The 57,286-nt window shown below is 72.9% G+C and carries 51 protein-coding genes and 2 pseudogenes (1 of these 53 cut by a window edge); 20 read left to right on the top strand and 33 right to left on the bottom strand.

What is annotated here, in order from left to right:
• From AC1DUE_RS17820 to AC1DUE_RS17805, 4 genes and pseudogenes are all read left to right on the top strand, one after another.
• Positions 1–513, top strand: partial view of an amino acid ABC transporter ATP-binding protein gene (locus AC1DUE_RS17820; protein WP_477040752.1) — the 3' portion only. Its footprint begins 264 nt before the window's first position; only the last 513 of its 777 coding nucleotides appear in the window; its start codon lies beyond the left edge, outside the window; its stop codon occupies positions 511–513.
• A gap of 68 nt (positions 514–581) precedes the next feature.
• Positions 582–1,352 (top strand): annotated as a pseudogene (locus tag AC1DUE_RS17815) (glutamate ABC transporter substrate-binding protein); the annotation flags it as partial.
• A 63-nt stretch (positions 1,353–1,415) separates the two neighbouring features.
• Entirely contained in the window at positions 1,416–2,105 is a 690-nt protein-coding gene (locus tag AC1DUE_RS17810; RefSeq protein WP_477040818.1) for an amino acid ABC transporter permease, read from the top strand.
• Positions 2,102–2,971: an amino acid ABC transporter permease gene (locus AC1DUE_RS17805; protein WP_477040751.1), complete on the top strand. Its 870-nt coding sequence runs from the start codon at positions 2,102–2,104 to the stop codon at positions 2,969–2,971. Before AC1DUE_RS17810 ends, AC1DUE_RS17805 begins: the two co-directional genes overlap by 4 nt.
• Positions 2,972–2,977: 6 nt before the next feature.
• Here the strand turns inward: AC1DUE_RS17805 and rny are convergent, their stop codons facing one another.
• From rny to AC1DUE_RS17775, 6 genes are all read right to left on the bottom strand, one after another.
• Positions 2,978–4,480: a ribonuclease Y gene (gene rny / locus AC1DUE_RS17800; RefSeq protein ID WP_477040750.1), complete on the bottom strand. Its 1,503-nt coding sequence runs from the start codon at positions 4,478–4,480 to the stop codon at positions 2,978–2,980.
• Between the two features lie 226 nt (positions 4,481–4,706).
• On the bottom strand, positions 4,707–5,198 hold the full coding sequence (locus AC1DUE_RS17795) for a regulatory protein RecX (protein WP_477040749.1): 492 nt from the start codon (positions 5,196–5,198) through the stop codon (positions 4,707–4,709).
• Positions 5,199–5,296: 98 nt separating this feature from the next.
• Positions 5,297–6,337 carry a recombinase RecA gene (gene recA / locus AC1DUE_RS17790; protein ID WP_477040748.1) on the bottom strand — a complete coding sequence of 347 codons (1,041 nt, stop codon included), beginning with the start codon at positions 6,335–6,337 and terminating at the stop codon, positions 5,297–5,299.
• Between the two features lie 214 nt (positions 6,338–6,551).
• A complete protein-coding gene (locus tag AC1DUE_RS17785) occupies positions 6,552–7,319 on the bottom strand; it encodes an MBL fold metallo-hydrolase (RefSeq protein WP_477040747.1) in 768 nt (255 codons plus the stop codon).
• Between the two features lie 31 nt (positions 7,320–7,350).
• Complete coding sequence (locus AC1DUE_RS17780; RefSeq protein WP_477040746.1) at positions 7,351–9,297, bottom strand: alkaline phosphatase family protein; 1,947 nt, start codon at positions 9,295–9,297, stop codon at positions 7,351–7,353.
• Positions 9,298–9,311: 14 nt separating this feature from the next.
• A complete protein-coding gene (locus AC1DUE_RS17775) occupies positions 9,312–9,545 on the bottom strand; it encodes a DUF3046 domain-containing protein (protein WP_477040745.1) in 234 nt (77 codons plus the stop codon).
• An 89-nt stretch (positions 9,546–9,634) separates the two neighbouring features.
• On the opposite strand from AC1DUE_RS17775, the gene AC1DUE_RS17770 reads away from it, so the two are divergent.
• On the top strand, positions 9,635–14,491 hold the full coding sequence (locus AC1DUE_RS17770) for an ATP-dependent helicase (RefSeq protein ID WP_477040744.1): 4,857 nt from the start codon (positions 9,635–9,637) through the stop codon (positions 14,489–14,491).
• A gap of 105 nt (positions 14,492–14,596) precedes the next feature.
• Positions 14,597–15,361: a DNA-formamidopyrimidine glycosylase family protein gene (locus AC1DUE_RS17765; protein ID WP_477040743.1), complete on the top strand. Its 765-nt coding sequence runs from the start codon at positions 14,597–14,599 to the stop codon at positions 15,359–15,361.
• 308 nt (positions 15,362–15,669) lie between these two features.
• On the opposite strand, the gene AC1DUE_RS17760 is transcribed toward AC1DUE_RS17765, so the two are convergent.
• From AC1DUE_RS17760 to pgsA, 3 genes are all read right to left on the bottom strand, one after another.
• Positions 15,670–16,011, bottom strand: coding sequence for a helix-turn-helix domain-containing protein (locus tag AC1DUE_RS17760; protein WP_477040742.1), 342 nt, complete (start codon positions 16,009–16,011; stop codon positions 15,670–15,672).
• 240 nt (positions 16,012–16,251) lie between these two features.
• A complete protein-coding gene (locus AC1DUE_RS17755; protein WP_477040741.1) occupies positions 16,252–16,725 on the bottom strand; it encodes a CinA family protein in 474 nt (157 codons plus the stop codon).
• Between the two features lie 4 nt (positions 16,726–16,729).
• Complete coding sequence (gene pgsA, locus AC1DUE_RS17750; protein ID WP_477040740.1) at positions 16,730–17,323, bottom strand: CDP-diacylglycerol--glycerol-3-phosphate 3-phosphatidyltransferase; 594 nt, start codon at positions 17,321–17,323, stop codon at positions 16,730–16,732.
• A gap of 64 nt (positions 17,324–17,387) precedes the next feature.
• On the opposite strand from pgsA, the gene AC1DUE_RS17745 reads away from it, so the two are divergent.
• On the top strand, positions 17,388–18,710 hold the full coding sequence (locus tag AC1DUE_RS17745) for a CapA family protein (protein ID WP_477040739.1): 1,323 nt from the start codon (positions 17,388–17,390) through the stop codon (positions 18,708–18,710).
• A 30-nt stretch (positions 18,711–18,740) separates the two neighbouring features.
• Here AC1DUE_RS17745 and AC1DUE_RS17740 read toward each other — a convergent pair whose 3' ends face one another.
• The 3 genes from AC1DUE_RS17740 to AC1DUE_RS17730 all read right to left on the bottom strand — a co-directional run bounded on the left by AC1DUE_RS17740 (position 18,741) and on the right by AC1DUE_RS17730 (position 24,113).
• Complete coding sequence (locus AC1DUE_RS17740) at positions 18,741–20,903, bottom strand: putative bifunctional diguanylate cyclase/phosphodiesterase (protein WP_477040738.1); 2,163 nt, start codon at positions 20,901–20,903, stop codon at positions 18,741–18,743.
• Positions 20,904–20,932: 29 nt separating this feature from the next.
• Positions 20,933–23,638, bottom strand: coding sequence for an FtsK/SpoIIIE family DNA translocase (locus AC1DUE_RS17735; protein ID WP_477040737.1), 2,706 nt, complete (start codon positions 23,636–23,638; stop codon positions 20,933–20,935).
• A gap of 64 nt (positions 23,639–23,702) precedes the next feature.
• Positions 23,703–24,113, bottom strand: a complete 411-nt coding sequence (locus tag AC1DUE_RS17730; RefSeq protein ID WP_477040736.1) for a hypothetical protein — start codon at positions 24,111–24,113, stop codon at positions 23,703–23,705.
• Between the two features lie 75 nt (positions 24,114–24,188).
• Between AC1DUE_RS17730 and AC1DUE_RS17725 the strand changes: the two genes are divergently transcribed.
• Entirely contained in the window at positions 24,189–24,788 is a 600-nt protein-coding gene (locus AC1DUE_RS17725) for a TetR/AcrR family transcriptional regulator (protein WP_477040735.1), read from the top strand.
• Positions 24,785–25,897, top strand: coding sequence for a winged helix DNA-binding domain-containing protein (locus AC1DUE_RS17720; RefSeq protein ID WP_477040734.1), 1,113 nt, complete (start codon positions 24,785–24,787; stop codon positions 25,895–25,897). Before AC1DUE_RS17725 ends, AC1DUE_RS17720 begins: the two co-directional genes overlap by 4 nt.
• On the opposite strand, the gene AC1DUE_RS17715 is transcribed toward AC1DUE_RS17720, so the two are convergent.
• Positions 25,894–26,670 (bottom strand): MBL fold metallo-hydrolase, encoded by a 777-nt coding sequence (locus AC1DUE_RS17715; protein ID WP_477040733.1) that lies wholly within the window; start codon positions 26,668–26,670, stop codon positions 25,894–25,896. The genes AC1DUE_RS17720 and AC1DUE_RS17715 overlap by 4 nt on opposite strands.
• A 70-nt stretch (positions 26,671–26,740) precedes the next feature.
• Between AC1DUE_RS17715 and AC1DUE_RS17710 the strand changes: the two genes are divergently transcribed.
• The 3 genes and pseudogenes from AC1DUE_RS17710 (at position 26,741) to AC1DUE_RS17700 (ending at position 28,607) form a co-directional block, all read left to right on the top strand.
• Entirely contained in the window at positions 26,741–27,691 is a 951-nt protein-coding gene (locus tag AC1DUE_RS17710) for a GlxA family transcriptional regulator (RefSeq protein ID WP_477040732.1), read from the top strand.
• A gap of 105 nt (positions 27,692–27,796) precedes the next feature.
• Positions 27,797–27,964: pseudogene (locus tag AC1DUE_RS17705) on the top strand (EamA family transporter); the annotation flags it as partial.
• A gap of 109 nt (positions 27,965–28,073) precedes the next feature.
• Positions 28,074–28,607, top strand: a complete 534-nt coding sequence (locus AC1DUE_RS17700) for a DMT family transporter (RefSeq protein ID WP_477040731.1) — start codon at positions 28,074–28,076, stop codon at positions 28,605–28,607.
• 65 nt (positions 28,608–28,672) lie between these two features.
• Here the strand turns inward: AC1DUE_RS17700 and AC1DUE_RS17695 are convergent, their stop codons facing one another.
• The 6 genes from AC1DUE_RS17695 to AC1DUE_RS17670 all read right to left on the bottom strand — a co-directional run bounded on the left by AC1DUE_RS17695 (position 28,673) and on the right by AC1DUE_RS17670 (position 34,593).
• Positions 28,673–30,358 (bottom strand): ribonuclease J, encoded by a 1,686-nt coding sequence (locus tag AC1DUE_RS17695; RefSeq protein ID WP_477040730.1) that lies wholly within the window; start codon positions 30,356–30,358, stop codon positions 28,673–28,675.
• A gap of 16 nt (positions 30,359–30,374) precedes the next feature.
• Positions 30,375–31,292: a 4-hydroxy-tetrahydrodipicolinate synthase gene (gene dapA, locus AC1DUE_RS17690; protein WP_477040729.1), complete on the bottom strand. Its 918-nt coding sequence runs from the start codon at positions 31,290–31,292 to the stop codon at positions 30,375–30,377.
• Between the two features lie 43 nt (positions 31,293–31,335).
• Entirely contained in the window at positions 31,336–31,671 is a 336-nt protein-coding gene (locus tag AC1DUE_RS17685; RefSeq protein WP_477040728.1) for a hypothetical protein, read from the bottom strand.
• 3 nt (positions 31,672–31,674) lie between these two features.
• Positions 31,675–33,195, bottom strand: coding sequence for a M6 family metalloprotease domain-containing protein (locus AC1DUE_RS17680; protein ID WP_477040727.1), 1,521 nt, complete (start codon positions 33,193–33,195; stop codon positions 31,675–31,677).
• Positions 33,196–33,295: 100 nt separating this feature from the next.
• On the bottom strand, positions 33,296–33,790 hold the full coding sequence (locus AC1DUE_RS17675) for a dihydrofolate reductase (RefSeq protein ID WP_477040726.1): 495 nt from the start codon (positions 33,788–33,790) through the stop codon (positions 33,296–33,298).
• Positions 33,787–34,593 (bottom strand): thymidylate synthase, encoded by an 807-nt coding sequence (locus tag AC1DUE_RS17670; RefSeq protein ID WP_477040725.1) that lies wholly within the window; start codon positions 34,591–34,593, stop codon positions 33,787–33,789. The genes AC1DUE_RS17675 and AC1DUE_RS17670 overlap by 4 nt, the downstream gene beginning before the upstream one ends.
• A 60-nt stretch (positions 34,594–34,653) precedes the next feature.
• Here AC1DUE_RS17670 and AC1DUE_RS17665 point away from each other — a divergent pair, with 60 nt between their 5' ends.
• From AC1DUE_RS17665 to AC1DUE_RS17645, 5 genes are all read left to right on the top strand, one after another.
• Complete coding sequence (locus tag AC1DUE_RS17665) at positions 34,654–36,126, top strand: NAD-dependent succinate-semialdehyde dehydrogenase (protein ID WP_477040724.1); 1,473 nt, start codon at positions 34,654–34,656, stop codon at positions 36,124–36,126.
• A complete protein-coding gene (locus AC1DUE_RS17660) occupies positions 36,113–36,856 on the top strand; it encodes an AzlC family ABC transporter permease (RefSeq protein WP_477040723.1) in 744 nt (247 codons plus the stop codon). The genes AC1DUE_RS17665 and AC1DUE_RS17660 overlap by 14 nt, the downstream gene beginning before the upstream one ends.
• Positions 36,853–37,173, top strand: coding sequence for an AzlD domain-containing protein (locus AC1DUE_RS17655; RefSeq protein ID WP_477040722.1), 321 nt, complete (start codon positions 36,853–36,855; stop codon positions 37,171–37,173). Before AC1DUE_RS17660 ends, AC1DUE_RS17655 begins: the two co-directional genes overlap by 4 nt.
• 130 nt (positions 37,174–37,303) lie before the next feature.
• Entirely contained in the window at positions 37,304–37,882 is a 579-nt protein-coding gene (locus AC1DUE_RS17650; protein WP_477040721.1) for a TIGR00645 family protein, read from the top strand.
• Positions 37,882–38,445, top strand: a complete 564-nt coding sequence (locus AC1DUE_RS17645) for an N-acetyltransferase family protein (protein WP_477040720.1) — start codon at positions 37,882–37,884, stop codon at positions 38,443–38,445. The genes AC1DUE_RS17650 and AC1DUE_RS17645 overlap by 1 nt, the downstream gene beginning before the upstream one ends.
• A gap of 37 nt (positions 38,446–38,482) precedes the next feature.
• Here AC1DUE_RS17645 and AC1DUE_RS17640 read toward each other — a convergent pair whose 3' ends face one another.
• The 6 genes from AC1DUE_RS17640 to AC1DUE_RS17615 are packed head-to-tail and all read right to left on the bottom strand — an operon-like array spanning position 38,483 to position 43,282.
• Complete coding sequence (locus AC1DUE_RS17640; RefSeq protein WP_477040719.1) at positions 38,483–38,932, bottom strand: hypothetical protein; 450 nt, start codon at positions 38,930–38,932, stop codon at positions 38,483–38,485.
• Positions 38,933–38,935: 3 nt separating this feature from the next.
• Positions 38,936–39,685: a 4-hydroxy-tetrahydrodipicolinate reductase gene (gene dapB, locus AC1DUE_RS17635; protein WP_477040718.1), complete on the bottom strand. Its 750-nt coding sequence runs from the start codon at positions 39,683–39,685 to the stop codon at positions 38,936–38,938.
• 11 nt (positions 39,686–39,696) lie between these two features.
• Positions 39,697–40,500, bottom strand: a complete 804-nt coding sequence (locus AC1DUE_RS17630; protein ID WP_477040717.1) for a hypothetical protein — start codon at positions 40,498–40,500, stop codon at positions 39,697–39,699.
• A gap of 30 nt (positions 40,501–40,530) precedes the next feature.
• Positions 40,531–41,760 carry a D-mannonate dehydratase ManD gene (manD, locus tag AC1DUE_RS17625; RefSeq protein ID WP_477040716.1) on the bottom strand — a complete coding sequence of 410 codons (1,230 nt, stop codon included), beginning with the start codon at positions 41,758–41,760 and terminating at the stop codon, positions 40,531–40,533.
• A gap of 3 nt (positions 41,761–41,763) precedes the next feature.
• Positions 41,764–43,095 (bottom strand): mannitol dehydrogenase family protein, encoded by a 1,332-nt coding sequence (locus tag AC1DUE_RS17620; RefSeq protein WP_477040715.1) that lies wholly within the window; start codon positions 43,093–43,095, stop codon positions 41,764–41,766.
• Positions 43,088–43,282 carry a hypothetical protein gene (locus AC1DUE_RS17615; RefSeq protein ID WP_477040714.1) on the bottom strand — a complete coding sequence of 65 codons (195 nt, stop codon included), beginning with the start codon at positions 43,280–43,282 and terminating at the stop codon, positions 43,088–43,090. Before AC1DUE_RS17615 ends, AC1DUE_RS17620 begins: the two co-directional genes overlap by 8 nt.
• 155 nt (positions 43,283–43,437) lie before the next feature.
• Here AC1DUE_RS17615 and AC1DUE_RS17610 point away from each other — a divergent pair, with 155 nt between their 5' ends.
• Together AC1DUE_RS17610 and uxaC are read left to right on the top strand one after the other, a co-directional pair.
• A complete protein-coding gene (locus AC1DUE_RS17610) occupies positions 43,438–44,472 on the top strand; it encodes a LacI family DNA-binding transcriptional regulator (RefSeq protein WP_477040713.1) in 1,035 nt (344 codons plus the stop codon).
• On the top strand, positions 44,469–45,884 hold the full coding sequence (gene uxaC, locus AC1DUE_RS17605) for a glucuronate isomerase (RefSeq protein ID WP_477040712.1): 1,416 nt from the start codon (positions 44,469–44,471) through the stop codon (positions 45,882–45,884). The genes AC1DUE_RS17610 and uxaC overlap by 4 nt, the downstream gene beginning before the upstream one ends.
• 4 nt (positions 45,885–45,888) lie before the next feature.
• Here the strand turns inward: uxaC and AC1DUE_RS17600 are convergent, their stop codons facing one another.
• The 6 genes from AC1DUE_RS17600 to AC1DUE_RS17575 all read right to left on the bottom strand — a co-directional run bounded on the left by AC1DUE_RS17600 (position 45,889) and on the right by AC1DUE_RS17575 (position 52,710).
• On the bottom strand, positions 45,889–47,232 hold the full coding sequence (locus AC1DUE_RS17600) for a M16 family metallopeptidase (protein WP_477040711.1): 1,344 nt from the start codon (positions 47,230–47,232) through the stop codon (positions 45,889–45,891).
• Between the two features lies 1 nt (position 47,233).
• Positions 47,234–49,456: a polyribonucleotide nucleotidyltransferase gene (locus AC1DUE_RS17595; protein WP_477040710.1), complete on the bottom strand. Its 2,223-nt coding sequence runs from the start codon at positions 49,454–49,456 to the stop codon at positions 47,234–47,236.
• A gap of 217 nt (positions 49,457–49,673) precedes the next feature.
• Positions 49,674–49,943, bottom strand: coding sequence for a 30S ribosomal protein S15 (rpsO, locus tag AC1DUE_RS17590; RefSeq protein WP_477040709.1), 270 nt, complete (start codon positions 49,941–49,943; stop codon positions 49,674–49,676).
• Positions 49,944–50,036: 93 nt separating this feature from the next.
• Positions 50,037–51,083 carry a bifunctional riboflavin kinase/FAD synthetase gene (locus tag AC1DUE_RS17585; RefSeq protein WP_477040708.1) on the bottom strand — a complete coding sequence of 349 codons (1,047 nt, stop codon included), beginning with the start codon at positions 51,081–51,083 and terminating at the stop codon, positions 50,037–50,039.
• A gap of 104 nt (positions 51,084–51,187) precedes the next feature.
• The gene (truB, locus tag AC1DUE_RS17580) at positions 51,188–52,123 is read right to left on the bottom strand and encodes a tRNA pseudouridine(55) synthase TruB (RefSeq protein ID WP_477040707.1); all 936 of its coding nucleotides are present in this window, start codon (positions 52,121–52,123) and stop codon (positions 51,188–51,190) included.
• Positions 52,120–52,710 carry a TetR/AcrR family transcriptional regulator gene (locus AC1DUE_RS17575; protein WP_477040706.1) on the bottom strand — a complete coding sequence of 197 codons (591 nt, stop codon included), beginning with the start codon at positions 52,708–52,710 and terminating at the stop codon, positions 52,120–52,122. The genes truB and AC1DUE_RS17575 overlap by 4 nt, the downstream gene beginning before the upstream one ends.
• A 76-nt stretch (positions 52,711–52,786) precedes the next feature.
• Here AC1DUE_RS17575 and AC1DUE_RS17570 point away from each other — a divergent pair, with 76 nt between their 5' ends.
• On the top strand, positions 52,787–54,226 hold the full coding sequence (locus AC1DUE_RS17570; protein ID WP_477040705.1) for an MFS transporter: 1,440 nt from the start codon (positions 52,787–52,789) through the stop codon (positions 54,224–54,226).
• 51 nt (positions 54,227–54,277) lie between these two features.
• Here the strand turns inward: AC1DUE_RS17570 and rbfA are convergent, their stop codons facing one another.
• Complete coding sequence (rbfA, locus tag AC1DUE_RS17565) at positions 54,278–54,712, bottom strand: 30S ribosome-binding factor RbfA (RefSeq protein ID WP_477040704.1); 435 nt, start codon at positions 54,710–54,712, stop codon at positions 54,278–54,280.
• An 81-nt stretch (positions 54,713–54,793) separates the two neighbouring features.
• Positions 54,794–57,286: translation initiation factor IF-2 (gene infB / locus AC1DUE_RS17560; protein ID WP_477040703.1), on the bottom strand; the 2,493-nt coding region annotated here is incomplete at its 5' end.

Here is a 57,286-nt window from a genome sequence, read left to right as displayed (position 1 = left end):
GCCAAGCTCCGCGCGGACGTGGGCATGGTCTTCCAGTCGTTCAATCTCTTCGCGCACAAGACCGTGCTGCAGAACGTCACGCTCGGGCAGATCAAGGCCAAGGGCGTGAAGGCCTCGACCGCCAAGGCCACCGCCATGGAGCTGCTCGAGCGAGTGGGCGTCGCGAACCAGGCCGACAAGCTGCCCGCGCAGCTCTCCGGCGGCCAGCAGCAGCGCGTCGCCATCGCCCGCGCCCTGGCCATGCAGCCGAAGGTCATGCTCTTCGACGAGCCGACCTCGGCGCTCGACCCCGAGATGATCAACGAGGTCCTCGACGTCATGGTCGGCCTCGCCCGCGACGGGATGACCATGATCGTCGTCACGCACGAGATGGGCTTCGCCCGCCGTGCCGCAAACCGCGTCGTCTTCATGGACGCCGGGCAGATCGTCGAGGAGGCCGACCCCGAGACGTTCTTCACCGCCCCGACCAGCGCGCGGGCGCGCGACTTCCTCGACAAGATCCTCACCCATTGACCCCGGTACGGACCGGCACCCACCCGAAACGACACCGCACACCGCACACACACAAAGGGGAACCCACGATGCGCACAGGACGACTGTTCACAGCTCTGGCCGCGGCGGCGATGCTCTCGCTGGCCGGGTGCTCGAGCGGCGACGACGACGACACCGGCTCCGACTCCGGATCCACCGGGGAGGCGTCCGAGAGCAGCGGAGGGGCCGAGGGCTCCATCCGCATCGGGATCAAGTTCGACCAGCCCGGGCTGGGCTTCAAGGACGGCAACGAGTACACGGGCTTCGACGTCGACGTCGCCCGCTACGTCGCCGGGGAGCTCGGCTACGGCGAGGACCAGATCGAGTTCGTGCAGTCGCCGTCGGCACAGCGCGAGAACCTGCTGGAGACCGGCCAGGTCGACATGATCTTCGCGACGTACTCGATCACCGACAAGCGCAAGGAGGTCGTCTCGTTCGGCGGCCCCTACTTCGTCGCCGGGCAGGACCTGCTGGTCGCCGCGGACGACGACTCGATCACCGGCCCCGAGGACCTCGAGGGCAAGAACCTCTGCTCGGTCACCGGCTCCACGTCCGCGCAGCGCATCAAGGACGAGTACGCCACCGGCACCAACCTGCTGGAGCAGCCCGGGTACGCCGAGTGCGTGACGGCACTGACCGCCGGGTCCGTGGACGCGGTGACGACGGACGACATCATCCTGGCCGGCCTGGCCGCCGTGCCCGCGAACAAGGGCAAGGTCAAGGTCGTCGGCAACCCGTTCTCGGAGGAGAACTACGGCGTCGGCCTGCCCAAGGGCAGCGACAAGTGCGAGGCGATCAACACCGCGATCAGCAAGATGATCCCCCCCCCCGCCCCGGCGCCCCCCCCCGGGCCGCGGGGACCTCTGCGCCTGAGAGGAGGGCCGGTGGACGACGGGTACCTCGAGCAGTTCCTGTCCCTGTTCGACGAGTTCGACGTCGTCGCCGCGTTCTGGGTCAACATCCAGCTCACGGTGTACGCGGGCATCCTCGGCCTCGTGCTGGGCACCGTGCTGGCGACCATGCGCATCTCGCCCGTGCCGAGCCTGCGCTGGGCCGGGTCCGCCTACGTCACCGTGTTCCGGAACACGCCGCTGACGATCATCATGGTGTTCTGCGTGCTCGGCCTCTGGGGCCAGCTCGGCTGGACCCTGTCCCCGGACTTCACGACGAACTTCTTCCGCTTCGCGGTCGTCGCCCTGGCGGTCTACCACGCCGCGTTCTTCTGCGAGGCCCTGCGCTCCGGCGTCAACACCGTGCCGATCGGCCAGGCCGAGGCCGCCCGCGCGATCGGGCTCAGCTTCTTGCCCGCCGCGCGTCTGGTGATCCTGCCGCAGGCGTTCCGCGGGTCGATCGCCCCGCTCGGCAACGTCCTCATCGCCCTGATCAAGAACTCGACAGTCGCCGCCGCCGCGAGCGTCGCCGAGGCCGCCGGTCTCATGCGCACGATGATCGAGTTCCGGCCCGACGTGATCCTCGCGATCTTCCTGACCTTCGCCTTCGGCTTCGTCATCCTGGTCGTCCCCGTCGGGCTGCTGACCACCTCGCTGTCCCGACGCCTGGCGGTGGTCCGATGACCGACTCACCGCTCTTCGACGCTCCCGGCCCCCGCGCGCGCAGCCGGATGCTCTGGATCAACATCGTCGGTGTCGTCGTGGTCGCGGGCATCGCGTTCCTGATCCTGCGGGCGTTCGCCGCCAAGGGCCAGCTCGACTCCGACCTCTGGAGCCCGTTCGTCGGCTCGCGGGCCTGGGAGAACTTCCTGCTGCCGGGCCTGAAGGACACGCTCAAGGCCGCGGGCATCTCGATCGTGACCGCCAGCATCTTCGGGATCGTGTTCGGCATCGGCCGGCTGTCCCGCTCCACGCTCGTGCGCGGTGTCAGCGGAGCGGTCGTCGAGTTCTTCCGCGCGGTCCCGGTCCTGCTGATGATGATCTTCTTCTACCTCGGGATCGGGCAGCTGCACGTCGTGGACCCGTCCGACCTGCCGCTCGTCGCGGTCGTGCTCGGCCTGACGTTCTACAACGGCTCGGTGTTCGCGGAGCTGATCCGCTCCGGCGTGCACAGCCTGCCGCGCGGTCAGCGGGAGGCGGCGTTAGCCGTCGGGCTGCGACCCACGCAGTCGCTCCGGTCGATCGAGGTGCCGCAGGCGCTCATCGCCATGCTCCCCGCGATCGCGAGCCAGCTGGTGGTCATCCTCAAGGACACCGCCCTCGGCGCGATCATCACCTACCCGGACCTGCTCGACGCCGCCCGCCGGCTCGGCTCCAGCGACGGGAACATCCTGCAGGCGCTGATCGTCGCGGCCGCCGTCTTCATCGTCATCAACTACGCGCTGACCCGGCTTGCGGGACTGCTTGCCCAGCGCGTCGGACGTCGTACCGCAGGCCGGCCTCGTGCCGAGGCTCCCGGCCTGGCCGTCGGCCCGGGAGCGACCGGCTGAGCGGTGTCAGCCCGCGGTCGCGCTAGCGCGGATCTCGCGGACGACCGTCACCTTGATCTCGCCCGGATAGGCCAGGTCGGACTCGATGTGCCGGGCGATGGCCACCGCGAGCTGCGGGAGCGCGTAGTCGTCCACCTCCGACGGCTCGACGACGACCCGCACCTCACGGCCCGCCGACATCGCGAGCGCCCGGCGTACGCCGGCGTGGGCGGCGACCAGCTGCTCGAGCTTGTCGATCCGCTCGACGTACTGGTCGAGCTCCTCGCGACGCGCACCGGGGCGGGCCGCGGAGATCGCGTCGGCGACCTGCACCAGCACCGCCTCGATCGTCTCCGGAGGGACCTCGTCGTGGTGCGCGGCGATCGCGTTCACCACGGCCGCCGACTCGCCGTGCCGCCGCGCGAGGTCGGCACCGACCGCCGCGTGCGTCCCCGGCACCTCCGAGGTCAGCGCCTTGCCCAGGTCGTGCAGGAAGGCACCGCGCCGGGTGACCTCGACGTCGGCCCCGACCTCCGCGGCCAGCGCGGCCGCCAGGAGACTGGTCTCGACCAGGTGCTCGAGCACGTTCTGCCCGTACGACGTGCGCAGCCGGAGTCGCCCCAGCGTCTGGATGAGGGTGGGGTGCAGGCCGGAGATGCCGACCCGCTCGGCGGCGTCGTGGCCCGCCGACTCCGTGCGTTCCTCGGCGCTCGCCAGGGCCTCGGCGTAGGCCTGCTCGATGCGCTGCGGGTGGATCCGGCCGTCCTCCATGAGCGCCTCGAGCGCCACCTGCGCGACCTCGCGGCGCTCCGGGTCGTAGCAGGAGAGCACCACGGAGTCGGGCTGGTCGTCCACGAGGACGTTGACGCCGGTGAGGGCCTCGAAGGACCGGATGTTGCGGCCCTCCTTGCCGATGATCCGGCCCTTCATCTCGTCCGACGGCAGCGGCAGCACGGTGATCGCTGCCTGCGAGCTCGTGGCGACGGCGAGGCGCTGCACGGCCGTGGTGACGACCCGGCGTGCCCGCGCCTCGGCCGTCCGGCGGGCCTGCGCCTCGGTGCGACGGACCTGCGCGGCGGCGTCGTTCTCCGCCTGCGCGGTGATCCGCTGCGTGAGCTCGGCGCGAGCGTCCTCCGCGGTCAGCCCGGAGACCGACTCGAGCTCGGCGCGTGCAGCGCGGTCGGCGCCGGCGAGCCTCTCGGCGACCTCCCGGTCGACCTCGGCGCGCAGCCGCTCCGCCTCACGCTGCTCGACGGCGACGGCCTCGGCGCGCGCACGCGTCGTGCGCTGCAGCTCGTCGATCTCGGCGCGGTCGGCGGCGAGCTTCTGCTCGCGCTCGGCGATCCGGTGGTCCCGGCGCTCCGCGTCCGCCAGGAGCGCACGGGCCTCGTCCTTGATCGCCGCCACGTCCTCGGCCGCGCGGGTGCGCTGGAGGCCCGCCTCGCGACGAGCCACCAGGACGAGGACCAGGGCCACCAGGCACGCTCCGAGCAGGCCGACGACGGTGGCCAGTGCGCCTGGGTCGTCCACTGAGTCATCCTCCGGTCGTTCGCCGTGCACGCTGCACCGCGGCGGTGCGTATGCCGACAGCCATTCTCGCCCAGGTCCGAGGCTGATATGACGAAACGCCACCCGGGGCGGACCGCATGATTCCGGACTTCTCGGGCGGATCGAGGGTTCCGTGTGCCCGGCCGCGCAGCTGGACGACGACGCCCGACACGTCGGGGGCCACGACCGTCCGGGGTCGCGGACCTCCTCAGGACGTCGGGTAGGGACCGTCCAGATCGTCGTCCGCAGCACCGACGAGGGCGAGCTCCTCACGCACCAGCCGGGACACGAGTCCGGGCGGGTACCCCTTGCGCCCGAGGGCGGCGAACGTGCGCCGGGCACGCGTCTGCGCGTCGAGCGACGACGTCGCCGCGAGCTTGCGCCGCACGAGTGCTCGCGCGGCGATCTCCTCGTCGTCGCTGTCGACCTCCTCGAGCGCGGCGCCGGCCAGCTCGTCGTCGATCCCCTTGCGGCGCAGCTCCACCGCGATGGCCCGGCGGGACAGTCCCCGCTCGGCGTGACGGGTCCGCACGAGCATCCGCGCGAACTCCTCGTCGTCGATCAGCCCGACCTCGGTGAACCGGTCGAGCACCTTCTCGGCCACAGCCTCGGGGACGTCCTTGCGCGCCATGGCGTCGGCGAGCTGTGCCCTGCTGCGCGCCGCCCCGGTCAGGAGCCGCAGCGCGATCGCTCGCGCCACGGACTCCTGATCCGGCTCGGCATCCAGAGAGGCGGCACCGGACGAGGGCGGCTCGTCGCCGCGTCGCCCCCGTCGGCCGCTCTGGAAGGTCATGCGTCTCAGAAGTCGACAGGCGCCGGAGCGTCGGCCGGTGCGTCGATCCGTGCGCCGATGCCGAGCTTCTCCTTGATCTTCTTGTCGAGCTCGTTGGCCAGGTCCGGGTTGTCCTTGAGGAACGCGCGGGCATTCTCCTTGCCCTGCCCCAACTGGTCACCCTCGTACGTGTACCAGGCACCCGACTTGCGCACGAAGCCGTGCTCCACGCCCATGTCGATCAGGCTGCCCTCGCGGGAGATGCCGACGCCGTAGAGGATGTCGAACTCCGCCTGCTTGAAGGGCGGCGCCATCTTGTTCTTGACGACCTTCACGCGCGTCCGGTTGCCGACCGCTTCCGTGCCCTCCTTGAGGGTCTCGATGCGGCGGATGTCCAGGCGGACCGAGGCGTAGAACTTGAGCGCCTTGCCACCGGTCGTGGTCTCGGGCGAGCCGAAGAACACACCGATCTTCTCGCGCAGCTGGTTGATGAAGATGGCCGTGGTGCCGGACTGGCTGAGCGCACCGGTGATCTTGCGCAGCGCCTGCGACATGAGCCGCGCCTGCAGACCGACGTGGCTGTCGCCCATCTCGCCCTCGATCTCGGCCTTGGGCACGAGGGCCGCGACCGAGTCGATGACGACGATGTCGATGGCGCCGGAGCGGATCAGCATGTCCATGATCTCGAGCGCCTGCTCGCCGGTGTCCGGCTGCGAGACGAGCAGCGCGTCCGTGTCCACGCCGAGCTTCTTGGCGTACTCGGGGTCGAGCGCGTGCTCGGCGTCGATGAACGCCGCGATACCGCCGGCGCGCTGTGCGTTGGCGACCGCGTGCAGGGCCACCGTCGTCTTGCCCGAGGACTCCGGGCCGTAGATCTCCACGACGCGGCCCCGGGGCAGCCCGCCGATGCCGAGCGCGACGTCCAGCGCGATGGAGCCGGTGGGGATGACCTCGACCGGGGCACGCCCGTCGTCGCCGAGGCGCATGATCGATCCCTTGCCGAACTGACGGTCGATCTGGCTCAGTGCTGCCTCGAGGGCCTTTTCGCGATCCTGTGGTGCGGGCATGTCCGACCTCGTCTGTCTCGAGCAGCTCGTGCTGCGGTACGGGGGCTGGTCCTTGTCACGAGCGACGCTATGTCCGACCACCGACATCTCGACCGGGCCACCCTCGTCCCCGCGTTCCGGCGGGGCTGTGGACGGCTCGGTCGCTCGCAGGACTCACCATACCGAACAGATGTTCGAGTGCACCCGACACGCCGGGCGTGTCGGAAACTGGACCTCAGGACAGCTCCAGCTGCTCGCCCGGCATCACCACGCGCACGTCCAGGCCCGGAGCGACGCGCGCGGCGGCGTGCGCGAACGCGGGCCCGGCGCGGTCCATCCAGCCCGGCGGCAGTCGTCGCGAGACCGGGGCGTGCAGCGTCCCCCAGTGCACCGGGACGGCCGCACGGACCCCCACCGTCACGCAGGCGCGCGCGGCCTGGACCGGGTCCATGTGCCCGCCCGAGAGGCGCGGCCCCCAGCCGCCCACCGGGATCAGCGCCAGGTCGATCGGTCCTCCCGCCAGGGCCGGCAGGTCGGCCATCGCCGCGTACGGCGAGGTGTCCCCGGCGAACCAGATCCGGTACGTCGGGGTGGCCACCAGGAAGCCGTTCACCGCGTTCGGGCGGTGCGGCATCGGCCGGTGGACGTGCACGGCCTGCACCAGCCTGACGCGGACCTGCGACCCCGGCACGTCCCACCAGTCGTGGTCCGTGAGCCCGGTCGCGCCCTCGATGCCGCGCAGGCGCAGCCAGTGCGCGTTCGCCGGGGCGGTCAGCACGGGCACGCCCGGCAGCCGGCGCAGCGACCCGAGCTCGGCGTGGTCGTGGTGCAGGTGCGAGAGCAGCACCGCGGCCGGGCCCGCCCAGTCCGTCGCCCGCGGGGCCGCACCACGACGCCGCAGGAGCCCGGCGTGCCGCAGGAGCAGGGGGTCGGTCAGGATCCGCACCCCGTCGAGATCGAGCACCGTGCTCGCGTGCCCCAGCCAGCGGAGTCGCAGCGTCACGGGCGCAGGCCCTGCGCCGCCGCCCACCGGATCAGCTGCTCGTGCACGGACTCGGCACCCACCAGGATCTCGTCGTCGCCCACCGGCTCGCGCAGCTCGTCGTCCATCGCCCAGCGCGTCGGGTGCAGCAGGAACGCGTGGTTCTGCGCCCCGCCGATGCCGCCGTGCGAGCCGACCTGCCCCTCGAACGCGTGCACGTGCCCGGTCTCGCCGACCGTGGAGATGAGCAGCAGGTCTGCTCGAGCAGGACGAGCCCCCGGGGCCCGATCGCGACGAGCCCACGGTCCGCGGTGTCGACGACGACGACGCCCACCCCCGGCCGGGCCGCCAGCCCGGTGACGAGGCCCGGCCAGCGCTCCTGGAAGTCCTCCAGGGTGAGCCGCTGCGGCACCTGCGGGAACCAGACGAGGCCGAGGTTGCCCGAGCCCACGGTGACCACGTCGGGCAGGTCGTCGGCATCCTGCTGCTTCGGGCGTCCCTGGTCGGGCCCAAGCACGGCCGTCGTCTTGCCGGAGAGGTTCAGCGCGCTGTTGACCAGCGCGTTCAGCGGTCCCCAGTCCTCACCGGTCCCGCTGTCGACGCCGTCGGCGCCGGGCTCCGCCATGAGCGTGCGGACGGTGTCGAGGAGCGTCTCACCGCCCAGCTGCTCGTAGGTCGCGCCCAGGGCCTGCCCGTGGTCGGACAGGACGACGATCTCGTAGTCGCGCGGCGCCACGGCGATCACGCGCTCGAGCGTGCCGAGCACCCGGTCGAGACCCTCCAGCGAGCGCAGTGACTCCGGTCGCGTCGGCCCGGCGTGGTGGGCGATCTCGTCGTAGTCGACGAGGTCCACGTAGATCGTCGGGTCCCCGCGCAGCAGCGCCTCGGCCACCAGGGAGGTGTTCAGGTCGCGCAGCAGGACGTTGCTGATGCCGCGCAGGATGACGTACCAGCCGGCTCGGGAGATGCGTGGCTGCACGTCGCGCACCTTCTGCCGACGGGCCTGGTAGAGCTCCTTGAACATCTCCCCGACGGAGACCGTCAGGGCGCGTGCGAGCACGAACGGGCTGGCGAAGAACCGCACGTAGGCCGGACCGGGGCCGAGGCCACCGTCCGGACCCTTGGTGCGCGACCGGCTCATCACGACGTACGCCGTCGCGGCGTCCCCGGAGAACATGGTCGAGATGGCCGAGCCGCCGCCCGCGAGGAGGCCCTTGCCCGTGGTCAGCCGCTGCTCGACGAGCGCCGCGTCCTCCGGATGGTTCGTCACGACGAGGCGGCCGAGGTCGCGGTCCCACCAGCGGAACGCGGGGATCTGCCCGGAGTCGCCGTGCAGCAGCCCCGCCTGGCTCGCGGGCGTGGTCGACGGGATGCGCGCCCACCAGTCCTCGAGCACGTGGTTGCCGTCCGTGATCCAGCGCTGGATGTTCGGCGCGAGCCCGGCCTCGATGGCCTCCCGCAGCACCGGTGCGGCGACGCCGTCGAGCTGGACGACGAGCATCCCGGCCTCGCGCGGCGCCCCGTCACCCGGCTGGACGATGCCCTTGCGGCGCGCCTGACGGCGGGCACGGCGCACGACGACGGCGATCACGTAGTCGCTGTCGTTCGCGCCCATGATCCATCGGCCGACGGCCATCACGACCGCGGTGACGAGCAGGACCCCGACGACGTCCCAGACGTTGTCGGCGACGATGCCGGGGACCAGACCCAGGGCCAGCCAGAGCACCGCGATCTGCGCGAGCAGCCCCAGGCCCAGCGCCAGGACGGCGCTGCCTCGTCGCGCGAGGAACCGCAGCGGCCCGCCCAGCAGGAGGTCGCCGACGGCGACGACCACCGCGGCCAGCACGATCGATCCCGGGTTGTCCGAGCGCACGCCGTCGATGAGCCACACCGCGACGGCGAGGCCCAGCGTCGTCGTCGCGAGCGTGAGGACGGCTTCGCCGATGTCTTGCAGGGTCGGCACCCATGCGCGGATGCGCCGGCCTGTCGGGGACGTCATCGTCGGTGTCTCTCCTAGGACCGGGGTGGCGCCGGGCGGCGGGCGTCCGCCCCCCAGCGTGCGTTCTCGGGTATCTCGAGCTCGTCGCAGAGGGCGTGCCAGACGTTGCGAGGTTCCTCGTTGTCCTCGAGCGCCTGCACCGCCGTGCGCTGGCCGAGCCCACCGAGCACCAGCTCACGCGTGAGCTCGCGCCCGTGCGCAGTGCCCAGGACCTCGTCCACCAGCTGCCAGAACTCGCGATACCTCACGAGGCACAGCCTGCCACCTGCGCAGGAGTGGGCGGTCCCCCGTCTGATGAGAACTGTCGGGTGTCGGTGCCTACGGACACAATGACCCCGTGGTGCTGCAGCGATTCTCGGACCCGACCAGGGCGTGGTTCACGGGCGCCTTCGCCGAGCCCACGGCCGCGCAGCTCGGGGCGTGGGCGGCCGTCGCCGGCGGCGACCACGCGCTCGTGGTCGCCCCGACCGGCTCGGGCAAGACGCTCGCTGCGTTCCTCTGGGCCGTCGACGGGCTGCTCACGGGCCCCCCGGTGGACGACCCCGTCGAGCGGTGCCGGGTGCTGTACGTGTCGCCGCTCAAGGCTCTGGCCACGGACGTCGAGCGGAACCTGCGCTCCCCCCTCGTCGGCATCCGGCAGGCGGCGCAGCGCCTGGGCGCCACGCTCCCGGACGTCACGGTGGGCATCCGCACCGGCGACACACCCCCCAACGAGCGTCGGGCCTTCGCGACGAAGCCGCCGGACATCCTCATCACGACGCCCGAGTCGCTGTACCTCGTGCTGACGTCGGGTGCGCGCGCCGGTCTTGCCGGGGTCCGCACGGTCATCCTCGACGAGATCCACGCCGTGGCGGCGACGAAGCGCGGCGCGCACCTGGCCCTCTCGCTCGAACGTCTGGACGCGCTGCTGGACCGCCCTGGTGGACCCGGACCGGCGCAGCGGATCGGGCTCTCGGCCACGGTCCAGCCCGTCGAGGCGGTCGCGGAGTTCCTGGGCGGCGCGCGCACGCAGCAGGACGGGGGGCGCGAGGTCGTCGTCGTGCAGCCGCCCTCGACCAAGAAGATCGTCGTCGACGTCGTGGTCCCGGTGCCGGACCTGGCCGACCTGCGCGCGGCCGGCACGCTGCCCGACCTCGACCTCGCGGGCAGCGCCGACGCACCCCTCGTGCGGCCGTCGATCTGGCCGCACGTCGAGGAGCGCGTCGTCGACCTGGTCGCCGCGCACCGCTCGACGCTCGTCTTCACCAACTCCCGGCGCGGCGCCGAGCGCCTGACCGCCCGGATGAACGAGGTCTGGACGGAGCGCCTCGGCCAGGACGTCCCGGACCACGGCTCCGTGCACGCGGCGGCCGTCCCCGGCCAGTCCGGCACCGCGGTCGGCATCGACACCCGGGACGCCGCGACCATCCTGGCCCGCGCGCACCACGGGTCGATGAGCAGGGCCGAGCGGACCCGGACCGAGTCCGAGCTCAAGGCCGGCAACCTGCCGGCCGTGGTCGCGACGAGCTCGCTGGAGCTCGGCATCGACATGGGCGCGATCGACCTCGTCGTGCAGGTCGGGTCGCCGCCCTCGGTCGCCAGCGGGCTGCAGCGGATCGGCCGCGCCGGGCACCAGGTCGGGGCGGTGTCGCGCGGGGTGGTGTTCCCGACGTTCCGCGGCGAGCTCGTCGCGGCGGCGGTCACCGCCCAGCGGATGCGCACCGGGACGCTCGAGCCCCTGCGCGTGCCGCGCAACCCCCTGGACGTGCTCGCGCAGCAGATCGTGGCGATGGTCGCGGTCGAGGACTGGTCGCTCGACGAGCTGTCGACCGTGGTGCGTCGTGCGGCGCCGTTCTCGGGCCTGGGCGAGGCGACTCTGCGCGCGGTGCTCGACATGCTCGCGGGCCGCTACCCGAGCGAGGAGTTCGCCGAGCTGCGTCCGCGGCTCGTCTGGGACCGGATCACCGACGTCCTGCGCGGGCGCCCCGGGTCGCTGCGCCTCGCCGTGACCAGCGGCGGGACCATCCCGGACCGGGGCATGTACGGGGTCTTCCTGGCCGGCAGTGCGACGACGAGCGACGTCCCGGTCGACGCGGAGCGCAGCGGCGGCGCCGTGCGCGGCGGGAAGCGGGTGGGCGAGCTCGACGAGGAGATGGTCTACGAGTCGCGCGTCGGCGACATGTTCACGCTCGGGTCGAGCACCTGGCGCATCGACGACATCACGCCCGACCGCGTGCTCGTCACGCCCGCGCCCGGCGTCCCCGGGAGGCTGCCGTTCTGGAAGGGCGACGCGCCCGGCCGGCCCGCGGAGCTCGGTCGCGCCATGGGTGGCTGGGTCCGCGAGGTCCTCGGGTCCGACGACGCCCGCGGGCGCGTCGAGGCCGCCGGGCTGGACGCCTGGGCGGCCGACAACCTGCTGACGTACCTGACCGAGCAGCAGGCCGCGACCGGCGAGGTGCCGTCGGACACCACGCTCGTGGTCGAGCGGTTCCGCGACGAGCTGGGCGACTGGCGGGTCGTCGTGCACTCGCCCTACGGCGCCCGTGTGCACGCTCCGTGGGCCATCGTCATCGGCGCGCGGCTGCGCGAGAAGTACGGCGTCGACGCGGCCGCGATGCACTCCGACGACGGCATCGTCCTGCGCTTGCCGGACATGCTCGATCCGGGCTCGTCCTTCGGCGGCGGCCTCGGCAACGACGACCCGTGGGCGGACCCGTCCGGGCCGGCGATCGATCTCGCGGACCTGCTGCTCGACCCCGACGAGGTGCTCGACTCCGTGCGCACCGAGCTCGGGTCGTCGGCCATGTTCGGCGCGCGGTTCCGGGAGGCGGCCAGCCGGGCGCTGCTGCTGCCCCGCCGCCGCCCCGACCGCCGGACCCCGCTGTGGCAGCAGCGGCAGCGGTCCGCGCAGCTGCTGTCGGTCGCCTCCGAGTACCCGGACTTCCCGATCCTGCTCGAGGCCGTCCGCGAGTGCCTCCAGGACGACTTCGACACCGACGCGCTGACCGCGCTCATGCGGGACGTCGTGGCGCGTCGTGTCCGGGTGGTCGAGGTGACCACGACGCAGCCGTCCCCCTTCGCGCAGTCCCTGCTGTTCGGCTACACCGCGCAGTTCCTGTACGACGGCGACGCGCCCCTGGCCGAGCGGAGGGCCGCGGCGCTCACGCTCGACCCGACCCTGCTCGCCGAGCTGCTCGGGCAGGGCGGCGAGTCCCAGCTGGCCGACCTCCTGGACCCCGACGCCGTCGTGCGCACCGAGGCGGAGCTGAGCGGACGGGCGCCCGAGCGGCAGGCGGGCACGCTCGAGCAGGTCGCCGACGTGGTGCGCCGGCACGGGCCGCTCACCGCCGACGAGGTCGCCGAGCGTGTGCAGCCGGCGGCCGTCGCCCAGGTGACGGACTGGCTGGCGTCGCTCGAGGGAACCCGTCGGCTCATCCGCGTCCGGCTCGGGGGCGTGCCGCCCGAGCGGGCCGAGCAATGGGCGGCCGTCGAGGACGCCGGGCGGCTCCGGGACGCGCTCGGCGTCGCGCTGCCGGTCGGGGTGCCCGAGGTGTTCACCGAGCTCGTGCCCGACCCGGTCGGCGACCTGCTCCGTCGTCACGCCCGCACGCGCGGGCCGTTCACCGCGGCATCGGCGGCCGCCCGGTTCGGCTGGGGCGTCGCGATCGTCACGGACGCCCTGCGGCGGCTCGAACGCACCGGCGTCCTGGTCCAGGGCCGACTCCGTCCCGACGTGCTGGGCGGGACGGGCGACGAGTTCTGCGACGCCGACGTGCTGCGCCAGCTGCGTCGGCGGTCGCTGGCCGCGCTGCGCGCCGAGGTGGAGCCGGTCGCCCCGCAGGCGCTCGGCGTCTTCCTGCCGCGGTGGCAGGGCGTGCACCCCGTCGGTCGCTCGGCCCGAGCGTCGGCGACCGGATCCCTGCGCGGCGTCGACGGCGTCGCCCGGGTGGTGGAGCAGCTCGCGGGCTCGGTGCTGCCCGCCTCGGCCCTCGAGACCCACGTGCTACCCGCCCGCGTGCCCGACTATGTCCCGGCCATGCTCGACGAGCTCACGGCCGCCGGTGAGGTGGTGTGGGCGGGGCACGGCGCGCTGGCCGGTCACGACGGGCTCGTCTCTCTGCATCCCGCCGCGGTCGCGGACCTGACGCTGCCGCCCCTCGGAGCGGACGCCGCGGTCCACGACGACCTCCAGCAGGCCGTCCTGACCGCCCTGGCCGGCGGCGGTGCCTGGTTCCTGGGCGCCCTCACCGATCGCGTCCGCGAGCTGATCGAGGAGCCGCCGACACAGGTGGACGTCGCGACGGCGGTCTGGGATCTCGTGTGGACGGGGCACGTCACCAACGACGGCCTGGCGCCGCTGCGCGCCTGGCTGGGCACCGGCACGACGGCCCACAAGACCCGGTCGCCTGCGCCGCGCGGGCGTGCGCTGCGCCCCCGGCTCGGTCTGCGTGCGGCCGTGCGGGTCGGCGGCACGTCGGACGTCGGGTCGTCCCGCGGCACCGCGCTCGCCGCGGGTGGTGGACGGTGGTCGCTGCTGCCGACGCGCGAGGCGGACCCGACCCTGCGGGCCCACGCGCTCGCCGCCCAGCTGCTCGACCGGCACGGGATCCTCACCCGCGCGGTCGCACCGGCCGAGGGCATCGGGGCGCAGTTCGGGGACGTCTACAAGGTGCTCTCGGCGCTCGAGCAGGGCGGTCAGGTCCGGCGCGGATACTTCGTCGAGCGCCTCGGCGGGTCGCAGTTCGCGCTCCCCGGCGCCGTCGACCGGCTGCGCGTCGACGCCCAGGTGGTGGACCGCGCGGCCGATCCGGACGACCACCCCGAGCCGCTCGTCGTCGTGCTGGCCGCCACCGACCCGGCCAACCCGTACGGCGCCTCGCTGCCCTGGCCCGCCGCCACCACGGACGGGGGGCACCGGCCCGGCCGCAAGGGCGGCGCGCTCGTCGTGCTCGTCGACGGAGCGCTCGTGCTGTACCTGGAGCGCGGCGGTCGCACGGTGCTCTCGTTCTCGCCCGACGACGCGATCCTGCTCGCCGCCGCCGACGGGCTCGCGGTCACCGCCCGCACCCGGCACGCCGGACGCCTCACCATCTCGAGGGTCGACGGGATCGACGTGCTCGGCGGCGGCGCGCTGCACGGGAGCGTGGGGCGGGCCCTGGTCGCGGCCGGGTTCGCCCCGACCCCGCGCGGGCTGCGCCTGCCGGGCCAGTCGTGACGGCGACAGCCAACGCCACGGGGACGGACATGACGGCGACGCCAGCTGCAGCGAGACCCGCGGCGGCCGCCGTGACGGCAGTGACGGCGACGTCAGCGGGCGACCGTGCCCGAGGGTGACGTCCTGCGCAGGACGGCCCAGCGCCTCGACCTCGCCCTGACCGGCCACGTCGTGGTGCGCTCGGACCTGCGGTGGCCCACGGCCGCGACCGTCGACCTCGTCGGCACGACCGTCCTGGGCACGCGCTCCTACGGCAAGCACCTGCTGACGCGGTTCGACGACGGCCGAACGCTGCACACGCACCTGCGGATGGACGGCTACTGGCGGGTCCAGGCGACCGGGTCACCGCAGGCCGCAGCACGGTCGCCGCAGGTCCGCGCCGTGCTGGCCACCGAGCGGTGGACCGCGGTCGGGCACCACCTCGGAATGCTCGACGTGGTGCGCACCCGCGACGAGCACACGGTCATCGGGCATCTCGGTCCCGACCTGCTCGGCGAGACCGTCGACGTCGACGAGGCCCTGCGCCGGTGGTCCGCACGGGGATCGACGCCCGTCGCCGAGGTCCTGCTCGACCAGCAGGTCGTCGCGGGCATCGGCACGATCTTCTCCGCGGAGTCGCTGTTCGCCGAGCGGATCTGGCCTTGGACCCCCGCGGACGCCGTCGCCGACCCGTCCCGGCTGCTCGCGGTCGCGCGCCGACAGCTGCAGCAGTCCGTGGCGAGCGGCCGGCCCCCCGAGCGGGTCCACGGCCGGCTGCGACGCCCATGCTTGCGGTGCGGCACCCCGATCGCGGTCGGCCAGGCCCGCAAGCCGCCGATGGAGCGGCCGATCTTCTACTGCCCCCGCTGCCAGCCGGCGCCGGCGAGCTGAGATGCGGACGCTGAGCAAGGCGCGGAGCAGCCGCGCGGAGCTCCCTCACCGTCGGGGCTTCGTCCGTGAGTTCCTGCAGCTCGAGCCGGAGCGACGCTCGGGGCGCGGTTCCGGCCTGCGACGGACGCAGAACGGCCCGTGGACCGAGGTCCACGGGCCGTCCGAGCTGTGTGGCGCGCCATCCGTGTGGCGCGCGCAGATGCGTTGGGGCGGTGCTCCGCGCCGGCGCATCCCGAGGGACGCGCGGGCATCCGTGCACTGCAGTGAGCCGAGCGTCCAAGGCCGCGCTGACGCGTGACCCGGGCAGATCAGCCGATCGCTGCGAGCTCCGACCGCGACCGCGCCCAACCGCCATCGGTGGCACCGGCCACCGACGCCGCCAGGTCCGCGGGAACCGTGTCGGGGATCAGCAGACCCTCGGCGACGGCAACACGGTCGCTGACCTCACGCAGGACGAGCGACATGGGGACGTCCAGCGCCTCACAGATGCTGTTCAGCAGCTCCGAGGACGCTTCCTTCTGACCCCGCTCCACCTCGCTCAGGTAACCGAGCGAGACGCGGGCCGCCGACGACACCTCACGCAGGGTGCGCCCCTGGCGCTGTCGCGCGTCCCGCAGCACGTCGCCGATCTCTCGACGGAGTACAACCATCCGGGCTCCCCCTCTCGCGTCACGTGTCTCTCCCACACCGGGCGCCTGGATCCTCTGCGGACCAGGAACCACGGCTCCCGGCTGTCCCTTTGCCGGAAGAACTCCACCGTACCGTGCACCGCCGACACGCGAAGCAGTCCTACGCGCCGGAGGTCGAGTGCTCATCACGGTCCTTGCAACGACGGGCGGGGGCGTCGTGTTCCCGCCTACCTACCTCATCGGCTGATGACGCTCTCAGGTTCACCCTTCGTGCCCCAGCAATTCGGCGGCGAGCCCCAGGACCGCGTCGACCGTGCCCGCGCGGATCGCGGCGCGGTCGCCGGACAGCTGCAACGAGCGGACGGTGACGTCGTCCGGGGTCGCGACCGCGACGTGGACGGTGCCGGGCGGGTGGCCGTCCTGCGGATCGGGCCCCGCGACGCCGGTGGTCGCCAGCCCGACGTCGGCGCCGAGCCGTGCGCGCACCCCGTCAGCCATCTGCCGTGCGACCTCCGGGTCGACGGCACCGCGTGCGGCGAGCAGCCCCGCGTCGACGCCGAGCAGCGTGCCCTTGAGGTCGGTCGCGTACGACACGACACCGCCGCGCAGGTTCGCGGACGCCCCGGGCACGTCGACGAGGGCCGCGCAGACGAGCCCACCGGTGAGCGACTCGGCGACCGCGATGCTCCACCCGCGCGAGCGCAGGGCCGCCAGCACGTCGGCAGCGGTGGCCATGAGGTCAGAGGCCCGCGTAGGGCGGCCGGCTCGCGGTCCGGCGGATCTGGATCGCGGCCCGCACGTAGTCGATGCCGGTCACGACGGTCACGACGAGCGCGGCCGCCATGAACCCGATCGCCGCCCAGGTGATCCACTCCGGGAGCACGTCGAGCGGCAGGAGGTACAGGCCGATCGCGACGGACTGCAGCATGGTCTTGAGCTTGCCCCCGCGGGAGGCGGGCAGGACCACGTAGCGCAGCAGGAAGAACCGCATCACCGTGATGCCGATCTCGCGCACCAGGATCACCACGGTGACCCACCAGGGCAGGTCGCCGAGCCAGGACAGCAGCACGAGGGCGGTCCCGACGAGGAGCTTGTCCGCGATCGGGTCGAGGATCTTGCCGAGGTCGGTGACGGAGGAGGACCTGCGGGCGAGCCAGCCGTCGACCAGGTCGGTCGCGGCGGCGACGACGAAGATCGCCGTCGCGATCAGGCGCCCGCTGGTGCTGTCACCGCCGTCGGACAGGAGCGCCCACGCGAAGAACGGCACCAGCGCGATGCGCAGCACCGTGAGCGTGTTTGCCAGGTTCCAGGCGGAGGGCACGGCGTCGACCACCCGGACAGCCTAGGTGGACCGTGGGGATGCTCCTGCACGACGCGACACCAACTACAGTCCGCGTGTGACCCGCCACGCCCGCGCCGGCCGCCGTTCGCCGGTGGTGATCGGCCTCGCGATCATCCTTCTCGTCGTCGCGAGCATCGGCGCTGCAGCGGCCGCGCTGCACCCGTGGGGCCCGGAGCCGACGGCGACGGGCCAGACGAGCACCGCGCCCGACCGTGCGGCCACGGCGTCCCCGGAGCCGACTCCCACCCCGACACCGACGCCCATCCCGGACCCGGACGCCGATTTCACGATCGTCGCTGCCGGGGACGTCCTGCCGCACCTGCCCGTGCTCTCAGACGCTCGCGTCGCGGGCGGCTACGACTTCGGCCCGCTGCTCGCACCGCTGAACCCGTGGGTGCAGGGCGCCGACCTCGCGCTGTGCCACATGGAGGTACCGATCACGCCCGCGGGCACGGCACCCAGCGGCTACCCGCTGTTCGGCACGCCGCCGGAGATCGCCGCAGGTCTGAAGGCCCAGGGCTGGGACGGGTGCTCGACGGCGTCGAACCACTCGGTCGACCGGGGGTTCGCGGGGGTCACCGCGACGCTGGACGCCTTCGACGCCGCCGGGCTCGGGCACACCGGGACCGCCCGGAGCGCGCTCGAGCAGTCGCAGCCGCAGGTCTACCAGCTCGAGCGCGCCGGCCAGACGGTCACCGTCGCGCACGTCGCGGCGACCTATGGGACCAACGGCATGCCGATCCCCGCCGACAAGCCGTGGTCCGTGAACCTCATCGACGTGCCCGCCATGGCGGCACAGGCCGCCGCTGCCCGCGCCGCCGGAGCCGACCTCGTCATCGCGAGCGTGCACTGCTGCGTCGAGTACCAGACCGCCCCGACCGCCGAGCAGCTCGCGTTCGACCAGGCGATCGCGGACACCGGCCAGTTCGACCTGCTCATCGGGCACCACGCCCACGTCCCGCAGCCGGTGGCCCACCTGACCGGGGGGCCGCGCGGCGAGGGCATGTGGGTGGCCTACGGCCTGGGCAACTACCTGTCGAACCAGGACGGCGAGTGCTGCGTCGAGAACACCGACTCGGGGATCCTGCTCACCGCGCACGTGTCGAGCCCGGGCGCCTTCCCGGCCGAGGGCACACCGGCAGGGCCCGCGCGGGTCACCGGCGTGGAGTGGACGGCCATCACCAACGACCGCCTGGGCGGACACCAGGTGCATGCCCTCGCGGACATCCCGAACGGCACGAGCACGCTGAGCCCGGCGGTCGTCGCGGACCGCCTCGCGCGCGTGACCGCCGCCGCCGGTGACCAGGCGCCGCAGAGGACCACGCCCACGGTCCCGACCGGCCCCGACCCGCTCGTCGTGCCCCGGACCGCCGGCTGAACCGGACCGCCGGCTGAGCCGGACCGCGCGTCAGACCGAGACGTCTCCGGGCTGCGCGGGGCCGTAGAGCCAGCCCTGGCCGTACCGCCACCCGTTGCGGTGCAGGAACTCGGCCTGCTCCTCGTGCTCGATGCCCTCGGCGATCGTGACCATCGCGAGCTCGCGCGCCAGCGCGCCGAGCGCCCGGGCGACCTTGCCGGCGGTCGGGTCCTCGGGGATGCCCGAGGTGAACGACATGTCGAGCTTGACGCCCGCGACGGGCAGGTCGCGCAGGTAGGACAGCGGCGAGACGCCCGTGCCGAAGTCGTCGAGCAGCACCGGGACGCCCGCGGCGGACAGCTGCGTGAGCTCGTGCCGGATCCGCGTGCCGGAGGCCACCAGCGAGGACTCGGTCAGCTCGACGACGACGCGCCCGGCGGTCAGGCGGTGCCGCGAGATCTCGCCCAGCAGCGTCGTCGCGAACTCGCCGTCACCGAGCTGGTCGGCCGAGACGTTGACCGAGACCCACCGCGTCCGGTCGACGGTGGACGCGACGAACGCGACCACCTTGGTGGCCACGAACTGCCCGAGCGCGACCGCCATGCCGGCTTCCTGGATGAGCGGCAGGAACGACCCGGGCAGCAGCAGCCCGCGGTACGGGTGCTGCCAGCGGACCAGGGCCTCGTAGCCGACAACGCGGGCGTCCGCGAGGTCGACGATCGGCTGGTAGTGCACGACGAGCTGGTTCTCGGCCAGCGCGACCGCGAGCTCGCGCTGCAGGTCGGAGGCCGATCCGGCGGTCATGGACGGCTCGAAGACCTCGGTCCGGCTGCGGCCCGACGCCTTGGCGCGGTAGAGCGCGGCGTCGGCGGCCGCGAGCAGCGCCGGGGCTCCCCCGGCGGCGGTCTCCCGGTCGGCCAGGGCGATGCCGATGCTGGCGGCGACCGTGAGCCGGCGCCGACCGACGCGGACGGTCTCCCGCAACCCGGCGTGCACCGCCTGGGCCACGTCGAACACCGCGCGCGGTCCGTCCAGGTCCTGCACGACGACCACGAACTCGTCGCCGCCCAGGCGCGCGACCGTGCCCCGGCGGGCGGTCGCGGCGCGCAGCACCCCGGCGACGTGCACGAGCACCTCGTCGCCGGCGGCGTGGCCGTAGCGGTCGTTGATCTCCTTGAACCCGTCGAGGTCGCAGGCCAGCACGGCGACGCGGTCGACCACGTCCGGCTGCTCGAGGACGGACTGCAGCACCTCCTGGAGGAGCGTGCGGTTGGCCAGGCCGGTGAGCGGGTCGTGCATCGCGCGGTGCGTGAGCATCTCGGCCTGCAGGCGCGACTCGGTGGAGTCGCGGACCTGCACGACGAAGTGGTCCGGCTGCCCGCTCGGCGTGCGGACCAGGGCCGCGTCGAGCGCGACCCAGACCAGGTGCCCGTCGGCGCGCTGGTACTTCTTCTCCAGCGAGAACCGGTGCTGGCCGCCGCCGAGGAGCTTGTCGACCTCGAGCCGCTCGGCGGGCCGGCTGTCGGGCGTGCTGAGGTCCTCCATGCGGTAGCCGCGCAGGGCGCCGACGCTCGTGCCGAGCAGCTCGGCGAACGCCGCGTTCGCCTCGACGATCTGCCAGTCCAGGTCCACGAGCGCCATGCCGATCGGCGCGTTCTCCATGGCGACGCGGAACTGCATCTCGCTGCGGGTGAGCGCGGCCTCGACCTCGCGTCGGCCGGTGACGTCCACGAGCGTCGTCAGCAGCGCGTCACCATCCCCGTCGCCGGCATGGACGAGCTGGCTCGACACCTGCACCATGCGCGCCTGGCTCCCGTCGGTCCCGGGCAGCGCGACGCCGACCAGCACGGGCTCGTCGTCGCCGGACGTCGCCGTGATCGTGCGTTGGCTGAGCACGGACGCCGGGTTCATGGCCAGGCCCTGCTCGTTGAGCAGCACGACCGGCAGGTCCGCGATCGCCCGACCGATCGAGCTCTCGGCGTCGATCCCGAGGATCGCCGCCGCCCGCTCCGACATGTCGAGCACGCGACCGGTGAGCGACTGGACGAGCACGCCCTCCTTGGTCACCGACTGGAGGGCGTCGTACCGGTGCCGCAGCTCGCGGCTCAGGGCCAGCAGCGCGTTGGCGCGCCGGACCTCGGCGCGCTGCTTGCCGAGCAGGACGAGGACCGAGACGAGGGCGACGACCGCGACGATCGCGATGACGGTGCTCACCAGCTGCACCGGGCCGCTCCCGAAGGGGTTCACCGGCGGTTGCCGGACCAGGGTCCGGCGTCCTCCTCCTCGGCACCGTCGAAGTAGTCCGTGGCGACCGGCGGCTCGCCCGGCAGGGCACCGTCCGGTCCCATCGCGTACGGGTCGTCGTCGGGCTCCGGCGGTGCGCCGCGCAGCATGGCGAGCGTCGCCGGGAGGTCGTCGGGCTGGACCAGCACCTCGCGTGCCTTGGACCCCTCGGAGGGGCCGACGATCTCGCGCGACTCCAGCAGGTCCATGAGCCGACCGGCCTTGGCGAACCCGACGCGCAGCTTGCGCTGGAGCATCGACGTGGACCCGAACTGCGTGGTCACGACGAGCTCGGCGGCCTGCAGCAGCAGGTCGAGGTCGTCGCCGATGTCGTCGTCCACCTGCTTCTTGGGCGCCACCGCGGCGATGTCGGAGCGGTAGGTCGGCTTGAGCTGCTTCTTGACGTGCTCGACGACCGCGTGGATCTCCGACTCGGAGACCCAGGCGCCCTGCGTGCGCATCGGCTTGGCGGCGCCCATCGGCAGGAACAGGGCGTCACCCTGACCGATGAGCTTCTCGGCGCCCGGCTGGTCCAGGACGACCCGGGAGTCGGTCAGGGAGCTCGTCGCGAAGGCCAGACGGGACGGCACGTTCGCCTTGATCAGGCCGGTGACGACGTCGACGGACGGCCGCTGCGTGGCGAGCACCAGGTGGATGCCGGCGGCGCGGGCGAGCTGGGTGATCCGCTGGATCGACGCCTCGACATCGCGCGGGGCCACCATCATGAGGTCCGCGAGCTCGTCGACGACCACGAGCAGGTACGGGTACGTCGCGATCTTGCGCTCCGAGCCCGGCAGCGGCTTGACCTTGCCGAGCCGCACGGCGGCGTTGAAGTCGTCGATGTGCTTGAACCCGAAGTTGGCCAGGTCGTCGTACCGGGCCTCCATCTCGCGCACCACCCACTCGAGGGCCTCCGCGGCCTTCTTCGGGTTGGTGATGATCGGCGTGATGAGGTGCGGGATGCCCTCGTAGATCGTCAGCTCGACGCGCTTGGGGTCGACGAGCACCATGCGGACCTCGTCGGGCGTCGCGCGCATGAGGATCGAGACGATCATCGAGTTCACGAAGCTGGACTTGCCCGCACCGGTCGCACCGGCGACCAGGAGGTGGGGCATCTTGGCCAGGTTGGCGGTGACGTACCCGCCCTCGACGTCCTTGCCGACGCCGATGACCATCGGGTGCTCGGTGCGCTTGGCGGCGCTGGAGCGCAGCACGTCGCCGAGCGAGACGGTCTCGCGGTCGGTGTTCGGGATCTCGATGCCGATCGCCGACTTGCCGGGGATCGGCGACAGGATCCGCACGTCCGCGCTCGCGACGGCATAGGCGATGTTCTTGCTCAGCGCCGTGACGCGCTCGACCTTGACGGCCTGGCCGAGCTCGACCTCGTACCGGGTGACCGTCGGGCCGCGCGTGAAGCCGGTGACCTTGGCATCGATCTCGAACGAGTCGAGGACGGTCGTCAGCGACTCGACCACGCGGTCGTTGGCGGCGGAGCGGACCTTGTGCGGGGCGCCCTTGGTGAGCGTCTCGTCGGACGGCAGCGTGTACAGGACATCGCCCTCGAGCATCGGCTGCTCGCCACGCGGCACCGGGGTGGTCTCCGGCGCGGTGATGGGCCTCTTGACCCGCGCGATCGGCTCGGTGTCGGGAGCGGCGTCACGCTGGCGCGCTGCCTCCGCCTCGGCCTCGGCGGCGGCCGCCACGATCGCGGCACGGGCGAACGCCTCGTCGCCGTCGTACTCGTCGAGCCGCGTCTCGTCGGCCTCGTCGACCTCCTCGGCACGCTTGCGACGACCGAGCAGGCCGGGCTTCTTCGCCTTCTTGGGCGGAGCCTCGACCTCGTCGATCGCGGTGTGGCCCGCGTTGATGACGAGCGGCCCGTCGTCGGCGGGCACCTCGTCGGACTCGTCCTGGTCGCGGTGGTTGCCGGTGAGCCGGTCGTACACGCCACGCAGGCGAGGGATCACCTGGTGCACCGGCGTCTTGGTGACCACCAGCACGCCGAAGAACGCGAGCAGGACCAGCAGCGCGATGGCCACGCCGGGCGTGAGCAGGGTGGCCAGCGGCGTGCCGACGATGAGCCCGAGCATGCCGCCCGCGGAGCGGAGAGCCGCGAAGTCGTCCGTGCCGGGCAGCCCGGCCGCGATCTGCAGGATCCCGCAGACCGCGAGCGCGATCGCCGCGAGCCCGATGCCGATGCGGCCGTTGGCCTCGACGCGCTCGGGGTGGCGCATCAGCCGGATGGACAGGCCGAGCAGGACGAGCGGGACGGCGACGCCGACCTTGCCGAACGTGCCGGCGACGACGCTGTGCACCACCGTGCCTGCGGTCCCGGACAGCGCCCACCACTCGCGGGCCGCGATGACGATGGCGAGGCCCAGCAGCGTGAAGGCGAGCCCGTCGCGACGGTGGGCGGGATCCAGGTCCCGGGCGCCGCGACCGACGCGGCGCGCGGTGCCGCCGACGAGGTGCGCGCACCCCATCCAGACGCCCTTGACCATGCGGATCGGGAGAGCCTGCTTGGGCGGGGGCGGCGGGGCCTTGCGGCCCGACGGCCGCGTGGAGCCGCCGCCGGACCTGCCGGAGCTGGACGTGCCCTTGCCGGCGGCGCGCGACGACGTCGACGCACCGGAACGGGCGCCTGAGGTGGACGTACGAGTCGCCATGGTCCTCAAACTAGCCGGGGGCGGCGACCGCGGGCCCGTGCTCGGGTGCGTGTCGGCCCAGGGATCACCCGAGCAGCAGTCCGACGCCCAGCGCGACGACCCCGGCAGCGAGCATCACCGCGCCCGCCCCGAGCAGCACGACGAACCCGTTCGGCCGCTCGCGGCCGCGTCCCATCGCCGAGAAGAAGAAGCCGGCCGACATGAGGATCGCGGCGACGAGCACGCCGGTCTGCGCGAGCCAGCGCCAGAACCCCTCGAGTGTCGTCGCCTCCCCCAGCAGGAGGCACACCAGGCCGAGCGTGACCAGCACACCCGCATGGGCATGCCCTGCGCGGTAGAAGGACTTCTGGAAGTCCGTCGCCTGCTCGCGGCCGGTGCTGACCCGCAGCAGGAACACCCCGCCGGACTCGATGGCGACGACGGTCAGCGCCACGATCCCGGCGGTGGTCCGGGCGGCGTCGGTGAGCTCGATCATGACGGTCTCCTCGTTTGCGAACGTTGTTATAGAACACCGTTCGCAAATCTCCGTCAACACCTTAGACTCGGCGGCATGGCACGTCCCCGCGTCCACGACGACGCCCTGAGGCTCCGGCTGCTGGACGAGGCGTCGGCGATCGTCGCGGCCTCCGGTGCCGACTCCCTGACGGTCCGCGACCTCGCGCATCGGGCCGGCACCTCCGCGTCCGCCGTGTACTCCCTCTTCGGGAGCCGCGAGGAGCTGGTCCAGGCCGTCGGCGACGAGGCGTTCGCGCGCTTCGCGGACTCCCTGTGCAGAGCCCCGCGCACCGGCGACCCGGGCGCCGACCTGCTCGCCCTCGGGATCGCGTACCGCGAGCACGCCCTGCGGGCGCCGCACTTCTACCGCGTCATGTTCGGCTCCACCGGCGCGGGCGCGCAGGACGGCACGCGGGGTCCGGCCACCCAGGTCACGACGTTCCTCGTGCTGCGCGACGCCGTCGCCGCGATCCTCGGCCCGGACGCGGATCCCGTGCCCGCGGCGGTCGGCCTGTGGGCACTCGTGCACGGGCTCGTCGAGCTCGAGCTCCACGGCCTCCTTCCCGACGACTCCCCCGGCGAGCGCTACGTCGCGCTCCTGCAGGCGGCCGGACCGGGCATCCTGTCGGTCCCTGGTGGCACCGTAGAGGGATGAAGGTCTCTGCCTCTGCCGTCCGGCGCTACCGTGTGCACGCCCAGCAGCTCGACCGCGCGACCCGCTCCGACCGCGCGCCCGGGAACGCCGACGTGCTCGACCTCGGCGTCCAGGACACCGGTCCGGACGGCGCGCTGTGGGCGCTCGCCGTCCGCGGCGTACCGGTGCGGGCCGGGCACTGGCCGCACGAGCTGGCGCTGGCCTGGACCGTCCGCGGCGCCCCGCACGCCTACCGCCGCGCGGACCTGCGCGACGTCGAGCGCGCCATGCGGCCCCACTCCGAGGCCGAGGCGGCCAAGCGCGTCATCAACGCCGCCAGCCCGCTGAAGGCCGCGGGCATCCCCGTCACCGAGGCGCTCGCCACGACGGCCCGCACGATGCGGGAGGTCGTGACCGAGCCGCTGGCCAAGGGCGAGCTGTCCACGCGCATGACCGCGCAGATGCCGGACCCCTACCTGCGCTGGTGCGAAGGCTGCCAGGCCACGCACATGTACGAGATGCCGTTCCGGCTGGCCGCCCTGCACGCCGGCCTCGAGCTCGAGCCCGGCACCTCTCCCCCGGTCGTCCGACGCATCCCGCGCTGGCCCGCCGGCCAGGTCGGCGTCCTCGAGCGCGCCGACGAGGACGACCGGCTCGACTCCATCCGTACCCTCCTGCACCTGGCCGGCCCGCTGACCGTCAAGCAGGTGGCCACGTACCTCGACTCCCCGGTCAAGGACGTTGCCGCGCGGTGGCCCTCGGACACGGTCGAGGTCCAGGTCGACGGCGTCGACGCCCAGCTCCTGGAGGCCGACGTGGACGCGGTGCACGACGCGCCGGACGCCGACGTGGTGCGGCTCCTCGGCCCCTACGACCTCTTCCTGCAGAGCGGCGACCGTGAGGTCCTCGTGCCCGACACGACACGGCACAAGTCGCTGTGGCAGGCCATCGGGCGCCCGGGCGCGGTGCTGTCGGGCGGCGAGCTCGTGGGCACCTGGCGGCCGCGGGCCCGTGGCAGGACGCTCGGGCTCGAGCTCGACGAGTGGGTCCCGTGGGATGCAGCCACCCGCGACGCCGTCGAGGTCGAGCACGCGCGACTGGCCACGTTCCGCGGCATCGACCCCGTCTAGGCGCGGACGCCCACCGGGACCTCGGTCGCCACGCCGCGCTCGAGCACCAGGAGCCGGTCGGGGCGACCGCTCGCGGACAGCCGCTCCTCGAGCGCGCTCAGCGGGTCGACGAAGTGCGCCCAGTCGGTGTGGTGCACCGGGATCACCAGGGCGGGCGCGAGCAGGTCGACCGCGGCGCTGGCCAGCAGCGCGTCGAGGGTCACGGGCTCGGCACCGAACCGGCCGACGTTCGCGCCGCCGACGAACAGCACGGCCACGTCGACCTCGGGGAACCGGCGGGCCACCGACGCGACGACGTCGAGCGAGGCGTTGTCGCCCGACACGTACACCGTCGGGTGCCCGGCCCCCTGGAGCACGAACCCGGTCACGACGCCGCTGTACGCCTCGGCACCCTCCGGCCCGTGACGTGCGGGCACGGTCGTGATCGTGACGTCGCCGACCGTCGTGGACTCCCACGGACCGAGCCCGACGACGCCCGGGAGGCGCTCCGCCGCGTCCGGGGTCGTGACGACGACCGGCACGTCGGCGAGGAGCGCCCGGCCGGAGTCGTCGAGGTTGTCGGCGTGCTGGTCGTGCGAGAGCAGGACGACGTCGACGGGGCCGAGGTCGCCGGCCGCGACGGCCGGGCCGACGAGCTTGGTCAGCGTGACGCCGCCCCGCGGCGCGTACGCCCCGGGCTCGTCGAACGTGGGGTCGGTGAGGAACGACAGACCGGCGTAGGTGAGGTGCAGGGTGGGTCCGCCGACGAGGGTGGCGGTGATCGGTGAGGTCATGCGACCAGCGTCGTCGCGCGTGCCGAGGCTCGCCAGTGGCCCGATGGACACGGTTCGCTAGAATCGGGCCATGTCGTTGCACGAGGTCGCCGTCCTGGCCTTCCCGGGCATCAGCCCGTTCCACCTGTCGGTCCCGTCCACCGTGTTCGCGTCGCCGGCGGGCACGGCGCCGCCCGCGCGCTACCGCGTCACCGTCTGCGCGCAGGTGCCTGGCCGACTGCCGACCAACGCCGGCTACGACCTCGTCGTCGAGCACGGTCTCGAGGCTCTCACCACCGCGCAGACCGTCGTGGTCCCCAGCTGGGACAAGGCCGTGGAGCCGTCGACCGAGCTGCTCGACGCCGTCCGCGCCGCGCACACCCGCGGTGCACGCGTCGTCGCGCTGTGCCTCGGCTCGTTCGTCGTCGCGGCCGCCGGGCTCGTCGACGGTCGGGAGGTCGCGACGCACTGGTCGGCGGCGGGCGAGCTGGCCCGGCGCACGCCCGCGGCCACCGTGCGCTCGGACGTGCTGTGGTGCGACCACGGCGACGTGGTCACCTCGGCGGGCGTGGCCGCGGCCCTCGACTGCTGCCTGCACGTGGTCCGCACCGACCACGGTGCCGCCTACGCCGCCGACGTGGCCCGCAGCCTGGTGCTGGCGCCGCACCGTGACGGCAGCCAGGCGCAGTACATCCCGGCACCCGTCGCGCCCGCGGACGGCGCCGATCCCGTCGAGTCCGCGATCGGGTGGGCGATGGCCCGGCTCGACCAGCCCCTCGACCTGGACTCGTGGGCGGCGAGCGTGCACCAGTCGCGCCGGACGTTCACGCGGCAGTTCCGCGCACGGACGGGCACCAGCCCCGCGCAGTGGCTCCTGCGCCAGCGCCTCGTGCGCGCCCGCGTGCTCCTCGAGTCCACCGACCAGCCCGTCGAGCACGTCGCCACGGCGTCCGGCTTCGGCTCGTCGGCCGCGCTGCGCCAGCACTTCGCCCGCGAGTTCCGCACCAGCCCGCGGCGGCACCGGGCGGCGTTCCGCGACTGACGAGGTTGTCGGTGGTCGGTCGTACGGTGGGCGGGTGCGTGCGAGAGATGCCGGGCGTCCGGTGAGAAGGCGAGCAAGCGTTCGAGTCACACCGGCGGGTGGGGCATGAGCAGGCGGGGTTGGCTGCTCCTGGTCACGATGGGGGTCCTGTGGGGCATCCCCTACCTGCTGATCAAGATCGCGGTCGGCGAGGTTACGCCGGTCATGGTCGTCTTCGTCCGGACCGGGCTCGGTGCGCTCCTGCTGCTGCCGTTCGCCCTGCGCGCCGGCGGCCTGCGGGTCCTGCACGGGCACTGGCGACCCCTCCTCGCGTTCGCGGCGCTCGAGATCGTCGGGCCCTGCCGCGGTCCGGTGGGTCGGGCTCCTGGTCGGCCTGCTCGGGGTGGGCCTGCTGCTCGGGCCGGGTGCTGCGAGCAGCGGCAACCCCTGGGCGGTCGCGCAGGTCCTGCTCGCCGCCGTGGGCTACGCCAGCGCGCCCATGATCGCCGACCAGTTCCTGCGAGACGTGCCCGCCATCCCGTTGACGGCCACCTGCCTGGCCGTGACCGCGCTGTTCTACCTGCCGTTCGTGGTCGCCACCAGCCCGCACCCCTGGCCCGCCCTCGACGGGGTGCTCGCGCTCGTCGCCCTCGGCGCCATCTGCACCGCGCTCGCCTTCGTCCTGTTCTTCCGGCTCATCGTCGAGGTCGGCGCGGCGCGGTCGGTGCTCGTCGCCTACCTCAACCCCGTCGTGGCCGTCGCGCTGGGCGCGCTGGTGCTCGACGAGGCGATCACCGTGGCGGTCGTCGTCGCGACGGCCCTCATCCTCGTCGGGTCCGCGGCGGCGTCGCGACGGTCCCATGAGCCCGAGATCGAGCCGCGAGCCGACGAGGTCGACCAGGTCGCGGTCACCGCGGACCAGGTACCGCCCAGCTGATCACCCACACAACGACGACGGCGGCGGCCCCGTAACCGGMGCCGCCGCCGTCGTTTCGCGAGATCTCAGGCCTCGACGACCACCGGGATGATCATCGGGCGGCGGCGCAGGCGGTTGGACACCCAGCGGCCGACCACGCGACGCATCACCTGCTGCAGCGAGTGCGCGTCGGAGTTGCCGTTGCGGGCGGCGTCCTCGAGGGCGGCGGTGAGCTCGGGCAGGATGTCGTCGAACACGGCGTCCTGCTCGGCGAACCCGCGCGCGTGGATCTGCGGACCGGCCAGCACCTTGCCGTCGGCCGAGCTGACCACGGCGAAGATCGAGATGAAGCCCTCGTCGCCCAGGATCCGACGGTCCTTGAGCTCGACCTCGGTGATCTCCCCGACGCTCGACCCGTCGACGTAGACGTACCCGCAAGGCACGGCGCCGACGATGCTCGCCCGACCGTTCACGAGGTCCACGACGATGCCGTCCTCGGCGAGCACCACGCGGTCGGCGGGCACCCCGGTCTGGACCGCGAGCGCGGCGTTGGCCACGAGGTGGCGGATCTCGCCGTGCACTGGCATGACGTTGCGCGGCTTGAGGATGTTGTAGCAGTACAGGAGCTCGCCGGCGCTGGCGTGCCCGGAGACGTGCACCTTGGCGTTGCCGGAGTGCACGACGCGGGCACCGAGCCGGGTCAGGCCGTTGATGACGCGGAAGACGGCGTTCTCGTTCCCGGGGATCAGCGACGACGCCATGATGACCGTGTCGCCGGGGCCGACGGAGACCTTGTGGTCGTTGTTCGCGATCCGTGACAGGGCGGCCATGGGCTCGCCCTGCGAGCCGGTGCACATGAGGACGATCTCGTCGTCGCGCAGCTGGTCCACCTGCTTGAGGTCGATCAGCACGCCGTCGGGCACGTTGAGGTAGCCCAGGTCGGCGGCGATGCCCATGTTCCGCACCATCGAGCGTCCGACGAGCGCGACGCGACGGTTGTGCGTGTAGGCGGCGTCGAGGACCTGCTGGACGCGGTGCACGTGCGAGGCGAACGACGCGACGATGATCCGCTTGGTCGAGTCGGCGAACACCTGGTCGAGGACGGGGCCGATGCCACGCTCGGGCGACACGAAGCCGGGGACCTCGGCGTTGGTCGAGTCGACCATGAAGAGGTCGACGCCCTTCTCGCCGAGCCGCGCGAACGCGCGCAGGTCGGTGATCCGGCCGTCCATCGGCAGCTGGTCCATCTTGAAGTCGCCGGTGTGCAGCACGGTGCCGGCCCCCGTGGTCACGGCGACGGCGAGCGCGTCGGGGATGGAGTGGTTCACCGCGATGAACTCGCACTCGAACGACCCGAGCTTCAGGGTGTCGCCCTCGGCCACCACGCGGGTGACCGGTGCGATGCGGTGCTCCTTGAGCTTGGCCTCGATGAACGCCAGGGTCAGGCGCGAGCCGACCAGCGGGATGTCGCGGCGCAGGCGCAGCAGGTACGGGACGGCACCGATGTGGTCCTCGTGCCCGTGGGTCAGGACGATCGCCTCGATGTCGTCGAGACGGTCCTTGATGTACTCGAAGTCGGGAAGGATCAGGTCGACGCCGGGCTGGTGGTCCTCGGGGAACAGGACGCCGCAGTCGATGACGAGCAGGCGGCCGGCGTACTCGAGGACGGCCATGTTGCGGCCGACCTCACCGAGCCCGCCGAGCGCGACGACGCGCAGGGCACCGCTGGGCAGGGCCGGCGGCAGGGTGAGCTCGGGGTGCGGGTGACTCATGTGTCTCCTGGTGGGATCAGCGCACCGCGACGTCGAGCAGCCCGGCGGCACGGAGGCCGTCACGGATCTGCGCGAGCTCGTCGTCGGACGCGGGGACGAGCGGGAGGCGCACCGAGCGCTCGGGCAGGACGCCCAGCACCTGGAGCGCGGCCTTCGCGGAGACGGCCTGGAAGCCGGCCCCGTTGAGCGCGTCGATCGCCGGGGCGATCGACAGGAAGATGCGGAGCGCCTCGGCGTGGTCGCCGGCGTCGAACGCGCGGACGGCGGCCGCGAGCGCAGGACCGGCCACGTGGCCGGTGACGCTGACGATGCCCGCGGCGCCGTGCGCCAGCAGGCTGAGCAGGGCGCTGTCGTCGCCCGAGTACCAGGCCAGGCCCGTGCGCTGGATGGCCTTCGCGGCGGCGTACAGGTCGCCGGTCGCGTCCTTCATGGCGACGACGCGGTCGTGCTGCGCGAGCGCGTCGATCGTCGCCGCGCTGAACCGCACGCCGGTGCGGCCCGGGACGTCGTAGAGCATGACGGGCAGGTCCGTGGCGTCGGCGACCTCGGTGACATGGCGTCGCACGCCCTCCTGGGAGGGGCGCGAGTAGTACGGGCTGACGACGAGCAGACCGTGCGCCCCGGCCTCGGCGGCCTGCTCGGCCATCCGGACCGCGTGCGCGGTGTCGTTCGAGCCGGCACCGGCGATGATCCACGCCTGGTCGCCGACGGCCTCGACGACCGCCGTGACCAGCTCCGCCTTCTCGGGCGCGTGGGTGGTGGGCGCCTCCCCCGTGGTGCCGTTGAGCACGAGCCCGTCGTGCCCGCTGGCGACGAGGTGCCGCGCCAGCTGGACGGCGGTGCCGAGGTCGACGGCGCCGTCCGCCGTGAAGGGCGTGACCATCGCGGTGAGCACGGACCCGAACGGGCGGGTGGGCGTGGCGGTACGCGGCATGGGGCCCACGGTACCGCCCTGGCTGCCTCCCCGTTGTAGCCGCTCACGTGCGGAAGGGCTGCACGTCCTGCTCGTCGTCGGGTGGCGTGAGCATCGGCTGGGGGTCCACCGTGAGGAGCCGGACGACGTCCGGACCCGCGACCGTCGCCTCTCCCGACAGGCGCCAGCCGACCAGGTCGCCGTCCGGCAGCTCGGAGCGACGGGCCTGCAGGGTCCAGGGCGCGTCGGTGGACTGGTTGGCCGTGAGCATGTCCGGCTGCCCCTCGACCGACCCCGCGCTCTGCACCATCACGTCCAGCTCGACGACGTCCGGACCCTGCTCGCGCACGGCCTGGATCACGCCGACCACGGCCGTGCGGTTCCTCCGGGCTGAGACCACGCCTCAGTCTCCTACCGACGTGCTCTCGTACAAGTCCTTGAGGTCCTGAGCCTGCTTGGCGATCTCCGAGCCGTCCTTGATCAGCTCGTCGATCAGCACCTTGATCGCGGCCGTGGTGTCGGTCGTCGGCGTCGTCGCCGAGCTGACCCGGGCGTCCACGGTCATCGACGCGCCGGACGCGGAGATCGCCGCGAGGGCCACGCTCGTGTCGGCGTTCGCGAACGAGCGCGTGCTCGGTGTCGTCGAGCCGTCGATCACGGTCACCGCGGAGGTGCCGGGGAACGTGTCGGCCGCGTCGCCGCCGTTGTGGTTGAGCTCCAGGTCCCGGCGCCCGTCGGCCTGCACGAGGCCTACCTTGTAGTGGTTCTCGTCGGTGTTGCCCGGCATGGACTCGTCGATGTGCCACAAGAGCAGCCCGCTCCCGGGCAGCGCCGCGTCGTAGCCGCTCGGCTGCCGGTTCTCGAGCAGGAAGTACTCGGACCCGCCCCCGCCGTCCTTCCAGAGCCGGAAGACGGTGTGCGACGTCTCGACCTCCGGGACGGTGAGCGGTCCGTCCGCCGAGACGACCGTGGTGGTGACCCAGCCCTGGTTGACCTTGCACCACGCGCTCGGGTGGGCGGGCTGCTCGCCCGGCACGGCACCGTTCCACGACCCGCCGGCCATGAGGCACCAGTCGCCGATGCCCGCGGACGAGTAGTCGGTGTCGTAGAGGTCGGGGAAGCCGAAGAGCAGGTGACCCAACTCGTGCGCACTGACGCCGATCTTGGCGTCCTCGGGGATCGTCAGGTAGCCGTAGATCTTGCTCGAGTCGGCGACGTACGGGTTCTCGAGGGTCGACTTGTGCGACCAGATGTCCCCGAGCGCACCCGTCTGCTCGGCACCTTGGCCGGCGTGGACGACGATGAACGCGTCGACGAACCCGTTGCCGTCGTTGTCGTACGGCGAGAAGTCCACGTCCGCGTTCGCGGCCACCGCGGCGTCGTGGGCCAGCTCGGGCGAGCGGAACGGGGTGCCGTTCTTGCCCACGCCCGAGCCGTTCGCGGCGTAGTACGCGAGCGTCTTGGGCATCGTGTAGGGCCCGACGACCACGCCGGCGAGCTGGACCAGGTTGTTCGTGACCTCCTGGTAGTACTCCTTGACGCTGCCGAGCGGCACGGCACCCGTCGAGAAGAACAGCTTCTCCATCTGCTGCTTCGTCGTCGTGATCGCCTTGTCGGTGAACTGGACGAGGACCACCGCGACGCGGACCGTGCCGCGCAGCGGGGCACGGTCGCCGGCGGCGCTGCGGATGGCCGAGAGCGACGTGCCCACGGGGAACTCCTCGGGCGGGACGATCACGCCGTCGTTGAACCCCAGCGGCCGCGGGTCGCGCTCGATGCGCATGAACGGTGCGGCGCCACCGGTGCGCGCCGCCACCGCGTTCGCGCCGTCGAGCGCTCGGGCCCACTGCTCACGCAGCTGGGGGCTCGGCGGGACCGCGCAGCTCAGGTGCTGCTGATCGTGGGTGAAGCCAGACTCCGACATCGCCGTGCCTCCCTGCATCGTGGCCGCGTCCCCTGCGAACGAGGTCCCCGCTCACAGGAGCCTTCCGCGCGGCCGCCAGATACGCCAGGGCCCGGGTTGATCAGCGCCGCAGGTAGGACTCGAACCGGTACCGGGTGCCGCCCGCCGCCGAGGAGAGCCACGACTGGTCCGGCTCGGTGCGCTTCCACTCCAGGGGGTCGAGCGACGGGGCACGCGTGTCCCCGCCGACGTCGAGCGAGACGAGCGTGCGTTCCACCCGGTGGGCGAGCGGGAGGAACAGCGCGTAGACCTCTCCCCCGCCGACCACCCACGCGTCCCGGTTCTCGACGAGCCGCAGGGCCTCCTCGGCCCCGCGCGCGACGATCGCGCCGGCGGCCTCGAACTGCGGGTCGCGGGTGAGCACGACGTTGTCCCGGTCGGGCAGCGGCCGGAACCTGGGCGGGAGCGAGTCCCACGTGCCGCGTCCCATGATCACGGGGTGCCCGCGGGTCAGGTCCCGGAAGTGGGCCATGTCCTCGGGCACGTGCCAGGGCAGCGTCCCGTCGCGGCCGATGATCCCCGTGGGCGTCTGCGCCCAGATCAGGGAGATCGTCACACGGCCACCGGCGCCTTGATGGTCGGGTGGTGCTGGTAGCCGACCACCTCGATGTCCTCGAAGGTGTAGTCGAAGATCGACGCCGCCCGGCGCAGGTTCAGGGTGGGCGCGGGGTACGGGTCACGGCTCAGCTGCTCGCGCACCTGGTCCACGTGGTTGTCGTAGATGTGGCAGTCGCCGCCGGTCCACACGAAGTCGCCCACCTCGAGGTCGGCCTGCTGGGCGACCATGTGCGTGAGCAGCGCGTAGGACGCGATGTTGAACGGGACGCCGAGGAACAGGTCCGCGGAGCGCTGGTAGAGCTGGCACGACAACCGGCCGTCGGCCACGTAGAACTGGAAGAACGCGTGGCACGGGGCCAGCGCCATCGAGGGGATGTCGGCGACGTTCCAGGCCGAGACGATGTGCCGGCGCGAGTCGGGGTCGCGTCGCAGGTTCTCCATCAGCTGCGTGATCTGGTCGATGTGGCCGCCGTCCGGCGTCGGCCAGCTGCGCCACTGCACGCCGTAGACCGGGCCGAGCTCGCCCTCCGGGGACGCCCACTCGTCCCAGATGGTGACCTTGTTCTCGTGCAGCCACTCGACGTTGGACTCGCCGCGCAGGAACCACAGCAGCTCGTACGCGATCGAGCGCAGGTGCACGCGCTTCGTCGTGACCAGCGGGAAGCCCTGCGAGAGATCGAAGCGCAGCTGGTGACCGAACACGCTGCGGGTGCCGGTGCCGGTGCGGTCCGCCTTCGGGGTGCCCGTCTCCAGGACGAGTCGGAGCAGATCCTCGTACGGCGTCTCGATCATGGGGGCCATCGTAGGTCGGGATCGGGCGCGTCGGTGGTGCCGCGCGGCCCGGAGAGCGAGACTGCGGGCATGACGCCGTCGTCCCTGCCCCCCACCGTCGCCGCGCACGTGCCCACCGGGATCCTGATCGACGGGTCCTGGCGGCCCGCCGCCTCCGGGAAGACCTTCGCCGTGTCCGACCCCGGCACCACCGAGACGCTGTTCGACGTCGCCGACGGGGGTTCCGACGACGCGCTGGCCGCCCTGACCGCGGCGTCCGAGGCGTTCCCGGTGTGGCGCGCCACGGCCCCGCGGATCCGCTCCGAGCTGTTGCGCGCGGTCTTCGAGACGATCACGGCACGCACCGAGGACATCGCCGCCCTGGTGACCGCCGAGGGCGGCAAGCCGCTCGCGGAGTCCCGCGCCGAGGTCGCCTACGGCGCCGACTACATCCGCTGGTACGCCGAGCAGGCGGTCCGGTTCGACGGCCTCGCCCGGCGCGCGCCGTCGGGGACCAACCACCAGCTCGTCCTGCGCCGGGCGGTCGGACCGGCGCTGCTGATCACGCCGTGGAACTTCCCGATCGCGATGATCGCCCGCAAGGTGGCGCCCGCGCTGGCGGCCGGCTGCACCGTGGTCATCAAGCCCGCGCAGCTCACGCCGCTGACCACCGCGTACGTCGCGGAGATCATCCGCGAGGAGCTCGAGGGACGCGGCCTGCCGACGGGCGTCATCAACGTCGTGCCGTCGGCGTCCGCGCGCAGCATCTCCGGCCCGCTGCTGTCCGACCCGCGCCTGCGCAAGCTGTCGTTCACGGGCTCCACCGAGGTGGGCTCGGCGCTGCTCAAGGCGTCGGCGGACACGGTCCTGCGCACGTCGATGGAGCTCGGCGGCAACGCGCCGTTCCTGGTGTTCGAGGACGCCGACATCGACGCCGCCGTGACGGGCGCCGTGCAGGCCAAGATGCGCAACGCCGGCCAGACCTGCGTCGCCGCCAACCGGTTCCTCGTGCACGCGTCCGTCGCTGAGGAGTTCACGGCCGGGCTGACCGCGGCGTTCGACAAGCTGGTCGTCGGGCACGGCGCCGAGGAGGGCGTCACCGTGGGCCCGCTCATCGAGGAGGCGGCCGTCGACCGCGTCGAGGAGGTCGTCGCCGAGGCCGTGGACGGCGGTGCCCGCGTCCGGATCGGCGCGGACCGCCCGAACCGTCCCGGGTACTTCTACGCCCCGACCGTCCTCGACCGGGTCTCGCCGGATCTGCGGGTGATCACGGAGGAGACCTTCGGGCCTGTCGCGCCTGTCGTGACGTTCGGCTCCGAGGACGAGGGCGTCGCGATGGCGAACTCCACGCCGTTCGGCCTGGTCGCCTACGCCTACACGCGCGACATCGCACGGGTCCTGCGCCTGGCGGAGTCGGTCGACACCGGGATGCTCGGCGTGAACCGCGGCCTGGTCTCCGACGCGAGCGCGCCCTTCGGCGGCGTGAAGTCGTCGGGCCTCGGCCGCGAGGGCGGCGAGGCCGGGATCGAGGAGTACCTCGACAGCGTCTATGTCGCCATCTGACGCGGAGGGCGTCGAGGAGCCTCGATCCGAGGCTGACGACGGCCGCGCCGCCGTCCGGCAGGCGATCTCGGTCTCGGTCGCCACCGGGCTGTACGGCGTCTCGTTCGGCGCGCTCGCGGTCGCGGCGGGGCTGTCGGTGCCGCAGGCCATGGCGCTCAGCCTCCTGATGTTCTCGGGCGGCTCGCAGTTCGCGTTCATCGGGGTGGTCGGCGCCGGAGGGCTGCCCGGAGCCGCCATCGCGACGGCGGGGCTGCTCGGCGTGCGCAACGGTCTGTACGGCCCGCAGGTCGCTCCCCTGCTCGGCGCGCGCGGCTGGCGTCGCGTCGCGGCGGCACAGCTCACCATCGACGAGTCGACCGCCGTGGCGACCGCGCACAAGGGGCGACGGGCCTCGCGGCTGGGGTTCTGGTGGACCGGGATCGGCGTGTTCGTCCTCTGGAACACCTTCACGCTCCTCGGCGCGCTGCTCGGGGACGCCTTGGGCGACCCCCGCAAGTACGGCCTGGACGCCGCCGCGGCCGCCGCGTTCCTCGGCCTGGTCTGGCCGCGCGTCACCGGTCCCGGTGCGCGGCACGCCCAGCTCGTCGCCGCGGGCGCGGTGTTCGTCGCCCTGGCGGTGACCCCGTTCGTGCCGGCCGGGATCCCCGTCCTGCTGGCGGCGATCGTCGCGATCCTCGCCGGTCTGCTCACCAAGCCCGCACCGGAGAAGTCGCAGGAGGCGATCGCATGAGCCCGACCGTCACGTGGGTCGCCCTCGTCGTCGCGAGCGCCGTCTGCTTCGCCCTCAAGCTCGCCGGGCACCTGGTGCCGGAGCACTGGCTCGCCCAGCCGCGGGTCGCCCGCACGGCCGCGCTGGTCACCGTCGCGCTGCTGTCCGCGCTCGTGGCCGTCCAGACGGCGACCGACGGCCGCAGCCTGGTCATCGACGCCCGGCTGCCCGCGCTCGCCGTCGCCGCGATCGCGCTCGCCCTGCGGGCGCCGTTCATCGTCGTGGTCGTGCTGGCCGCCCTGACCGCCGCCGGCCTGCGCGCGCTCGGCATGGCCTGACGGGCACTTCTGCGGGCCCCGGTCCGTTGTGGGCAAGAGCGCTGCGACAGCGCCGCACCGACCGAACATCCCGACCCGGCGCGGCTGCTGTGAGGAAAGAGTCGCCCCCGCACCGTCCCCGGAGGACACCGTGGCAACGCCCACCACCCGAGTTCCCACCAGCCGTCTCGGCTCCCTGATCTTCTTCTCCCGCTGGCTGCAGGTGCCGCTCTACCTCGGCCTGATCGTCGCGCAGGCGATCTACGTCTGGCAGTTCATGCTCGAGCTCTGGCACATCGCCGAGGGCGTCTTCGGCGGCCACGGGCTGACCGAGGAGGAGATGATGCTCGGCGTCCTCGGCCTCGTCGACGTCGTGATGATCGCCAACCTGCTGATCATGGTGATCGTCGGCGGCTACGAGACGTTCGTGTCGCGCATCCGCCTCGACGACCACCCCGACCAGCCCGAGTGGCTCTCGCACGTCAACGCCAACGTGCTCAAGACGAAGCTCGCCATGTCGATCATCGGCATCTCGTCGATCCACCTGCTGCGCAGCTTCATCGAGGCCCGCTCGATCATCGCGACCGACGGCACCGACGTGCTCCTGTGGCAGACGATCATCCATCTGGCGTTTATCGTCTCCGCAGTGGCGCTCGCGTGGATCGACAAGGTCTCGACGAAGCACCCGGCCAAGACCGTGCTCGTCCCCGAACCCGCAGGAGTCGCCTGATGCCGCTGTTCACCGAGAACGCGGACGTCTCCGTGCGGCCCGCGGTCCGGGGTGACGAGCACGCGATCGCCCGCATCCAGGTCGACGCGTGGCGGGTCTCGCACGCCGACGTCCTGGCCGGCGCGCTGGACCTGCTCGACGAGTCGGCGATCGAGGCGCAGTGGGCCGCAGCCGTCAGCACGCCTCCGGGGGCCGGGTTCCGGGTCCTGGTCGCGTGCGAGGGGGCGACGGTCGTCGGCGTGGTGTCCCTGGCTCCCGTGCCCGCCCCCGAGGGGCGTCCGTTCGACGCGCCCGGCGGCGTGATCCTCACGCTCGAGGTCGAGCCCTCCCAGCAGCGCAGCGGCCACGGGTCCCGGCTGCTCGCGGCCGCGGTGGACACGCTGCGCGAGGACGGCGCCGACCAGGTGCACACATGGGTCCTCGACGGGGACAGCGCGCGGGCCCAGTTCCTCGCGTCGTCCGGCCTGGGTCCCGACGACGTCGCGCGCGAGCTCGCGTCGGGCGAGCTGCCGGACGGCACGCCCCGCGTGGTCACCGAGCACCGCTGGTCGGCGTCGATCTAGAGGTGCCCTCGTGCAGGGCGCCCGCCCCGCACAGCGCTCACGCCTTGTGCAGGGCGCTCGCCTTCCGCAGCGACTCGCGCGCGCGACGCCGGTCCCCCGCGGCGTCGTAGGCGAACGCCAGGTGGTACCAGGAGCGCCAGTCGTCGGGCTCCGCCTCGGCCAGCTCCCGCGCGGGCTCGAACGCGGCCCGGGCGGCGGCGCGGTCGATCCGACCGCCGGCTGAGCGCGGCAGGTCGTCGATCGGCAGCTCGTCAGCGGCGGCGAGCTCGTCGGCCATCCGCTGCACGTCGACCGCGAGCGACCACTCGCGGTACACCAGCCAGATCACCAGGATGGGCAGCACCCACAGCGCGAGGCCGAGGACCACCGCGATCGGCTCGCCGGTGCCGATCAGCGCCGTCGCGCGGGCTGCCACGAGCCAGACGTAGAGCCCGAGCAGGGCGGTCAGGACGACGGCACCGGCGACCGCGCGGGCGCGTGAGCTCACAGGTCAGGCCAGGTCGAGCAGGTGCTCGAGGCCGACCGTCAGACCGGGCCGGCCGACCACCTGCCGGGTGGCGAGCAGCACGCCGGGCATGAAGCTCACACGGTCGAACGAGTCGGTCCGGATGGTCAGCTGCTCCCCCGCGTTGCCCAGCAGGATCTCCTCGTGCGCCACCAGGCCGCGCAGCCGCACCGAGTGCACGGGGATGCCGTCCACGGACGCGCCGCGGGCACCGTCGAGCGACTCGGAGGTCGCGTCGGGCACCGGGCCTCGGCCCGCCGCCGCCCGCGCAGCCGAGATCGCGGTGGCCGTGTGCCTGGCCGTGCCGGACGGTGCGTCGATCTTGTCGGGATGGTGCAGCTCGATGATCTCGACCGACTCGAACCACGGGGCCGCCTTCGCCGCGAACGCCATGGCCAGCACCGCGCCGAGCGCGAAGTTCGGGGCGACGACGACGCCGACGCCCGGCCGGTCGGCGAGGTGGTCGCGCACGCGCGCCAGCGACTCGTCGGTCCAGCCCGTCGTGCCGACGACGACGTGGATGCCCGCGTCGACGAGCGCGTGCACGTTGCCCTCGGTCACCGCCGGGACGGTGAAGTCGATCGCCACCTGCGCGCCGGACGCGCCCGCGAGGTCGTCGCCGGCGTCGAGCGCGGCGACGAGCTCGAGGTCCGGGGCACCTTCGACGGCGCGGACGACGGTCTGTCCCATGCGGCCCGCCGCACCCAGCACGGCCACCCTGATGCGTTCGCTCACGGGGGGAAACCCTATCCGTCGACCAGCGAGGCGACGGCCTCCGCGAGCCGACGCAGCTCGGCCGGTTCGAGCCCGGTGAACCGCTCCACCTCGCGCGGCGGGTACCCGGCGCGCACGTACCACTGCAGCGCCGTCACGACGGCCTCCGGACCGACGGTGCCCGGCCCGACCGCCTCGCGCACGAACGTCGAGAACCGGACCGCCGCGAGGTACTCGGTGGGCGGGACGCCGAGGTGCCCGACCGACCAGCGGTAGAGCTCGGTGACCGTGCACCCGGCGCGACGAGCCAGGTCCGCGGCGCGCACCAGCCCGCCCGCGCCGTCGATCGCCTGGACCACGCCGGCGAACCGGTCGAGCTCGTCCGACCCGTGCCGCGGGAGCGCGCCGACGGACTCGGTCAGGAGCGCGACGGCCGCCGCGTCCGACCCGGCGGCCAGCAGCGTCTCGACGGCCGCCTGGACGCCCGCGCCGAGCAGCGCGTCGACGTCGACCCACCCGTCGCTCAGCGGCGCGCCGATCCGGGCACCGGCCAGCGGGTGCAGCTGGAGCCCGAGCCGGACGGTGCCGGCGGGGTTCTGGCGCACCACGGCGACCGTGGTCAGGCCGCGCACCCCGGACACGTCCGGCTCGTGCGTCCCGCCGAGCGGGTCCACCCGCACGCCGGGGCCGCCGAGCACCACCTGCAGCAGGCCTCGGCCGTCGGGGAGCAGCACCTCGCGGGCCGACGACTCGTCGCGCACCACCCAGGCGTGCTCGACCAGGTCGCCGACGGCGTCCGTCGGGAACCGCTGGTACCGCGCGTGTGCGATGGGCATGGTCCATCATCGCGCGCGGACCGCGCCGGATCACCAGTCGTGCATCGACCCGTCGGACAACCGGTTGATCGGCAGGTACGCCGCCGCGTAGGGGTGGGCGTCGGCCACGGCGTCGTCGTACACGACCCCGAGCCCCGGCCCCTCGCCGGGCACCAGCAGGCCGCCCTCGAACCGCACCTGCGACCGGAACACCTCGTCGGTGGCGGCGCTGTGCGTCATGTACTCCTGGATGCCGAAGTTCGGGATGGCGACACCGAGGTGCAGCGACGCCGCGAGGCCGACCGGCGAGATGTCGGTGGGGCCGTGCACGCCGGACTTGATCTGGTAGACCGCCGCGTAGTCGAGGATCCGGCGCAGCGCGGTGATGCCGCCGGCGTGCGTGACGGGCGAGCGCACGTAGTCGATGAGCTGCTCCTCGAAGAGCTCGCGGTAGTCCCAGATCGTGTTGAACACCTCGCCGATGGCCAGTGGCGTCGTCGTGTGCTCGCGCACGCGCCGCAGCGCCGCCGTGTTCTCGGCCGGTGTCACGTCCTCGAGCCAGAAGAGGTCGAACGGCTCGAGGGACTTCCCGAGCTTGGCCGCCTGGATCGGGGTCAGCCGGTGGTGGGCGTCGTGCAGGAGCGGCAGCTCGGGACCGAACTCGCCCCGTACCGCCTCGAAGACGCCCGGGACGTGGCGCAGGTAGGCACGCGTGTCCCAGACCTCCTCGGTCGGTGCGGCGGACCGGCGGGCGGGTTCGTGGTCGTAGCGTCCGGCGCCGTCGGCCGCACTCGACGCGACGCCGTAGACCGTCCCGAGGCCGGGGATGCCCGACTGGATGCGGATGGCCCGGAAGCCCTGCTCGAGGTGGTCGCGCACCGAGTCGAACAGCTCGGGCAGGTCGGCGCCGCTCGCGTGCCCGTAGGTCAAGGCCCCGGTCCTGCTGCGGCCGCCGAGCAGCTGGTACAGCGGCATCCCCGCGGCCCGCGCCTTGATGTCCCACAGGGCGGTGTCCACGGCGGCGATCGAGGCCATGGTCACGGGCCCGCGACGCCAGTAGGCGCCCTTGTAGAGGAACTGCCACATGTCCTCGATGCGGTGCGCGTCCTTGCCGATCAGCAGCGGCACGACGTGCTCGGCGAGATAGGCGACGACCGCGAGCTCGCGCCCGTTGAGCGTCGCGTCGCCCAGGCCGACGTGGCCGTCGTCGGTGGTCAGGCGCAGGGTGACGAAGTTGCGGCCCGGGCTCGAGACGAGCACCTCGGCGGACGTGATGAGCACAGGTCAGAGCCTTTCGAGTTCGGTCATGCGGGTGGCGAGCGGGTCGAGGAGGTCGGCGGCGAGGTCCGGGGCGATCGCCGCGAGCACCGCCGCGGCACGGGCCCCCGGGTCGAGCATGCCGCGCAACGCATCGGTGAGCGCCTCGGACGGGCGGTCGGTCGGACCGAACCGCACGAGGTACGAGGCCCAGGCGGCGAGCACGCCGAGCTGCGCCGGCCCGGCACCCAGGCCCGCGGCGAGGCGGCGGCGCACGGGCTCGACCACCCGGACGGGCAGCTTGAACGATCCGTCCGTCCCGATCTGCTCGAGGCCGTGGCGGATCCGGGGGTTGGCGAACCGGTCGCGCAGCGCCGCGAGCGCGCCGTCGATCTCGGCCGCGTCGAGCGGCAGCAGCGGTCGGGCCTCGCGCCAGAGCCGTTCGAGCTCCTCCGACAGCGGTCCGCACGCCTGGCCGACGGTCTCGAACCCGAGCAGGCGGCCGCGGTAGGCGAGCAGGGAGTGCCCGGCGTTGAGCAGCCAGAGCTTGCGCCGCTCGTAGGGCTCGATGTCGTCGACGAACCGCGCGCCGAGCCGTTCCCAGGCCGGTCGCCCGGCCGGGAAGTCCCCGCTCAGCACCCACTCGCTGAACGGTTCGGTGACCACCGGCACGGCGTCGGCGAAGCCGGTCAGCTCGCGGGCCGCCGCACGGTCGGCGTCCGTCGTGGCCGGCGTGATCCGGTCCACCATCGTCGACACGAACGACACGTTCCGACCGATCCAGTCGTCGAGGTCGGCGTCCACCAGCCGGGCCAGGCCGCGGACGACCGCCCCGACGACCGCTCCGTTGGCGGGCAGGTTGTCGCAGCTCACGACCGCGACCGGCCCGCAGCCCGCGGCTCGTCGCGACCGCAGCCCGTCGACCAGGCGCCCCGGCGCCGTGCGCGCCGCACCGCCCGCGCGCAGCGCGACGACGTCGGACCGCACGGCCTCGTCCGTCCCGTCGAGGTCGCCGGACGCCGTCGCGTGGTACCCGGCCTCCGTCACCGTGAGCGTCAGCACGGCGACCGCAGGATCGGCGACGGCGGCACGCCACGCGCGGACGTCGCCGCCGTCGTGCGCCTCGACGATGCTCTGCACCAGGGTCGCGGAGTCGCCGTCCGCCCCACGCTCGACCAGGACGTAGAGCCCGTCCTGCGCCGCGAGGGCGACGGCGGCCGCCGGCGAGCGGCCGGTGAACGCCGCGATCCCCCACGCGTCGTCGGCACCGTCGGTGTACCAGGCCTGGTGCGCACGGTGGAACGCCCCCAGCCCGAGGTGGACGACGCGTACCGGCGGTCGACGGGTGCGCTCAGGCACGACGCTCCGCCACGCGCGCATGCACGGCCCGGTAGGCCTCGATGTCGGCCTGCCCGCTGCGCCGCGGCGCCCATCCCTCGACCCAGGTGGTCGCGCCGCCGAACCCGTCCGTGCCGGTGACCGTCCGGGCGACGTTCTTCACGTGCACGTGGGCGCGGTACGGACCGAGCATCTGACGCGCCTTCATCCGACTCTCCTTCGAGTGCGATGCGGGGGGCTGCGACCCTCCGATCTGTCGGGTCGGTCGCCCCGGTTGCCGTGACTCTAGGGACGTGGCGATTCGGGCTGCAACCGTTTGCCAATGTTTGCCAACAATTCGCGCGATGTGCTTTGCTCGGCCCCATGAACCCCCGCGCCGACGACGGCGCCGCACGCCCGGCGACGCTCGCCGACATCGCGGCCGCCACGGGCGTGGCCACCTCGACGGTCTCGCGCGCGCTGACCAACCCCGGGCGCGTGAACGCGGCCACCCGCGACCGCATCCAGCAGGTGGCGGCCGAGATGCGCTACGTGCCGAGCGCGCCGGCCCGCGCCCTGACGTCGGGCAAGACCAAGACCGTCGCCGTCCTGGTCTCGGACGTGACCAACCCGTTCTACTTCGACATCATCCGGGGCACGCAGCAGCAGCTGAAGGCCGCCGGCTACACCCAGCTGCTGGTGGACACCGAGGAGAGCGACGAGCTCGAGGACGGCATGCTGCACCGGCTGCGGCGGTCGTACGACGGCGCGATCCTCGCGGCGTCGCGACTTTCCGAGCGCCGGCTCGTCGCCCTGGCCGTCGAGATCCCGCTCGTGGCGATCAACCGCCAGACACCCGGCGTGCCGACCGTCTTCATCGACACCCCCAACGGGATCGAGCAGGCCCTCGAGCACCTCGTGTCGCTCGGCCACACCCGGATCGCCTACGCGTCGGGTCCCGAGACGTCCTGGCCCAACGAGGGCCGCTGGCGGGCGCTGCAGCGGGCGGCCGAGCGCCACGGGCTCACCCCCGGGCGCATCGGCCCGTTCGCGCCGCGCAGGTCGGCGGGCGCCGCGGCCGCGGATGCCGCGGTGAACGCGGGGATCACGGCCTGCATCGCGTTCAACGACCTGCTCGCCATCGGCATGCTCGAGCGCCTGCGCCAGCGCGGGGTCTCGGTGCCCGGCGACATCTCGATCGTGGGCTGCGACGACATCTTCGGTGCCGACTTCTGCAACCCGCCGCTCACCACCCTGACGGCCCCGATCGAGCAGGCGGGCCGCACGGCCGTGTCGATCCTCCTCGCCCGGCTCGACGACCCCGCGGCACCGGTCCCCCGGCGTGGGGCGACCCTGCCGACCCACCTGACCATCCGCTCCTCGACCGGCCCGAGGGCCGCGAACGACAGGCACCCATGACCCTGCTCCAACCTCACCCCGACCGTCTGCTCCCGTCGGAGCCCGGCCAGCGGGAGATCGCCCGCCGGCTGTACGCCGAGGTCGCCGGCGCACGGATCTACTCCCCGCACGGCCACGTCGACGCCCGCCTGCTCCTCGACGACGAGCCGTTCGACGACCCGGCCGCCCTGCTCATCACCCCGGACCACTACGTCCTGCGCCTCCTGCACGCCGCGGGAGTGCCGCTCGACGACCTGGGCCTGAGCCGGGACGGCGCGCCGCCGACCACCGGCGGCCGGGACGTCTGGCGTCGCCTCGCCGAGCACTGGGACCTGTTCCTGGGCACCCCCGTGCGGTTCTGGTTCGAGTCCGAGCTGCACGACGTCTTCGGGCTCACCGAGCACCCGAGCGCCGCGAACGCCGACGCGCAGTACGACCAGCTCGCCGACGCGCTCGCCCGGGACGAGTTCCGCCCGCGCGCGCTGTTCGAGCGGTTCGGCATCGAGGTCCTGGCCACCACCGACGACCCGGCCGACGACCTGTCCGCGCACCACGCGCTGCGCGCCGACCCGACCTTCACGGGACGCGTGCTCCCGACGTTCCGGGCCGACCGCTACATGGACCCCTCGCAGCCGTCCTGGACCGGGGCACTCGCCAGGCTCGCCGAGGCAGCCGACGTCGACACGACCACCTACACGGGTCTGCTGGCGGCCCTGCGCGCGCGCCGGGAGGCGTTCCTCGCGGCGGGCGGGACGGCCACGGACACGGGCGTGCCGGACGCGGGCAGCACGCCGCTGCCCGACCCCGAGGCCGAGCGCATCCACGCCGCCGGCCTGCGCGGCGACGTCTCACCGGACGACGCGGTCGCCTACCGCCGCAACCTGCTGTTCCGGCTCGCCGAGATGTCGGCGCACGACGGCCTCGTCATGCAGCTGCACCCCGCCGTCATCCGCAACCACCACGCCCCGACGCTCGCGGCGTTCGGGCCGGACACCGGTCACGACCTGCCCGACACGGGGGCGTTCACGCGGCCCCTCACGCCGATCCTCGACGCGTTCGGCACCGACCCGGCGTTCCGGCTGGTGCTCTTCACGGTCGACGAGACGACGTTCAGCCGGGAGATCGCACCGCTCGCCGGGTTCTACCCGAGCGTCTACGCGGGCGCGCCGTGGTGGTTCCTCGACTCGCCCGCCGCCATCTGGCGCTACCGCCAGGCGGTGACGGACAGCGCCGGGTTCACCAAGACGTCGGGGTTCATCGACGACACCCGGGCGTTCTGCTCGATCCCCGCGCGGCACGACATGTCGCGCAGGCTCGACGCCGCCTACCTGGCCTCGCTCGTCGCGACCCACCAGATCTCCGAGGACGACGCGCTGGGCGTGGCCCGCAGGCTCGTCGACGAGATCCCGCGGGCCACGTTCCGGCTCGGCTGAGCGGTCAGTCCCCGAAGGGTCCGACGCGGACCACGGAGCGCGGGCGCGACGCGAGGTCGGCGGCGAGCTCCTGCACGTCCTGGACGGTGACCTCGCGGATCATCTCCAGCGACTCGTCGATGCTCAGCAGCGACCCGTGCACCAGCTCGGACTTGCCCAGGCGGCTCATGCGCGACCCGGAGTCCTCCATGCCGAGCACGAGACCGCCCGACAGCTGGCCCATGGACCGCTCGAGCTCGGCCTGCGTGATGGGCGCGTCCGCCATCCGCTCCCACTCCTCGACCATGAGCGCGACGACCTCGTCGACCCGGCCGGGCGTGCAGCCCGCGTAGAGGCCGAAGATGCCGGTGTCGGCGTGCCCGGAGGCGAACGAGTACGTGGAGTAGGCCAGCCCGCGACGCTCGCGGATCTCCTGGAACAGGCGCGACGACATGCCGCCGCCGAGCACCGCGTTGAGCACCGAGAGCGTGAAGCGCCGCGGGTCGGTGGCCGTCAGGGACGTCCCGCCGATGATGACGTTCGCCTGCTCGGTCTGGCGACGGATCGTGCGTTCGACGCCCTCCGCGGGGATGCCCTCCTGGCCGGCGACGAGGCCGGCGCTCGAGAGCCGCCGCCCGCGGGGCTCGGCGCCCTCGTCGAGCGACCAGCCTCCCGTGTGCAGCGCCTCGGTGACCTGCTTGCAGAGCAGGTCGTGGTCGACGCCGCCCGCGGCCGTGACCACGAGCGTCGAGGACTGGTAGTGCTGGCGGTAGTGCTCCCACACCGCGTCGCGCGGGACCGCGCGGATGGTGTCGGGGGTGCCGCCGATGGGCCGGCCGAGCGCGTGCTGGCCGAGCACCAGGGCGGCGAACTGCTCGTGCACGACGTCGCTCGGGTCGTCGTCGTTCATCGCGAGCTCTTCGAGGATCACGCCGCGCTCGGTCTCGAGCTCGTCGGTGTCCAGGCGCGCGGAGGTGACCATGTCCGCGATGACGTCGACCGCCATCGGCAGGTCGGTGTCGAGCACCCGCGCGTAGTAGCACGTGTGCTCCTTGCCGGTGGCGGCGTTGGCCTCGCCACCGACGGCGTCGAACGCCTCGGCGATGTCCATCGCCGAGCGTCGAGCGGTGCCCTTGAACAGCAGGTGCTCGAGGAAGTGCGTCGAGCCGTGGTGGCCGTCGGACTCGTCACGCGAGCCGACGCCCACCCAGGCACCCACGGTCGCCGAGCGCAGGCCCGGCATGTGCTCCGTGAGCACGCGGACCCCGCCGGGCAGGACGGAACGACGCACGATGGCGTCGCCGTCCTGCCCGACGGTCAGCTCGCTGCCCGGCCGACCCGGACGGACGAGCGGGAGGTCCAGCGGCACGTCAGGCGTCGACCGACTCGGCAGCACCCTCCGCAGGTGCCTCGTCCTCGACGACCGCGTGCAGGGAGAGCTTGCCGCGCGGGTCGATCTCGCCGATCTCGACCTGGACCTTCTGCCCGATGGACAGGACGTCCTCGACGTTCTCGACGCGCTTGCCACCCACGAGGCGGCGGATCTGCGAGATGTGCAGCAGACCGTCCTTGCCCGGCGAGAGCGAGACGAACGCACCGAACGTCGTGGTCTTGACGACCGTGCCGACGAAGCGCTCACCGATCTCTGGCATGTGCGGGTTGGCGATCGCGTTGATCGCCGCACGCGCGGCCTCCGCCGACGGACCGTCGGTGGCGCCGATGTAGACCGTGCCATCGTCCTCGATCGAGATGTCGGCCCCGGTCTCCTCCTGGATCTGGTTGATCATCTTGCCCTTCGGCCCGATGACCTCGCCGATCTTGTCGACGGGGACCTTCACCGTGATGACGCGGGGAGCGAACGGGCTCATCTCGTCGGGCACGTCGATCGCCTCGGCGATGACGTCGAGGATCGCCAGGCGAGCCTCCTTGGCCTGGGTCAGCGCACCGGCGAGCACCGAGGCGGGGATGCCCTCGAGCTTGGTGTCGAGCTGGATGGCCGTGACGAACTCGCGGGTGCCGGCGACCTTGAAGTCCATGTCACCGAAGGCGTCCTCGGCGCCGAGGATGTCGGTGAGGGCCGCGTAGCGCGTCTCACCGTTCACCGTGTCGGACACCAGACCCATCGCGATGCCCGCGACCGGCGCGCGCAGCGGCACACCGGCGTTGAGCAGCGACAGGGTGGACGCGCAGACCGAGCCCATCGAGGTCGAGCCGTTGGAGCTCAGCGCCTCGGAGACCTGGCGGATCGCGTAGGGGAACTCCTCGCGGCTCGGGAGCACCGGCATGAGCGCGCGCTCGGCGAGCGCCCCGTGGCCGATCTCGCGACGCTTCGGCGAACCGACGCGACCCGTCTCGCCCGTGGAGTAGGGCGGGAAGTTGTAGTTGTGCATGTAGCGCTTGCGCGTCTCCGGGGAGAGCGTGTCGAGCTGCTGCTCCATGCGCAGCATGTTCAGCGTGGTGACACCCAGGATCTGGGTCTCGCCGCGCTCGAAGATCGCCGAGCCGTGCACGCGGGGCAGGACCTCGACCTCGGCCGAGAGCGTGCGGATGTCCCGCAGGCCACGACCGTCGATGCGGAAGCCGTCCGTGAGGATGCGCTGGCGGATGAGCTTCTTCTGGACCGAGCGGTACGCGGCCGACAGCTCCTTCTCGCGGCCCTCGAACTGCTCGGCCAGACCGGCGACGACCTCGCCCTTGATCTCGTCGAGACGGTTCTCGCGCGTCTGCTTGTCCGCGATGCTCAGGGCCTCGCTCAGCGACGCGGTCGAGAAGGACTCGACGGCGGCGTAGGCGTCGTCCTGGTAGTCGGGGAACGTCGGGAAGACCTGGGTCTCCTTGGCGGCCTTGGCGGCGAGCTCCTGCTGGGCCTGGACGAGCACCTTGATGAACGGCTTGGCCGCCTCGATGCCCTGGGACACGACCTCTTCCGTGGGGGCGGTGCCACCCTCGAACTTGATGATGTTCCAGGACTTCTCGGGAGCCTCGGCCTCGATCATCGCGATCGCGACGTCGTCACCGACGACGCGGCCGGCGACGACCATGTCGAACGTGGCGCGCTCGCGCTCGGAGTAGCGCGGGAACGCGACCCACTGGCCCTCGACGAGGGCGACGCGCACGCCGGCGACGGGGCCGGAGAACGGCAGGCCCGACAGCTGCGTCGAGATGGACGCGGCGTTGATGGCGAGGGTGTCGTACGAGTCGTCCGGGTGGATCGACAGCACGGTGATGACGACCTGGACCTCGTTGCGCAGGCCCTTGACGAACAGGGGGCGCAGCGGGCGGTCGATGAGCCGGCACGCGAGGATGGCCTCGGTGGACGGGCGGCCCTCGCGACGGAAGAACGAGCCGGGGATCTTGCCGGCCGCGTACGACCGCTCCTCGACGTCGATCGTCAGCGGGAAGAAGTCGAACTGGTCCTTCGGGTGCTTGCCGGCCGTGGTGGCGGCGAGCAGCGTGGTCTCACCGTCGAGGTAGGCGACGGCGGAACCGGCGGCCTGCTTGGCGATGCGGCCGGTCTCGAAGCGGACGGTGCGGGTGCCGAAGCGACCGTTGTCGATCACGGCTTCGGCGAACTGGATCTCGGGACCCTCCACGGGTGCCCTCCTCTTTCGTGAAGGCGCCGGCCGTCCGCGAGCGATCTTCGATCGAGACCACCGGACTCTCCTTCGAGCTTCCGGAAGCCACTACCGAGGACCGAACCGAGCGGACCGACGCGGTGTGGTGGTGCAGTTTCTAGCTACAGCGTCGTACACCTGCGCGTAACGCCACACCAGCCCGGACCCTGTGCCGGGTCCGGGCTGGTGGAAGGCGTTATCGGCGCAGGCCGAGCCGCTCGATGATGCTGCGGTAGCGGTTGATGTCGACCTTCTGGAGGTAACCGAGAAGGCGGCGACGCTGACCGACGAGCAGCAGCAGACCGCGGCGGCTGTGGTGGTCGTGCTTGTGGGTCTTGAGGTGCTCCGTGAGGTCCTTGATGCGCTGCGTCAGCATCGCGATCTGAACCTCGGGGGAACCGGTGTCACCCTTGTGGGTGGCGTACTCGGCCATGATGGACTGCTTGACGGCACTTTCGAGCGGCACTCGATCTCCTGGTTGACTCGTTGCGCGGTGCGCCGGGGCATGTCCACCCGGGCTCTCTCTGTCCGCGGCCGTTCAGACGGCGCACCAAGACTATCAGGCTGCGGGCGTCGGCCTTGCATCGGTGGCTGTGCTCGTCTGAGTGCCCGTCACCAGGATCGCGCGCGTCCGGTCGACGTCCGCGTGCATCTGGACGACCAGGTCGTCGATCGAGTCGAACCGCAACGTCGGGCGCAGCAGCTCCACCAGCTCGAGCACGACCACCTGCCCGTAGAGGTCGAGGTCGGTGCGGTCGAGCACGTAGGCCTCGACGCGTCGCTCGAGACCGTCGAACGTCGGGTTGGTGCCGATCGAGACCGCGGCCGGGAGCACCCGGTCGGGATCGGCCTCGTCCGCCGACGCCCGCCGCAGCCAGCCGGCGTACACGCCGTCGGCGGGCACGAGGCCCTCGGCGTCCGGCCCGAGGTTCGCCGTCGGGAAGCCCAGCTCGCGACCGCGCGCGTCGCCGTGCACGACCGTGCCGCGGATGCGGTGCGGGCGGCCCAGCACGCGGGCGGCCTGGACGACGTCCCCGACCTCGAGGAGCTCGCGCACCCAGGTCGACGACCAACGGCGCCGCAACGGGTCGGCGACGCGGTCCTCCGCGCTGCCCGGGTCGGCCGACTCGGCCGGCGTGACGTCCTCGATCACCTCGACGTCGAACCCGTAGGTCCGGCCGAGCTCGACCATCGTCGACAGGTCTCCCGAGTTGTTCCAGCCGAACCGCACGTCCCGGCCGACGACGACCGTGCGCGCGTGCAGCCCGTCCACCAGGTAGCGCCGGACGAACTCGTCGGGCGTCTGCCGCGCGAACTCGAGCGTGTAGGTGAGCATGAGGACGGCGTCCAGGCCGGTGCGCTCGAGCAGCTCGAGCCGGTCGTCGTCGCCCGTGATGACCGGCGGGGCGGTGTCCGGGCGGTGCACCTGCTGCGGGTGCGGGGTGAAAGTCACCGCCACGGCCTGCGCACCCACGGCACGCGCGTCGGCGCACATGCGCGTGAGGACGCCGACGTGCCCGCGGTGGACGCCGTCGAAGTTGCCGATGGTGACGACCGAGGGACCGAATCCGTCAGGGACGTCCGAGAGGGCGCTCCAACGCTGCACACAAGCTCCTGTCGAGGGACCCAGGGGGGCCGGTCCGGACGGACTGCGGTCACAACCGTCCGGGTCCAGCCTGCCACCTGGAGCGCCGAGCGCCGAAACGCCGGTCAGGCGGGCGCGAACACCAGCACCGGTCGCACCGCACCGCCGCGGGTCTCGACGAGGGCGACCAGCCGCCCGTCGGGTGCGATCGCCGCCGTCGTCTCCGTGTCCTGCTCGCCTGGGGCCGACAGCCGCTGCCCGTAGGAGAGCGCGACCGACTCCTCGGGCGTCAGCTCGCGGGCGGGGAACGTCGCGCGGGCCGAGTCGGCGAGCGAGACGACGTCGATCGGCACGTCGGGCGCGACCTCGGCGAGCTCGTCGAGCGTGCGGGCCACGGCCAGCCCGTACCCACCGACGCGCGTGCGCCGCAGCGCGGTCAGGTGTCCCCCGACGCCGAGCCCGGCGCCCAGGTCGCGGGCCAGGGCACGGACGTAGGTTCCCGACGAGACGACGACGGTGACGTCGACGTCGAGCGCCTCGTGGACCACGCGCACGTCGTGGACGTCGAACCGGGAGACCGTGGCGGGACGGGCCGCGAGCTCGACGTCCTCCCCCGCGCGCACCCGGGCGTACGCCCGCTGGCCGTCCACCTTGATCGCGGAGACCGCGCTCGGCACCTGCTGGATCTGCCCGGTCAGCGCGGCGATCCCCCGGTCCAGCTCCTCGCGGGTCACGCCCGAGGCGTCGGCGCTGGTCAGCGGCTCTCCCTCGGCGTCGTCGGTGGTCGTGCTCACGCCGAGCCGGATGGTCGCGGTGTACTCCTTGTCGGCGCCGACGATGTACGTCAGCAGCCTCGTCGCGCGGCCGATCCCGATCACGAGCACTCCGGTCGCCATGGGGTCGAGCGTCCCGGCGTGGCCGACCTTGCGGGTGCCGGCGAGCCAGCGCAGCTTCGCGACGACGTCGTGGCTGGTCCAGCCGGCGGGCTTGTCCACGACGACGACGCCGTCGGCGGCGGTCGGCCTGCGCGGCGCCCGCTCCGTCGTCTCCTTGCGCGTCACGCGGTGCGGCGCTGCTCGTCGATGGCCGTCCGGACGCACTCGACGAGCGCGTCCATGCCGGCGTCCTCCCCTGGGTGCGCCGGGGCGTCGACCGCGAGCAGGACGTTGATGAGCATGCCGGACGCGACGAAGACGCGGGCCTCGTCGTCGGAGGCGCCCGAGCGGTCGCGGAACAACCGGAACGCCTCGCCGAGCGTATGCCGGGCGATCTTGCCCACCTCGTCGTCGTGGCCGGCCAGGAAGCCGTGCATCGTCAGCCGGAGCAGGTCGCGGTCGTCCAGGAGCCGGACGTACGCCGCCGCCATCCGCTCGCCGGCGTCGGGTCCCGCCTCGACCGAGCCCAGCGCGGCCTCGATCTCGAGGCAAGCCTGCCGGTACGCCGCCAGGAACAGCTCGCGCTTGGACCCGAAGAGCCGCACGACATAGGGCTGCGACACGCCGGCCGCGCGGGCGACCTCGTCGGTGGTCGCTGCGTAGCCCTTGTCGGCGAACACGCGTCGCGCCGCCGCGAGGATCTGGTCGCGGCGTGCGGCGCCGGTCATCCGCGACGAGGACGTCGGGACATGTTGGTCGATCTGCTCGGACATGTTGACATGTTATCAGTCGATGCCTAGCGTTGCGCTTGGTAGTAATCAATCAATGCCAACAAGCCTAGGAGCCCTCGTGACCCTCACGACACCCGCTGCGTCTCGGGCGGACACCCCGGTCCAGCCGCGTCCCGTGCTCCGCCGCCGCGGCACCGCGATCGCGCTCGTCGCCGCGTCCGTCCCCATGTTCATGGCGACGCTCGACAACCTCGTCATGACCACCGCGCTCCCCGTCCTGCGGACCGAGCTGAACGCCTCGCTCGAGCAGCTGCAGTGGATGGTCAACGCGTACACGCTCAGCTTCGCGACGCTCATGATCGCCGCCGCGACGCTCGGCGACCGGCTCGGCAGGCGTCGGGTGTTCATCGCCGGCATCGCCGTCTTCGGCGGTGCGTCCATCCTGTCCGCGCTCGCCACGAGCCCCGAGATGCTCATCGGCGCGCGGGCCCTCCAGGGTGCCGGCGCGGCCGCGATCATGCCGCTGTCCCTCGCGCTGCTCGCCGGTGCCGTGCCGGCCGGCAGGCGGGCCATGGCGATCGGCGTCTGGGGCGGGGTGTCCGGTCTCGGTGTCGCACTGGGCCCGGTCATCGGCGGGGCGGTCGTCGACGGCATCTCGTGGGAGGCGATCTTCTGGATCAACGTCCCGGTGGCCCTGCTCGCCATCCCGCTCGTCCTGTGGGCGCTGCCCGAGTCGCACGGGCGACGTCAGCCGCTCGACCTGATCGGCCTCGCGCTCGCCGGGACCGCCGTCCTGTCGATCGTCTGGTCGATCATCCGCGGGAACGACGACGGCTGGACCTCCACCCGGGTCCTCGGTGGCCTCGTGCTCGGCGTCCTGCTCCTGGTCGCGTTCGTCGCGCGCGAGTCGCGGACCGACCACCCGCTCGTCCCCCTGCGGCTGTTCCGCGAGCGGTCGTTCTCGGTGGCCAACATCAGCGCCCTGGCGTTCTCGTTCGGCGTCTTCGGGCTCGTCTTCCTGCTCGCGCAGTACCTGCAGATCGGCATGGGGTTCACTCCCCTGCAGGCCGGCATCCGGACGCTGCCCTGGACCGCGGCGCCGATGATCTTCGCTCCCATCGCCGGGATGCTCGCACCGCGCATCGGCGTCCGGCCGCTCCTGTTCACCGGGCTGCTGCTGCAGGCGGCCGGCCTGGCGTGGCAGGGGCTCCTGGTCACCAGCGACACCCTCACGTACGCCGACCTGGTCCCCGGCCTCGCGCTCGCCGGCATCGGGATGGGCCTGACGTTCGCCCCGAGCGCGACGGCCGTGCTCGCGGACATGCAGCCCGACGACCACGGCACGGCGAGCTCGGTGAACGCCACGCTGCGGGAGATCGGCGGCGCGCTCGGCGTCGCGTCGCTCGTGGCCGTGTTCACCGCCTCGGACGGCACGCTCACCCCGGGCGGGTACGCGGCGGGCCTGCAGCCCGCGGCCTACGTCGCGGCCGTCGTCGTGGCGGTCGGCGCCCTCGTGGTCCTGCTCTGGATGCCGAAGAGCACGGGCAAGGAGGTCTGACCGCACGACGAGGCCCCCGGGGACGTCCCCGGGGGCCTCGTCGTGCGTGCGTCAGTCCTCGTCGTCCTCGTCGGACTTCTTGTACGGGTCCGCGTCGCCGGCGAACGTCGCCTCGGCGGCCAGGGCCGCCACCTCGCGGTCGCGACGAGCCGCCTCGATGAGCGCGGCGTCGAGCTGCGCGGACGTGTCCGGCAGCGCGTCGAGGTGGAAGTCCAGCGACGGGGTCAGCCGGATGCCGGTCTGCTTGCCGACCTCCGAGCGGATGATCCCCTTGGCGCTCTCGAGCGCCCTGGCGGTGTCGGCCCGCTCGCCGTCGTCGCCGAGGACCGTGTAGAAGACGTCGGCGTGCTGCAGGTCACCGGTGACGCGCACGTCCGTGATGGTGACGAAGCCGAGCCGGGGGTCCTTGATCCGGGTGTCGAGCATCTGCGCGACGACCTGCTGGATGCGCTCGCTGAGCTTGCGGGCGCGGGCGGTGTCCGCCATCGGATCGCTCCTTCTGCTGGTGGGAGACCGCGGGGCGGGCGAAGAGAACTCGCCCGCCCCGCGGCCCGGTGATCACTGAGGTCAGGCGCGAGGCTTCTCGCGCATCTCCCAGGTCTCGATGGTGTCGCCGATCTCGACGTCGTTGAACGACCCCAGGCCGATACCGCACTCGAAGCCCTCGCGGACCTCGGTGGCGTCGTCCTTGAACCGCTTGAGCGACTCGATCGTCAGGTTGTCCCCGATGATCTTGCCGCCACGCGTGACGCGCGCCTTCGTGTTCCGTCGGATGAGGCCCGACCGGACGATCGAGCCGGCGATGTTGCCGAACTTCGACGACCGGAAGACCTCGCGCACCTCGGCGGAACCGAGCTGCACCTCCTCGTACTCCGGCTTGAGCATGCCCTTGAGGGCCGCCTCGACGTCGTCGATCGCCTGGTAGATGACCGAGTAGAAGCGCACGTCGACGCCCTCGCGGTCAGCCAGCTCCTCGACGCGCTCCGCGTACTTGACGTTGAAGCCGATGATGATGGCCGAGTCGACCGTCGCCAGGTTGACGTCGTTCTGCGTGATCGCACCGACACCGCGGTGGATGACGCGCAGCTCGACCTCTTCGCCCACGTCGATCTTGAGCAGAGCGTCCTCGAGCGCCTCGACGGCACCCGACACGTCGCCCTTGAGGACCAGGTTGAGGGTCTCGACCTTGCCCTGGGCGAGCGCCTGCGTGAAGTCCTCGAGGCTGACGCGCTTGCGACGCTTGGCCAGGAGGGCGGCACGCTCGGCCGCCTCGCGCTTCTCGCCGATCTGACGCGCGGTGCGGTCGTCCGGAGCCACGATGAACGTGTCACCGGCGCGAGGCACCGAGGTCAGGCCGAGCACCTGGACCGGACGCGACGGCCCGGCCACGAGGACCGGCTCGCCGTGCTCGTCGAACATCGCACGGACGCGGCCGTAGGCCGTCCCGGCGACGATCGCGTCGCCGACCTCGAGCGTGCCCGACTGGACGAGGACCGTCGCGACGGCACCGCGTCCCTTGTCGAGGTTCGCCTCGATGGCCACACCACGTGCGTCCTTGTCGGCGTTCGCCCGCAGGTCGAGCGCGGCGTCCGCCGTGAGGAGGACCGCCTCGAGCAGCGTGTCGATGCCCTGGTTCTGCTTCGCGGAGACGTCGACGAACATCGTGTCGCCGCCGTACTCCTCGGCCACCAGGTTGTACTCGGTGAGCTGCTGGCGGATCTTGTCGGGGTTGGCCCCCTCCTTGTCCACCTTGTTGACCGCGACCACGATCGGCACACCGGCCGCCTGGGCGTGGTTGAGCGCCTCGATGGTCTGGGGCATCACGCCGTCGTCGGCCGCGACCACGAGGATCGCGATGTCGGTGACCTGCGCACCACGGGCACGCATGGCGGTGAACGCCTCGTGGCCCGGGGTGTCGATGAAGGTGACCGCACGGTCGACGCCCTCGTGCACGGTGTGCACCTGGTAGGCACCGATGTGCTGCGTGATCCCGCCGGCCTCGCCCGCGACGACGTCCGTCTGACGGATCGCGTCGAGGAGCTTGGTCTTTCCGTGGTCGACGTGGCCCATGACGGTGACGACCGGCGGCCGTGCCGTCAGGTCCTCGTCGCCCTCGGCCTCGAGCTCGGCGTCCAGGTCGATGTCGAAGGCCCCGAGCAGCTCGCGGTCCTCCTCCTCGGCCGACACCATCTCGATGATGTAGCCGAGCTCGACCGCGAGGGTGCCGAACGTGTCCTCGTCGAGCGACTGCGTCGCCGTGGCCATCTCACCGAGGTGGAACAGCACGGTGACCAGTGCGGCGGGGTTGGCGTCGATCTTGTCCGCGAAGTCGTTCAGCGACGAGCCGTGGCGCAGCCGGACGACGGTCTTGCCGTTGCCGCGGGGAACCTGCACGCCACCCAGCGAGGGGGCCTGCATCTGCTCGAACTCTTGACGCTTCGCCCGCTTCGACTTGCGGCCACGGACGGGACGACCGCCCGCACGACCGAAGGCGCCCTGCGTGCTGCCGCGACCGGCACCACCGGGACGACCGCCGCCGCCACCGGGGCGACCGGCGAAACCGCCGCCGCCACCGGGTGCACCGCCGGGAGCGCCACCGGGCGCACCGCCGGGACGACCGGCGTAGCCGCCACGGGCACCGCCCGCGCCGCCACCGGCACGACCGCCGCCGGGACCGGCCGGGCGCTCGCCCGGACGACCGACGCCGCTGGCCGTGCGGCCCGGCATCATGCCCGGGTTGGGACGCGGACCGCCGGGACGGGGGCCACCGGGACGCGGACCGCCGGGACGCTCGCCGGCCGACGCCACGGGGGCACCGTCGGTGGGCGCGGGGCGGCGGTCACGGTCGCCCGGACGCGGCATGCCCTGCGAGGGCGCGAACGGGTTGTTGCCCGGACGCGGGCCGCCGGAGCGGTTGGCGCCGGGACGCTCACCCTGGCGGGGCATGCCCTGCGAGGGTGCGAACGGGTTGTTGCCGGGACGTGCGGCGGGCGCGGGGGCCTGACGCGGTCCGGGACGGACGGGTGCACCGGTCGACGCAGCGGCCGCGGGGGCGGGTGC

It is taken from the genome of Cellulomonas sp. P4_A2, assembly GCF_056402515.1.
Note: the sequence above shows the minus strand (reverse complement) of the source record. Positions and strands in the feature narration are given on the sequence as shown.

Bases quoted from the DNA above. Each gene is read 5' to 3' on its own strand.
- AC1DUE_RS17805 (WP_477040751.1), top strand. From the start codon at position 2,102: ATGACCGACTCACCGCTCTTCGACGCTCCCGGCCCCCGCGCGCGCAGC.
- recA (WP_477040748.1), bottom strand. From the start codon at position 6,337: ATGCCCGCACCACAGGATCGCGAAAAGGCCCTCGAGGCAGCACTGAGC.
- AC1DUE_RS17780 (WP_477040746.1), bottom strand. From the start codon at position 9,297: ATGACGTCCCCGACAGGCCGGCGCATCCGCGCATGGGTGCCGACCCTG.
- AC1DUE_RS17760 (WP_477040742.1), bottom strand. From the start codon at position 16,011: ATGGTTGTACTCCGTCGAGAGATCGGCGACGTGCTGCGGGACGCGCGA.
- AC1DUE_RS17755 (WP_477040741.1), bottom strand. From the start codon at position 16,725: ATGGCCACCGCTGCCGACGTGCTGGCGGCCCTGCGCTCGCGCGGGTGG.
- AC1DUE_RS17735 (WP_477040737.1), bottom strand. From the start codon at position 23,638: ATGGCGACTCGTACGTCCACCTCAGGCGCCCGTTCCGGTGCGTCGACG.
- AC1DUE_RS17730 (WP_477040736.1), bottom strand. From the start codon at position 24,113: ATGATCGAGCTCACCGACGCCGCCCGGACCACCGCCGGGATCGTGGCG.
- AC1DUE_RS17725 (WP_477040735.1), top strand. From the start codon at position 24,189: ATGGCACGTCCCCGCGTCCACGACGACGCCCTGAGGCTCCGGCTGCTG.
- AC1DUE_RS17720 (WP_477040734.1), top strand. From the start codon at position 24,785: ATGAAGGTCTCTGCCTCTGCCGTCCGGCGCTACCGTGTGCACGCCCAG.
- AC1DUE_RS17715 (WP_477040733.1), bottom strand. From the start codon at position 26,670: ATGACCTCACCGATCACCGCCACCCTCGTCGGCGGACCCACCCTGCAC.
- AC1DUE_RS17710 (WP_477040732.1), top strand. From the start codon at position 26,741: ATGTCGTTGCACGAGGTCGCCGTCCTGGCCTTCCCGGGCATCAGCCCG.
- AC1DUE_RS17695 (WP_477040730.1), bottom strand. From the start codon at position 30,358: ATGAGTCACCCGCACCCCGAGCTCACCCTGCCGCCGGCCCTGCCCAGC.
- dapA (WP_477040729.1), bottom strand. From the start codon at position 31,292: ATGCCGCGTACCGCCACGCCCACCCGCCCGTTCGGGTCCGTGCTCACC.
- AC1DUE_RS17680 (WP_477040727.1), bottom strand. From the start codon at position 33,195: ATGTCGGAGTCTGGCTTCACCCACGATCAGCAGCACCTGAGCTGCGCG.
- AC1DUE_RS17670 (WP_477040725.1), bottom strand. From the start codon at position 34,593: ATGGCCCCCATGATCGAGACGCCGTACGAGGATCTGCTCCGACTCGTC.
- AC1DUE_RS17665 (WP_477040724.1), top strand. From the start codon at position 34,654: ATGACGCCGTCGTCCCTGCCCCCCACCGTCGCCGCGCACGTGCCCACC.
- AC1DUE_RS17660 (WP_477040723.1), top strand. From the start codon at position 36,113: ATGTCGCCATCTGACGCGGAGGGCGTCGAGGAGCCTCGATCCGAGGCT.
- AC1DUE_RS17655 (WP_477040722.1), top strand. From the start codon at position 36,853: ATGAGCCCGACCGTCACGTGGGTCGCCCTCGTCGTCGCGAGCGCCGTC.
- AC1DUE_RS17645 (WP_477040720.1), top strand. From the start codon at position 37,882: ATGCCGCTGTTCACCGAGAACGCGGACGTCTCCGTGCGGCCCGCGGTC.
- AC1DUE_RS17630 (WP_477040717.1), bottom strand. From the start codon at position 40,500: ATGCCCATCGCACACGCGCGGTACCAGCGGTTCCCGACGGACGCCGTC.
- AC1DUE_RS17615 (WP_477040714.1), bottom strand. From the start codon at position 43,282: ATGAAGGCGCGTCAGATGCTCGGTCCGTACCGCGCCCACGTGCACGTG.
- AC1DUE_RS17610 (WP_477040713.1), top strand. From the start codon at position 43,438: ATGAACCCCCGCGCCGACGACGGCGCCGCACGCCCGGCGACGCTCGCC.
- uxaC (WP_477040712.1), top strand. From the start codon at position 44,469: ATGACCCTGCTCCAACCTCACCCCGACCGTCTGCTCCCGTCGGAGCCC.
- AC1DUE_RS17575 (WP_477040706.1), bottom strand. From the start codon at position 52,710: ATGTCCGAGCAGATCGACCAACATGTCCCGACGTCCTCGTCGCGGATG.
- rbfA (WP_477040704.1), bottom strand. From the start codon at position 54,712: ATGGCGGACACCGCCCGCGCCCGCAAGCTCAGCGAGCGCATCCAGCAG.